At 40.8% G+C, this 57,671-nt stretch carries 39 protein-coding genes, 8 tRNA genes, 3 rRNA genes, 1 riboswitch and 1 other annotated feature (2 of these 52 running past the window's edge); of the genes, 11 read left to right on the top strand and 39 right to left on the bottom strand.

Annotated elements, in window-relative coordinates:
- Both H8Z77_RS10030 and H8Z77_RS10025 read right to left on the bottom strand, forming a co-directional pair.
- Positions 1-341, bottom strand: the start of a protein-coding gene (locus H8Z77_RS10030) for a glycyl radical protein (protein WP_186996914.1). 2,188 nt of this gene lie to the left of the window's left edge; only the first 341 of its 2,529 coding nucleotides appear in the window; its start codon is at positions 339-341; its stop codon lies beyond the left edge, outside the window.
- 659 nt (positions 342-1,000) lie between these two features.
- Positions 1,001-1,267 carry an acylphosphatase gene (locus H8Z77_RS10025; RefSeq protein ID WP_186996913.1) on the bottom strand — a complete coding sequence of 89 codons (267 nt, stop codon included), beginning with the start codon at positions 1,265-1,267 and terminating at the stop codon, positions 1,001-1,003.
- 94 nt (positions 1,268-1,361) lie between these two features.
- Between H8Z77_RS10025 and H8Z77_RS10020 the strand changes: the two genes are divergently transcribed.
- A complete protein-coding gene (locus H8Z77_RS10020) occupies positions 1,362-1,799 on the top strand; it encodes a MarR family transcriptional regulator (protein ID WP_186996912.1) in 438 nt (145 codons plus the stop codon).
- A gap of 58 nt (positions 1,800-1,857) precedes the next feature.
- Here the strand turns inward: H8Z77_RS10020 and H8Z77_RS10015 are convergent, their stop codons facing one another.
- Entirely contained in the window at positions 1,858-2,529 is a 672-nt protein-coding gene (locus H8Z77_RS10015) for a double zinc ribbon domain-containing protein (RefSeq protein ID WP_186996911.1), read from the bottom strand.
- 232 nt (positions 2,530-2,761) lie between these two features.
- On the opposite strand from H8Z77_RS10015, the gene H8Z77_RS10010 reads away from it, so the two are divergent.
- Positions 2,762-3,049: a putative quinol monooxygenase gene (locus tag H8Z77_RS10010; protein WP_186996910.1), complete on the top strand. Its 288-nt coding sequence runs from the start codon at positions 2,762-2,764 to the stop codon at positions 3,047-3,049.
- Between the two features lie 97 nt (positions 3,050-3,146).
- Here H8Z77_RS10010 and H8Z77_RS10005 read toward each other — a convergent pair whose 3' ends face one another.
- Together H8Z77_RS10005 and H8Z77_RS10000 are read right to left on the bottom strand one after the other, a co-directional pair.
- A complete protein-coding gene (locus tag H8Z77_RS10005) occupies positions 3,147-6,059 on the bottom strand; it encodes a nitrilase-related carbon-nitrogen hydrolase (RefSeq protein WP_186996909.1) in 2,913 nt (970 codons plus the stop codon).
- 300 nt (positions 6,060-6,359) lie between these two features.
- Positions 6,360-6,737: a hypothetical protein gene (locus H8Z77_RS10000; protein ID WP_186996908.1), complete on the bottom strand. Its 378-nt coding sequence runs from the start codon at positions 6,735-6,737 to the stop codon at positions 6,360-6,362.
- 130 nt (positions 6,738-6,867) lie between these two features.
- Here H8Z77_RS10000 and H8Z77_RS09995 point away from each other — a divergent pair, with 130 nt between their 5' ends.
- Positions 6,868-7,206, top strand: a complete 339-nt coding sequence (locus H8Z77_RS09995) for a helix-turn-helix domain-containing protein (RefSeq protein WP_186996907.1) — start codon at positions 6,868-6,870, stop codon at positions 7,204-7,206.
- Between the two features lie 38 nt (positions 7,207-7,244).
- Here H8Z77_RS09995 and H8Z77_RS09990 read toward each other — a convergent pair whose 3' ends face one another.
- From H8Z77_RS09990 to H8Z77_RS09970, 5 genes are all read right to left on the bottom strand, one after another.
- Positions 7,245-8,171 (bottom strand): magnesium transporter CorA family protein, encoded by a 927-nt coding sequence (locus tag H8Z77_RS09990; RefSeq protein ID WP_069986816.1) that lies wholly within the window; start codon positions 8,169-8,171, stop codon positions 7,245-7,247.
- A gap of 169 nt (positions 8,172-8,340) precedes the next feature.
- Positions 8,341-8,509, bottom strand: a riboswitch (M-box (ykoK) riboswitch).
- Between the two features lie 198 nt (positions 8,510-8,707).
- Positions 8,708-9,874, bottom strand: a complete 1,167-nt coding sequence (locus tag H8Z77_RS09985; protein WP_186996906.1) for a M24 family metallopeptidase — start codon at positions 9,872-9,874, stop codon at positions 8,708-8,710.
- A gap of 343 nt (positions 9,875-10,217) precedes the next feature.
- Positions 10,218-11,945: a DEAD/DEAH box helicase gene (locus H8Z77_RS09980; RefSeq protein WP_069986814.1), complete on the bottom strand. Its 1,728-nt coding sequence runs from the start codon at positions 11,943-11,945 to the stop codon at positions 10,218-10,220.
- Positions 11,946-12,173: 228 nt separating this feature from the next.
- The gene (locus H8Z77_RS09975; protein WP_186996905.1) at positions 12,174-13,163 is read right to left on the bottom strand and encodes a Gfo/Idh/MocA family protein; all 990 of its coding nucleotides are present in this window, start codon (positions 13,161-13,163) and stop codon (positions 12,174-12,176) included.
- 100 nt (positions 13,164-13,263) lie between these two features.
- Positions 13,264-13,440, bottom strand: a complete 177-nt coding sequence (locus H8Z77_RS09970; protein WP_186996904.1) for a hypothetical protein — start codon at positions 13,438-13,440, stop codon at positions 13,264-13,266.
- Between the two features lie 348 nt (positions 13,441-13,788).
- Here H8Z77_RS09970 and fba point away from each other — a divergent pair, with 348 nt between their 5' ends.
- Positions 13,789-14,652, top strand: a complete 864-nt coding sequence (gene fba, locus H8Z77_RS09965; RefSeq protein WP_069986811.1) for a class II fructose-1,6-bisphosphate aldolase — start codon at positions 13,789-13,791, stop codon at positions 14,650-14,652.
- A gap of 291 nt (positions 14,653-14,943) precedes the next feature.
- Positions 14,944-16,104 carry an MFS transporter gene (locus tag H8Z77_RS09960; protein ID WP_069986810.1) on the top strand — a complete coding sequence of 387 codons (1,161 nt, stop codon included), beginning with the start codon at positions 14,944-14,946 and terminating at the stop codon, positions 16,102-16,104.
- 779 nt (positions 16,105-16,883) lie between these two features.
- On the opposite strand, the gene H8Z77_RS09955 is transcribed toward H8Z77_RS09960, so the two are convergent.
- Complete coding sequence (locus H8Z77_RS09955; RefSeq protein WP_186996903.1) at positions 16,884-21,203, bottom strand: family 78 glycoside hydrolase catalytic domain; 4,320 nt, start codon at positions 21,201-21,203, stop codon at positions 16,884-16,886.
- Between the two features lie 209 nt (positions 21,204-21,412).
- On the opposite strand from H8Z77_RS09955, the gene H8Z77_RS09950 reads away from it, so the two are divergent.
- Complete coding sequence (locus H8Z77_RS09950) at positions 21,413-22,426, top strand: helix-turn-helix transcriptional regulator (protein WP_186996902.1); 1,014 nt, start codon at positions 21,413-21,415, stop codon at positions 22,424-22,426.
- A 100-nt stretch (positions 22,427-22,526) separates the two neighbouring features.
- Positions 22,527-22,774: a binding site (T-box leader), on the top strand.
- Positions 22,775-22,816: 42 nt separating this feature from the next.
- On the top strand, positions 22,817-24,190 hold the full coding sequence (locus H8Z77_RS09945) for a TrpB-like pyridoxal phosphate-dependent enzyme (RefSeq protein ID WP_069986807.1): 1,374 nt from the start codon (positions 22,817-22,819) through the stop codon (positions 24,188-24,190).
- Between the two features lie 258 nt (positions 24,191-24,448).
- Here the strand turns inward: H8Z77_RS09945 and H8Z77_RS09940 are convergent, their stop codons facing one another.
- Complete coding sequence (locus H8Z77_RS09940; RefSeq protein WP_186996901.1) at positions 24,449-25,438, bottom strand: AraC family transcriptional regulator; 990 nt, start codon at positions 25,436-25,438, stop codon at positions 24,449-24,451.
- A gap of 213 nt (positions 25,439-25,651) precedes the next feature.
- On the opposite strand from H8Z77_RS09940, the gene H8Z77_RS09935 reads away from it, so the two are divergent.
- Positions 25,652-29,518, top strand: coding sequence for a family 78 glycoside hydrolase catalytic domain (locus tag H8Z77_RS09935; protein WP_186996900.1), 3,867 nt, complete (start codon positions 25,652-25,654; stop codon positions 29,516-29,518).
- 78 nt (positions 29,519-29,596) lie between these two features.
- Here H8Z77_RS09935 and H8Z77_RS09930 read toward each other — a convergent pair whose 3' ends face one another.
- The 25 genes from H8Z77_RS09930 to H8Z77_RS09810 all read right to left on the bottom strand — a co-directional run bounded on the left by H8Z77_RS09930 (position 29,597) and on the right by H8Z77_RS09810 (position 52,219).
- Positions 29,597-30,250 (bottom strand): hypothetical protein, encoded by a 654-nt coding sequence (locus tag H8Z77_RS09930; protein ID WP_069986804.1) that lies wholly within the window; start codon positions 30,248-30,250, stop codon positions 29,597-29,599.
- 988 nt (positions 30,251-31,238) lie between these two features.
- Positions 31,239-31,314, bottom strand: a tRNA-Thr gene (locus H8Z77_RS09925).
- A 2-nt stretch (positions 31,315-31,316) separates the two neighbouring features.
- Positions 31,317-31,392, bottom strand: a tRNA-Trp gene (locus H8Z77_RS09920).
- A gap of 19 nt (positions 31,393-31,411) precedes the next feature.
- A tRNA-Ile gene (locus H8Z77_RS09915) sits at positions 31,412-31,488 on the bottom strand.
- 34 nt (positions 31,489-31,522) lie between these two features.
- A tRNA-Glu gene (locus H8Z77_RS09910) sits at positions 31,523-31,597 on the bottom strand.
- 4 nt (positions 31,598-31,601) lie between these two features.
- Positions 31,602-31,677, bottom strand: a tRNA-Lys gene (locus tag H8Z77_RS09905).
- Between the two features lie 68 nt (positions 31,678-31,745).
- Positions 31,746-31,862: ribosomal RNA gene (rrf, locus tag H8Z77_RS09900) — 5S ribosomal RNA — on the bottom strand.
- A 63-nt stretch (positions 31,863-31,925) separates the two neighbouring features.
- Positions 31,926-34,763 (bottom strand): 23S ribosomal RNA (locus tag H8Z77_RS09895).
- Positions 34,764-34,907: 144 nt separating this feature from the next.
- Positions 34,908-34,984, bottom strand: a tRNA-Ile gene (locus H8Z77_RS09890).
- A 51-nt stretch (positions 34,985-35,035) separates the two neighbouring features.
- Positions 35,036-35,111, bottom strand: a tRNA-Ala gene (locus tag H8Z77_RS09885).
- Between the two features lie 117 nt (positions 35,112-35,228).
- Positions 35,229-36,753: ribosomal RNA gene (locus tag H8Z77_RS09880) — 16S ribosomal RNA — on the bottom strand.
- Together the 16S, 23S and 5S rRNA genes with 7 tRNA genes alongside form the textbook arrangement of a ribosomal RNA operon.
- A gap of 529 nt (positions 36,754-37,282) precedes the next feature.
- Complete coding sequence (locus H8Z77_RS09875) at positions 37,283-37,492, bottom strand: rubrerythrin (protein WP_069987976.1); 210 nt, start codon at positions 37,490-37,492, stop codon at positions 37,283-37,285.
- 527 nt (positions 37,493-38,019) lie between these two features.
- On the bottom strand, positions 38,020-38,781 hold the full coding sequence (locus H8Z77_RS09870) for a class I SAM-dependent methyltransferase (RefSeq protein WP_186996899.1): 762 nt from the start codon (positions 38,779-38,781) through the stop codon (positions 38,020-38,022).
- 631 nt (positions 38,782-39,412) lie between these two features.
- Positions 39,413-39,489 (bottom strand) — tRNA-Arg (locus H8Z77_RS09865).
- Between the two features lie 229 nt (positions 39,490-39,718).
- Positions 39,719-43,063: a glycosyl hydrolase gene (locus tag H8Z77_RS09860; protein ID WP_186996898.1), complete on the bottom strand. Its 3,345-nt coding sequence runs from the start codon at positions 43,061-43,063 to the stop codon at positions 39,719-39,721.
- Positions 43,064-43,664: 601 nt separating this feature from the next.
- A complete protein-coding gene (gene acpP, locus H8Z77_RS09855) occupies positions 43,665-43,898 on the bottom strand; it encodes an acyl carrier protein (protein WP_069987969.1) in 234 nt (77 codons plus the stop codon).
- A gap of 140 nt (positions 43,899-44,038) precedes the next feature.
- Entirely contained in the window at positions 44,039-44,842 is an 804-nt protein-coding gene (locus tag H8Z77_RS09850) for an acetyl-CoA carboxylase carboxyltransferase subunit alpha (RefSeq protein WP_069987968.1), read from the bottom strand.
- Positions 44,839-45,705, bottom strand: coding sequence for an acetyl-CoA carboxylase, carboxyltransferase subunit beta (gene accD / locus H8Z77_RS09845; RefSeq protein ID WP_069987967.1), 867 nt, complete (start codon positions 45,703-45,705; stop codon positions 44,839-44,841). The genes H8Z77_RS09850 and accD overlap by 4 nt, the downstream gene beginning before the upstream one ends.
- Positions 45,706-45,844: 139 nt before the next feature.
- Positions 45,845-47,188, bottom strand: a complete 1,344-nt coding sequence (locus H8Z77_RS09840; protein ID WP_186996897.1) for an acetyl-CoA carboxylase biotin carboxylase subunit — start codon at positions 47,186-47,188, stop codon at positions 45,845-45,847.
- 105 nt (positions 47,189-47,293) lie between these two features.
- Entirely contained in the window at positions 47,294-47,728 is a 435-nt protein-coding gene (gene fabZ, locus H8Z77_RS09835) for a 3-hydroxyacyl-ACP dehydratase FabZ (protein WP_069987962.1), read from the bottom strand.
- Positions 47,729-47,738: 10 nt separating this feature from the next.
- The gene (accB, locus tag H8Z77_RS09830; protein WP_069987961.1) at positions 47,739-48,206 is read right to left on the bottom strand and encodes an acetyl-CoA carboxylase biotin carboxyl carrier protein; all 468 of its coding nucleotides are present in this window, start codon (positions 48,204-48,206) and stop codon (positions 47,739-47,741) included.
- Positions 48,207-48,220: 14 nt separating this feature from the next.
- Positions 48,221-49,459 (bottom strand): beta-ketoacyl-ACP synthase II, encoded by a 1,239-nt coding sequence (gene fabF / locus H8Z77_RS09825; protein ID WP_069987960.1) that lies wholly within the window; start codon positions 49,457-49,459, stop codon positions 48,221-48,223.
- Between the two features lie 26 nt (positions 49,460-49,485).
- On the bottom strand, positions 49,486-50,229 hold the full coding sequence (gene fabG / locus H8Z77_RS09820; RefSeq protein WP_186996896.1) for a 3-oxoacyl-[acyl-carrier-protein] reductase: 744 nt from the start codon (positions 50,227-50,229) through the stop codon (positions 49,486-49,488).
- Complete coding sequence (fabK, locus tag H8Z77_RS09815) at positions 50,222-51,187, bottom strand: enoyl-[acyl-carrier-protein] reductase FabK (protein WP_069987958.1); 966 nt, start codon at positions 51,185-51,187, stop codon at positions 50,222-50,224. Before fabK ends, fabG begins: the two co-directional genes overlap by 8 nt.
- Before the next feature lie 33 nt (positions 51,188-51,220).
- Positions 51,221-52,219 carry a 3-oxoacyl-ACP synthase III family protein gene (locus tag H8Z77_RS09810; RefSeq protein ID WP_069987956.1) on the bottom strand — a complete coding sequence of 333 codons (999 nt, stop codon included), beginning with the start codon at positions 52,217-52,219 and terminating at the stop codon, positions 51,221-51,223.
- Between the two features lie 318 nt (positions 52,220-52,537).
- On the opposite strand from H8Z77_RS09810, the gene fabD reads away from it, so the two are divergent.
- The 3 genes from fabD to H8Z77_RS09795 are packed head-to-tail and all read left to right on the top strand — an operon-like array spanning position 52,538 to position 54,837.
- Positions 52,538-53,461, top strand: coding sequence for an ACP S-malonyltransferase (gene fabD / locus H8Z77_RS09805; RefSeq protein ID WP_186996895.1), 924 nt, complete (start codon positions 52,538-52,540; stop codon positions 53,459-53,461).
- Between the two features lie 15 nt (positions 53,462-53,476).
- Positions 53,477-54,325 (top strand): shikimate dehydrogenase family protein, encoded by an 849-nt coding sequence (locus tag H8Z77_RS09800; protein WP_186996894.1) that lies wholly within the window; start codon positions 53,477-53,479, stop codon positions 54,323-54,325.
- An 8-nt stretch (positions 54,326-54,333) separates the two neighbouring features.
- Positions 54,334-54,837, top strand: a complete 504-nt coding sequence (locus H8Z77_RS09795) for a shikimate kinase (protein WP_076939120.1) — start codon at positions 54,334-54,336, stop codon at positions 54,835-54,837.
- Between the two features lie 600 nt (positions 54,838-55,437).
- Here the strand turns inward: H8Z77_RS09795 and pflA are convergent.
- Both pflA and pflB read right to left on the bottom strand, forming a co-directional pair.
- Positions 55,438-56,166 (bottom strand): pyruvate formate-lyase-activating protein, encoded by a 729-nt coding sequence (pflA, locus tag H8Z77_RS09790; protein ID WP_069987951.1) that lies wholly within the window; start codon positions 56,164-56,166, stop codon positions 55,438-55,440.
- 111 nt (positions 56,167-56,277) lie between these two features.
- On the bottom strand, positions 56,278-57,671 hold the 3' portion of the coding sequence (pflB, locus tag H8Z77_RS09785) for a formate C-acetyltransferase (protein WP_069987949.1). It continues 820 nt past the right edge of the window; the window shows 1,394 of its 2,214 coding nt (coding positions 821-2,214); its start codon lies off the right edge, out of view; it ends in the stop codon at positions 56,278-56,280.

Below are 57,671 nucleotides of genomic sequence, written 5' to 3'. Positions count from 1 at the left end.
GAAATATAAAATGGATCCGCTTCACGGGTTTCCATGGTATCGAATTCATCCGCTACCCACTGGAAAGAGAACTCCGGAAAAGCCTGGCTACTACGTGGTGCAACCGTATTGCTTCCAACAATCAGTTCATGATCACGGATCACAATTGGAATATGCTTTAAAATATGGGCGAACGCTTTTGCGCGGCGTGTAATAATTGGTAAGCCTTCTGTCTGTTGGTAAGACTCGGTGAGCAGCTCCGCACGGTCCGCTTCCATTTGAGGCATCTTAGCAAACAGATCCTCTTTTAATTTTCCAATTCTAGGGCTAACTGGAATGGAACGGGTGTAATATTCTTTCATTTGTCATTCTCCTTGTCGGTGACACGATTCTTTTAGAATGAACGCTGGATTAAACTTTTTACCAGCAAAAACAAATTGAGAAAATTTTCTTTTTTCTCTTACAAAAAATCAAACAACATCAATATGATAAAACGAAAATAATTCTTGGTTACAGCCCTTATACGCTTTTGGTTGCGCCTCCAAAAGCGCACGAACAAGCTGTTTTCTCCGCTATACAGCAGATTTTCACCAGATTATAACGATCTTTTGCGACACTGGAATTCCAGTGCGCTAAGAATATACTGATACAGTATTTATTATAACTTTTTTACACATAAAAGTCAATGAAAGATGATGTTTCTATTCCGGTATAATAAATAGATGGTACAATGATATTCAGCAAAAAACAGCGGATTGAAGTGACCGTGGTAAACTGTCCTCCCTTCATAAAACAGCAGAAAGAAATTTATTAAAAATAAAACAATATAGGATATTCTAAATCATGCTGCAACCATAAATATGTTCCATTAAATTTCCTATATGACAAAAATTTCTTCCTACAAAATGAGAAAGCATTCTTACTGTTGCCATCACGCCAAATTCATCTTAAATATTGCGTTGTAAAAGTCCAACTAAATTTGATCAAAACCTATAAACATAAGTTTTATAAGGAAGATTTATTATCGTATATGAAACCCACTCTCTGTTTGCGTGGGTATTTCATGAATTTCCATCTGCTCCACCACAATAAATTGGTTTCCTTGGCGGATTTCCTTTAATACAGCGTCTACATTGGATTCTTCCCCTTGCAGTTCACACAATACGCTTCCATCCCATTGATTTTGCACCCAGCCAGTACATTGATTCACTGCTGCTCTAGTATTGATGAACCATCTTAACCCAACTCCTTGAACCCAGCCTGTAAGGCGTATTTGATACCGTAACATTTTTTCACTCCTTTTTCTTGACAAGCCTGTAGATCCGCATTATAATGATTGCGACCGCAAACTACTAACTTTTTCATAGAAAGCGAGGTAACCCATGCGGGAACTCATTAAATGGCTCTCCATTGCCGACCGATTTACAAGGCTAAACTTAGACAAAAATCTAGCCAATTTAAACATTAATAACAGCCAGTATTTCTACATTCTTAAAATATGTGAAAACCCAGGGATTACCCAAGATAAACTACAATCTTTTATCCATGTTAATCCAAGCAATATTACCCGTGCCCTGAACCAACTAGAAAAAACCGGGTTTTTATTGCGTTTCCCAAACGAGCAAGACAAACGGACATTCCACTTGTTTCCTACAGAACAGGCAAAAAAGGCGTATTCAGCTATTCTAGAAGCAATCCAACAAAGCTGTGAATCCCTTACTTATGGGTTTACAGAACAGGAAAAACAGCAATTCTTATTTCTCTTAAAAAAGTCTGCATCTAATATTTTAGCTTTAGAAAACGCAAAACGATTTCCATAACACATAACATAAAACCGGTGTATTCCAATACACCGGTTTTTCTTACCATATTAATCTGTTAATCCCGTAGTGGAATACCTTTGGCATCCGCTGGAATGGACCCTGTCAGAATCATAATTCCTTCTACCAGACCCCAAATCCACATACCTAAAATCATTAATCCACCAATTGCTACACACATAAGGAACATACCTAATATGCTTACTACTAATTGGATTACCGCCTTCCCGATAAATCCTAGATAAAAATTGTGAACGCCAAATAGGCCCAGGAAAATCCCCAGCAAACCTGCTGTTAATTTGGATTTTGCTTGGCTTACACCACCATAGTTTCCACCTTGTTGGGCAGCTCCACAGTGGGTACAGATGGCAGCCATTGGATCAACCTGATTACCACAGTTGGCACAGAACTGGTTCCCTACCCCAACAGCTACACCACAGTTTACACAAACCGCTGCGCCAGGATTAAGTGGTCTACCACAGTTTTTACAATAAAGTGGACCTTGATAAGCCTGCTGTTGTGGCATTTGTTGGTTGTAAGTAACTTGCGCTGTATATGTACCATAGCCTGCGTTTGGGCTGTATTGTTGTTGTGGCATTTGAGCAGTATCCTGTGGTTGTACTTGTGGCTGATTTGTTGGGTCGTTGGATGCCGCAGCCATCGGGGCACCACATTGTGGACAGTATGCAACATCATTTTCAGTTACAAAATTACAATTAGGACAAATCATGATAAAACCTCCATTTGCTTTTTTCAAGCAAAATAATCTGATATTCTTATCATACAATATTTTTATGCAATAGTCCACAAGAAAATTTCATTATTTTCAAAATATTCTTATCTTATTGTTGAAAAGCGATGGTAGTTTATAAACTTTTTATAAGGAATAGTTGTATTTCTCATTGCGTTGACAGGTTTTTTATTTTGCAGTATGATTAAGAAAAAGGAAGGATGTGTAAGCCATGCTTTGTACTTATGCGAAATGTTTGGTAAAGCCACAAAATATACAGGCTTTCCTCACACTGGCAAATACCTTAGTTGACGCCAGCCGTCTGGAACCGGGCAATGTTTCCTACGAGCTGTGCCAAGCCCCAGAGCCGGATAACTGTTTTGCTTTTGTGGAAAAATGGAAGGACCAGCAGGCGGTTGCCCTGCATTTAAACAGTGAACATTTTAATGTGTTGATCCAGCGGATTTCACCATTGTTAGAAAGGGAAATGGAGATTACCACTATGGAAGTGATTCTGTAACCACTTTTCCCCCTTTGCAGTTGGAATAATGCCCATCCTATTTGAGATAGGATGGGCATTATTCTATGATATGGTCAAGATAAAGGAAAGATAATTGCTATTTTTTTCGTTTCCCTGCCAAAACAGCGGTTGCTACTGCCACTGCCAGTACCGCACCTACCGCAGCCACAGTGTTATCCCCTGTACGCGGAGTAGTGTATCCAGTTTGTGTAACTGCTTCGGAGGAAGATTCGGATAAATTCTGCCCTCCAGACTGTTCTTCGGTAGATCCATCGGTAGAAATTGTTGAGGTAGTGTCCTGACCGATTAAGACCAGGCTATCAAGAACGGTTTGGAGCGCTACTGCCTGTTGGTCTACAGCGGACTGGTCATCAATCGAAAGTGTAGTATCCTCTAAAACAGCTTTGGCCTCTGCTAGGCTGGCATTTAGCACTGCCACGCTTTCAGCTGTATACAGATTTGCGTCTATGCTATCCCCCTGCTGAACTAGGGATTCAAGAATGGATTTATCCGCTTTATACCGTAAATCCATAGTGGATTGAATCAAGGCGTCGTAAGCGGGTTCAACCGTATCCGCCATTGCATTTTCATCCGCAATAACATCTGCCGCGTTTTCCAATGCGGTTAAAAATGCCTGTTTTGCATCCCCATCCGCATAAAGATCTAAATCCAACCCGTTCGCATAGGTATAAAATGTTTTTAACAGCGTTTTATCCCCTTTTACAAATCCCAGTTTATGGATTTCTTCCAACAAAGTAACCCATGCTTGGTCAATTTCTTCCTGGCTTGCAAACTGGTCGGTCTGGACAGTTTTAGCGGCTTCCAGAGCCTGATGGAAGGACTGCTGCACCATTGGAATGACATCATCAAAAGAAGAAGATGTTTGTTGCGCTTCCGCATAAGTGATCACTTGATCTAGTACTGTTGTATTGGTGCTAAAAATCGACTGGTATCCAGGAATATTTTCTACTGCCAATTGGTCATACATTTTGGCGAACAACAATGGATTGAAGTTCGTAATTTGAAACCCACATCCACTAAGATCCATCTTGGCAATTTCAAGCCCCTCTGGGCTGGTGCCACGTTCATCAAACCCTTCGGATTCGGAACCAGTCCCGTTTAAATCGATAGCGGAACCTGTTTCCGGGTCAAATCCAGTGCGTCCATTTTCGTTATGGTATTTGGTAACAATCATACTGGTGCTTGCAAATTCCCCACCGGAATAGCTTCCGGTTTCTTCATTGTAGATGCCATCTGGACCTAACAGGTTACAAGTGATCGCCGCCATACCATCACGGTCGGTATAAGATCCAATCCTAGTTTCACGATACCATGGGTTTCCTGTAGTTGCGGTTGGATGGATTAACATTGTGCATCCCATAGCAGCATAATAGCGGCCTAATTCTGGGTAGAAATGTCCATCCCGGCAGATATCAACACCAATTTTACCCCATTGTGTATCCAACATATAAGGGGTATCCCCACAAACAGACCAATAAGACTCTACCCCTGCGCGATGCATTTTCTGATAGGAATCCACTGTGCCATCCGGTTTACAAATCGCAGCTGAGTTATAAACTTTTTCCACCATTTCACCTTTTAACGCTTCGTACATTGGGGTATCCATCTTTTGCGGCATACCAAAAACGATATACATATTATACTTTTTGGCATATTCCGCAATGATGTTGGTAGAAGGGCCCGGTATTGTTTCCGCCAGTGCGACCTGCATATATTGGTCGCCTTCAATGCCATCCGTTTCCGGATCTTCACAGCTATAGCCGGTAAGCACGGTTTCAGGGAATACGAGGATGTCAACATCATTTTGTGCCGCTTGTTCAATATAGCCGACCATCATCTGAATATTCGCATCCTTGTCCCCCCATGTTGCGGACACATTGGCCACAGCAGCTATAGGACCGTCAGTTACATCAGAAGAATACCGTAATGTCTCCCCGGAAGCCTGTTTGTCAGCAAGCTCTTTATACCATTTTGCATAATAATCGGGATGGAAATCCGAGCTGACTTTACAGGTAGAGCTTGGCATACCACTTAAATCAATCGCCTGGGAGTTGGAGAGCATCCCTTCGGTTGCAGTAATGATATCATCATCCCCAGTTGTCCCCGCATAATATACAGGTCCGCTAAACCGGCTTGCTAAAATAACACTGCCCCCTGGGAAATTGTACGTAGAAGACCCATCCTGTTTGATTGGACCATCCCCACCTACCAGGTTTGCGCTGGCAACCAGAATGCCTTCCCTAGATGTTATGCTTTCCAGGCGGTTTTTATAATACCATTCCCAGCCCTGGTCATCCCGAATATTATCACCATCTACATCGGTATAGGAACGGGAGGTAGCAGTCGGGTTTAACACAATACTACATCCTTGCGCAGCGTAATACCGTTCCAACTCCGGTGTAGCATAGGTATCATAGCAGATACTAATGCCTACTTTCCCCCACTGTGTGTTCACCATAACAGGAGTATCGCCCGGTGTACACCAGCTTCCTTCTACTGGGGTTATTTTCTGGTAGGCAGTTACTGTACCATCCGGAGAACAGGCAAACTCAGAGTTATAAGCGTGTTCCTTATCCCCCGATATTTGCTCAGATGTGCCGAAAAATACCCACATATCATATTGGTCTGCATAGGAGGCAATTTCCTGGGTAATCGGACTGGTTGTTGTTTCTGCCTCGTTTACTGCCATCTGATAAATTTCCGAATTTGGATCGCTAGAGGAAGCATAACCAGTCAAGCACATCTCAGGGAACAAAATCATTTGCACTCCTTGCTCGTCCGCCTGTTTCATATAAGAAAGTATGCTTTCCTTATTTGCCTCCTTGTCTCCCCACACAGGAGAAAAATTGACAACCGCCAGTTCCCCGGGCTGGATTGTTTTTGTGGCGCTTTGCCCGTTAGTAGCAGCTGTTGTAGTAACAAATGAGCTAACCGCAAGGGTTACAGCCACGGTGATTGCCAGAATACGAGAGCTTAATTTTGATTTCATAACTACACTCCTCTTTCATTTTTTAAACAAAACAAAAAAGGCAAAGACACCATCTGTAATGGCGCCTTTGCCTTTTCTCAATTGTTTCGTTGGCTTTATTATATACCCAGCATTTTTTTAAATCAACCCATCTAATTCAATTTCCTCAATTTAATTAAAATATATTATTAAAAAAGGATAATTTTTATAAAATATTTAACAAATAAAAACATCCTACTAAAAGTTGTATCAGATTTATAAAGGCTATTCCAAAAAAGCAAAACCAGAGCATAAACATGATTCATTTCCTTATAAAACAGATTAATTTGATTGTTGCATCCACGAATAATGGTTTTTACATATTATTGTAACTGCGCACCATAAAAAGCCCAATGTCAAAATCCAACGATCTACTAAATTAAACGGAAATACTATAAATAATGAAAAAATAATTACCCAGATCCAAACTATCATTCCAAGAATACACGCAACAGGAAAATACAAAAAAATATCATTCAACTGTTTTCCAAAGCACAAAAAACTCGCCATTCCATAACTAATTCCGAACAAAATAATAAATAGGATCATTTTTATCAGACCAGATTGGCTTTCCATTAGGGAAGTTGTTGCTATCAAAAAGCCAATAATGCTCAACAATACTCCAACCATTATTCGAGCAATTCCTTTTAGTACCTTCATTTTCCTCACCTTTTGTATCTGTCCAATATTATCACAATAATATCATATACTATAGTTTATATAATTTAAAATAATTATATCACGTTGATGAAAGAAAATCAATCTTTCATAATAAACTTTGGTGATATGTATGAATAATAATTATAGTATAGGAACACGCCTTCGTGAATTAAGGCGCTCCAAAGGACTTTCCCAAGAACAGTTGGCCTTGAGGGCTGATATTACAACTGCTTATTTGGGCCAAGTGGAACGAAATGAAAAAAACCCTACTGTTGTTATCATGGAGAAGTTATGCAATGCTTTAGAAATTTCTCTTTCCGATTTTTTTAGCAATCAGCCATTGAAACAAAACGAAACCGACGTTGTAACTGGACAAATTTTGTATGAACTAAAAAACACCACAGAATTGGAAAAAATTGAGATACTTCACATTATTCAACATGCGTTAAAATTAAAGAGTATAAAATAAAATCCTGATAGATTTTTCTTCTATCAGGATTTTATTTTCTATAACATATTTTTTTTATGCAGGATAACCGCCACAATAATGACAAGTAAAATAGAGATACAAATGGGGAACCAGAATACCGGCAGCGGAAGGAACGATACATTCATTCCATAAAAACTACTAACCAGTGTTGGTATCGCCATTAAAATGGTAATAGAAGTAAGTACCTTCATCACAATATTCAGGTTGTTGGAAATGATGGACGCATAGGCATCCATGGTTCCACCCATAATGTCCCGGTAGATGGTACACATTTCAATTGCCTGCTTTACTTCTAGCAATACATCTTCCAACAGATCTTTATCATCGTCATATAATTTCAACAAACGACCACGGAAAATCTTTTGGAGCGTCACCTCATTCGCCTTTAAAGAAGTGGAAAAATAAACTAAGCTCTTTTCAATGGTCATCATGCGGAACAATTCTTTATTCTTCATGGATTTATGCAATTGCTGCTCCGCGAAATCGGTAATTTTGTCAATCTGTTTTAGGTAAGCCAGATAAGTTTGAGAAATCCGGTAAAAAATTTGAAAAATTAATCGAGTCCGATACTGAGTATAGGTATTGCGAATTAATCCATTGGTAAAATCTCGAATAATAGGAGAATCCTTAATACAAACCGTAATCAAGGTTTTTCCTTTCATAATAATCGCCAAAGGCAAGGTGCAAAATTCAATATTTCCCTTTTCATCACTGGTTCTATCGGGAATGTCGATGATAATGGCGGTCTGGTCATCCTCTGTATCAATATGAGGGGTTTCTTCCTCGTCCAACGCAGAACTAAAAAAAGTAGGTTCTACCCCTAATTCTTTGATGATAAAGTTGCGTTCCTCTGTAGTAGGAGCAACCATATTAATCCAAGTATAGTCTTCTAGCTGGCTAATGGGAGTAATGTGGCCATCCAGTGTTTTATAGAATTCCATCATCGTAGAACTCCTCCTTTCTTATTTAGCCACATGGTTCACATATGGCTATTATCGTGTTTACAATTCGCTTTCGTCCGACATCGTCAGCCATATATGTACTCCTTTCTTTTATTTTACGCAAACTTATTTTTGGGCAATAAAAAAGCCGTTTTGCACACGACAAAACAGCTACACCCACTGTTCGCCGAGTTTTGGCTCTCCAGGGCATAGATAGAAAACACTATCAGCTGTGTTAGACAAAACCTTAACTCGGTAGTGCCAGCTGACCCGTTGGCGTCTCTCGACATTTCCGGGCAACAGCCATATCCATGGAGTAACCTCACCTAACGGTGTATAATTTTATTATAAAACGATACCTATATTATGTCAAGGAAAAGAATACTTGAAACGGAGGAAATTAACGCATAATACGTTTATCCTCTTTTATAAGCAATGTTTTTATGAAATTTTTCTATTATCCGATAGACAGCTAATAAAACTTTTCGTAACGTATTACGGTATATATTTAAAAAATATATACCGTAATACTGCAAAAGTTATTTTCTCACGATTCTTGGTGCATCTGTTAATCTTTCTGCTCCATTCTCCGTAATTAAATATCCATCTTCCATTCTCATACCATTAATTTCCGCTTCATATAATGGAATATCAACTGATATCACCATATATTTTTGAATAACTGTTTTACTGGATGGTCCTAGAATTGGAGCTTCAAATTCGATAACACCTACACTATGTAGGCCAGAATACATAAAATTCTTTTCATATCCTGCCTCTTTCATCACATAACGCCCCATTGCCTCTACTTCGCTGCCTATATTTCCAATCTTTAAATTCTCAGAACAAACTTGTTGCGCCTTTTCCATAGCTAATACAGCTTTCCATTCTTGTTCATTGGGAGTACCAAGAAATACCGGCCTACCACAAGCTCCATGATATCCTTCATATCTTGGTGCTAATGTAACTACTACTACATCATTTTTCTGGATTACTCTATCTGTTGTACGGGAAATAATATGGCGGGTGTTTGGTCCAGATGAAACCATAGTATCGATTCCAAACCCTTCCGCGCCATTTTTACGCATGATATATTCCGCTTCTGCTGCAACCTCACGTTCTGTAACTCCAGGCCTAATCGCATCAATTGCTGTTTTCATACCCAGGTTTACAATTTCGTAAGCTCTACGAATAACCGCAATTTCTGCTTGTGATTTAATACCACGTAATACATTGATCTGTTGGTCCACATCAACAAATTCAATTTCAGGGCAAGCTTTTACAATCGATTCATATAACTGGGCTCCCATGTATATCTTTCCTGCAATACCAATTTTTTTGACATCATATTGCACTCTATTCTTTAACATTTCTACAAACGGTTTAATTACAGAAAATGGATAATCCTCATCTTCTGCTGACATTTCTTGAAGGACGGTTACATCCTGAATGATTCCCACCTGTTGAGCGTATCCATCTGTTTCCGGTCCTGTTAAAACAATTGGATCCTTTCCTCGAACAAACATAAGAATTACTGGCTCAAAATGTGTTGGTAGGTTAGAATAATATCTTGCATAAGCATTTCCATAAGTAGCTCTATCATCGCTATAAGTCAAAACAACATCTAACTCATTTTCATTCATCATTTCTTGGACTTTTTGCCAACGGTCTTGATATTCTTCTTTTGGAATTTTTATTAAATTCATTGTAATTCCCCTTATTATTTTATTATACAGTTTAATATGGTAAATTTGGATAAAAACTAATATATTTACCTGAATAAATCATATATTACCATCAAGCCTATAAATTTGTCAATTAAATTCTAAAACAGGCAAATAATATTCATAATAAGCTATACTACTAGATTATATTAAAAGAGATATACAGTTTCTTTTTTCCAATAACGGCTAATATTCTGTTCTTTTTGTATAATATGAATCCTCATTACACGTTTCTTTGATCAACCTTATTGGAACTCACGTATGGCCAAAAGTTTACTAATAAGAAAAACCCTTTTGCTAATAATGAAGCAAAAGGGTTTTTCAATTAAAGATGTCGATTGTTTCGATTTTGGAAATTTCTCCGGTTCCGCTGGTTTGGTTTTACAGGATACAACGGTTTTTGGCGGTTATTCTTGGAATAGTTACCTTGTTTGGAAGACTCCTCTGTATATTTTTTAGCGGAAGTCATTCTACCACAAATCCGGCATTGCTGCATGGATTGGATCACCTGTTCTGAAATACTCTCTGGAATAGATACAATGGTTTGATAGTCTTGTACATCAATCTTTCCAATTTCACTCCCTGGAAAGCCGGTGTGTTCTGTCAATGCCCCTAGAATATGGTTGGCTGCTACATGATTAATCTTGCCTGCATTTAACACAATCTTGGTATATGGCTCTTTGGTAATCCTCACTTTTGGAGTACGGTTTATCTCTTTTATCTGGCTAGCTGGAACCAATTCTGTTTTGCCAAAATGTAGTTCCAGCGCAGCTGCTGCAAGCTGCATAGGGTCATATCCCTGGCGTACCAACTGCTCTACTGTGGAACGGCATGCTAAGTCAGGTTTATCCCCGTTTAAAACAGACAAAACTTCCTTGGTATACTTTTCTTCTGCCTGCTCCAATGTCCATCCACGGACAGGAAGTTTACACCGGTTTAGTTTCGATTTTGTCATACGGGCAATCTGGTATAAATCATCCACCTGGCTTTTGCCACAACAAAGAGTAACTGCAATCCCCTCTTTTCCAGCTCTGCCAGTACGGCCAATCCGATGGACATAGTATTCTGGATTTTGTGGGATATCATAGTTAAATACATAGTCCACATTATTTACATCAATTCCACGGGCTGCCACATCAGTTGCTACCAACAGGTTTAAGCGCCCTGTTTTAAAGCCATTCATAACACGGGTCCGCTGGGATTGGTCCATATCCCCATGTAATCCATCCACATAAAAACCTGCCATTGCCAAAGCATCTGCCAGCTGTTCCACCATTTTTTTAGTGTTACAGAAAATAATCGCCAAAGAAGGGTCATAAGTTTCCAGCAAAATCTCCAGTGCTTCCAATTTTTTGTCCTGTTGTACTTCATAATAACGTTGAGAAATGGCGTCTAGCGTTACTTTTTTGCTGTTGATCTGGATCATTTTAGGATTTTTTTGATATTGTTTGGTCAACGCCAAAATAGCTGGGGGCATAGTTGCGGAAAATAGCACTGTTTGGCGATTTTCTGGGGATTGTTTTAGAATAGTTTCGATGTCATCACGGAATCCCATGCTGAGCATCTCATCCGCTTCGTCCAAAACAACCATTTTTAACTGGTCCAGCCTCAAAGTGCGGCGGCGAAGATGGTCCATAATTCTGCCCGGTGTCCCCACTACAATCGAAGCACGTTTTAATTTTAAAATTTGGCGTTCCATTGAGGAACCGCCATATACTTCCGCAATTTTTACCCCTTCTTTATAACGGGCAACTTTTCGCAGTTCATCCGCAGCCTGCATTGCCAATTCCCGGGTAGGGCATACCACCAACACCTGTACTTTGCCCGCACGTTGAGAATCCAAATCTGTTTCAATCATTTCCACTGCTGGGATCCCAAACGCAACGGTTTTTCCCGTTCCAGTCTGGGAACGTCCAATTACATCTTTTCCCTGCAAAATAAGCGGAATCGTCTGCGCCTGAATATCCGTTGGCGTAGAAAACCCCATTGCGTAAGCAGCTCGTTCCAATGATGGCGAAAGGTTTAATTCTGAAAATGAGAGTTTTGGGTTCATTCTAGTCCTCTTTCTAATTCCAGTAATTGCTGGAACATAATTGTAATCGTCTTTATCAAAATATATCAAACACCCTATTTTAAATACAAAAGCTACGGCAAAAGTGCAAGAATGCTTTTGTCATGTTACGTGTTGTACATAGAAAAACAACGAGGAAGAGCCTTCCTCGTTGTCAGCAAATCATATAAATAAGTATAGCATATTTTGTGAAGATTGTCAAATAAGGATTTATTTTTCAAAAGTATATGCAAACCCCCATTGTTTACGGCAGGTATCCATAATTTCCATAACAGCCTGGGTATGTTCCAATGGAATCCAAGGGGATTCCTTTAATCCCGCCTGTAAGCATCGGGTTGCCTCCATGCCTTCATATTCGTAGCCGTTTTTCTCAAATGGATAGTGAACCTGTTGGATTATTTCATTGTTTAAATCCCGCAATTGGGCAGATTCCGCACATAAGAAGTTATGGTCAATGGTAATCTTCCCTTTTGTACCTACAATAACGGCAGGATTTTGCTGATGCACATTAAATCCACTGGAAATTGCCGCGTAGTTTCCGTTTTCATATTTTAAAATAATGGAATTATTAATATCCACACCAGTGTGGGCAAAGTCTGCTGCGGATAAAACCTCTGTTGGATGATGTCCCAATAAAGAGCAAGCGTATGTAATAGGGTATACTCCTAAATCAAGTAATGCACCTCCGCCAATTTCATAGTTATACAACCGGTGAGGTGGATTTGCTTTCCCCGGAGTAAAAAAGTCCGCTTTAAAGAAACGAACTTCCCCAATCCTTCCTTGGCTTACCCAATCCATAACAGTACGATAAACCGGAGTACATTTGGTCCACATGGCTTCCATCAAAAATAAATTGTGTTCCCTGGCATAGGTAATTTGTTCTTTGGTGTCCTTGGCATTCATGGAAAACGGCTTTTCGCATACCACGTTTTTTCCAGCCCGCAGCGCCAACATAGTATATTCATGGTGCCACCTACTTGGAACGCCTACATAAATGACATCTATATCTGGGTCGTTCACTAACTCCTCGTAACTTCCATATCGCCGCTCGATCTCAAAACGGTCCCCAAATTGCTCCGCTTTTTCCTGGGAACGGGAACCAATTGCTAAAATATTCGCATTGCTAACTGTTTGCAGCCCAGTGCAAAACCAGGAGGAAATCCTGCCTGCTGCTAAAATGCCCCAATTAATTTTTTTCATTATTGATCAACCACCTTTTTCTGTTGCTTATTTTTTGTTTTAACTTCAGTTCCATATACTCTTTTGCGCCATAATAAAGGAAAACCACCAAAACTTCATTTCACACATGAACGGAAAAGGCGAGTTTCCATAATGGTGGATAAAACTTTTTCCCACGCTTTACACAAACAAAGTAACCTCTGGTACAAAAACGGACATAGTAGATACCAGCATAAATGATAACAGCGATCCCCACAGATAATACCATCAATAAGATTACTCCCACCACAATATTCATTCTAGTTTTCCCTTGATTTCACTCGACTCCTTGTACAATTTTCACAATTTCCTACTGGCCTATTCCGATAGATAACATGCCATTTTTATGTATTCTGTTGCTACAAACCTCAACCATGTTAGAACTACTAGAATATTAATTTTATTATACTGGTAAAATTGGTATTTATCAACAAATATTTTGGAAAAATTTCTACAGCTCAAATTGTTAATAAATTAACAATTCTGCAAAATCCCCTTGATATTTCCATCCATAGAGCATATAATAAAATTATCAAGCAGGATAGGAAGGCACAAAAGCAATTCCTATTCAAATTATACGTCAAAATGACGAGTAGGAGGATTTTCTATGTTAGTATCCGCGAAAGAGATGCTGGAAAAAGCAAAAAAAGGCCATTATGCAGTTGGACAGTTTAATATCAACAATTTGGAATGGACACGTTCTATCCTGCAAACAGCAGAAGAGTTAAAATCACCTGTCATCTTAGGCGTTTCGGAAGGCGCTGGGAAATGGATGGTTGGTTACCATACCGTTGTAGGCATGGTAAACGGCATGTTAAAAGATATGAGCATCACCGTACCAGTTGCCCTTCACTTAGATCATGGTAGTTATGAAGGTGCCTTGGCTTGTATTGAGGCAGGTTTTTCATCTATTATGTTTGATGGTTCCCATTGTCCAATCGAAGAAAATATTGAAAAAACAAAAGAGCTAGTAAAACTCACAACAGAAAAAGGAATTTCCATCGAAGCTGAGGTTGGTTCTATTGGTGGGGAAGAAGACGGCGTTGTCGGCGCTGGCGAATGTGCTGACCCACAAGAATGTAAAATGATTGCGGACCTTGGAGTTACCATGCTAGCTGCTGGCATCGGCAACATTCACGGTAAATATCCCGCAAACTGGAAAGGTTTATCCTTTGAAACTTTAGACGCAATTCAAAAATTAACAGGAGATCTCCCTTTGGTATTACATGGTGGTACAGGGATTCCAGCCGATATGATTAAAAAAGCAATTGACCTGGGCGTTTCCAAAATCAATGTAAATACAGAATGTCAGCTTTCTTTTGCAGAAGCTACTAGAAAATACATTGAGGACGGGAAAGATTTACAAGGGAAAGGTTATGACCCAAGAAAACTGTTAAAACCAGGTGCAGAAGCCATCAAAGAAACTGTAAAAGAAAAAATGGAACTGTTTGGTTCGATTGGCAAGGCATAAAAAATAGAATTCTATATTATCTATATTAAGAGCAAAGCATAAAATGGCTTTGCTCTTTTTCCTGTGCACTTTTAGTATCTCTATTTTCAAAATATTCTGCTGGATCAAACGGCGCTACAAAAAACATATCGGAACATGAAATGGTGGAATCCAATCGAAGGTTATCAAAATAATGTTATGGTGTGTTTGTCCACTATTTTGGGAATGATAACGATATGGATTGGATAGATATTACTGAAACAATATCATTTTTTCAGATACATAGCTTACTATATTATCTAGGAGGTATTCATGAAACAAAAAACTTATTCAAAAGATATTATTTTAATATTGATAGCCAGCTTTTTCTATTTTTGTAGCCCCATGCTGATAACTCCCTTGATTACTGGTTTTTCGGGCAGTATTGGGGCTTCCGCTACCATGATGGGGATGATTGGCGGGTTCATGAATTTATGCTCCCTTGTTTGCCGCCCTTTTGTCGGGAATTTAGCGGACAAAATCAGCAAATATAAAGTTTCTTTTCTTGGCGCGGGATTGATGTGCCTTTCCTGTTTGGGATATATGGTTGCAACAAACCCAATGATTGTTTTTGTTGCCAGAATGATAAATGGCGTGGGGTTTGCCTGCTGCTCTGTTTGTATGGCTACCTGGATGTCCAACATGTTGCCCAACGAGAAAATTGGTTCCGGCATGGGGATTTATGGTATGATGAACGCCCTTGGCATGGCGGTTGCTCCTGCAATCGGTATTAGTATTTATCAAGTATTTGGTTATCGGCTCTCTTTTGGGATTGCTCTACTTACCTCTTTGATGACAATGATTATAATTCAATTTATTGGAAATAAAGGCGAGCCAGAACCCCAAACTCAAAAAGTAAAAACCAAATTGCAGATTGCGGAATGGAAAGCTGTCCCTGTTGCCATTATTATCATGCTGTTTTCCATTCCTTATTGTGCTACCCAATCCTTTCTTGTCAACTATGTACAAGCTCGAAACCTTTCTGTATCAGTAAGTCTGTTTTTTCCTCTTTACGCGGTTGTTCTATTGGTTCTTCGCCTTTGCCTGAAAAGCTTGTTTGACCGACTCCCTTTTCAATATTTTTTATTTGGCAGTTCTATCAGCGCTTTTGCTGGGATTTTGTGTTTGACGTTTCTGAAAAATAATATTATATTGTTTTTTGCTGCCTTATTTATGGCGGGTGGATATGGCATGATGTGCTCTATATGTCAATCCACCGCCATTTTATTGGCAGGGAAAGAAAAACGTGGGTTGGCAAACAGCACCTATTATATCGGGCTGGATTTAGGGATGGCTTTGGGCCCTGCGATTGGGGGATTTTTGTTTGGAAACTTAAATTTGTCCTTATTTTATCCCGCTTTATTGCTTACTGTTCCTTTGGCTATTATAGTATATTTCGTTGTAAAAATAAAAAATAGAGCCTCTTTTCAATAATAGACTTTTTATTTACAGAATACATTTTGTTTTTTACAATACCTTTTATACTCCCACATAATAATTATTGCTTTAAACGTAAGTTTGTCTTACACAGTCTCTAAAAGGGGATATTACCGGCTTAATCCCTATCAGGGGTAATGAATGATATTATCGCATCACACGCATTTTACCTGTAAACGGATCAAAAATGGTAATCTTTTCATTTACTATTTTTCGTACTGTCTTTCCTTTTTCAGCTTGCATAAAACTCGCTGTTACAATTGTTGCTATACTCTTTGTCTTTCCCCGGTAAAACCGGGGAATTTTTTACATCTAAAGGTACCATATTAAAAACAATAACCTTATAATCAACTACAGAATTAGCATTTGAAACAAATTGTATAAACCGGAGTATTGCCTTGATGCCATCATTCACTGCTAGATAAAATCATTCCATACTTCAATTAACCGCTTTTTTATCATAACGAAAGTCATGACCTCCGGCAAAGCCGGAGGCTTGATTAAGCCCTAGAAGGTCATTTTACTGGCGGGCATCTAACGATGCACTGAACATTCTTTCTCTTGCATCTACTGCTCCGCCACCCGTAAACGGGCACTTATGCTTCTTTCCGAGCTTGATGAACTTGCTAGATTGCTTGTTAGTAACTCGCTTCGCTCGATACTTGAAGCGAAAGCTTTTTTACGAGGCACCTCCACCGGTATAGCCGGTGGTTTCCCTAATCAATCAAAAAAGGAAGGTTCACTATGAACCTTCCTTTTTGGTTACAAGATATGAATTACTTTTTCCTGCTGGAGAGGAACAGTGCTGCACCTGCTACTGCTAATACTGCGATGCCTGCAATTGGGGCAATGTCCCCTGTTTTTGCTGCGTTCGCCTTTGTTGTTGTGCTTTCCTGTCCCGTTTGGGTAGCATTGTTGTTGGTAGTTGGTGTTTCAGTTTCTGTTCCTTCTACTGCTACTAAACTATCCATTGCAGCCTGCACAGATTGTACTGCTACGTCTACTTCTTCCTGAGTTGCGTTTTCATTTGCTAATACTGCATTCGCATCTTTTAATGCCGCTTCCAGTACTGCGTAGCTTTTTGCTGTGTATACATTCACATCTATCTGATTTGCTTTTGCTACTACTTCTTCCAGGATAGATTTATCTGCTTTGTATCTCAGGTTCAACATTGCGTTTAACAGCTTATCTGCTACTTCATTGATTTCCGCCTGCATTGCGTCTCCGTCTTTGTATACGCTCTGAGCTGCTTCCAATGCTGTGGTAAATTCCGCTTGACCTGCTTCTACATACTTACTCAGGTCGATTCCTTCTGCTGCTGCAATTAAGCTTGCTAATTCTGTTTTATCGCCTGCTACAAATCCCAACTTATGGATTTCATTTAGCAAGGTTTTCCATGCTGCATCCACTTCTTCCTGGGTTGCTGCATCATTTTCTGCTACTGCTTTCGCATTTGTCAACGCTTCATCAAAGGATTTTTGTACACTTTCAATAGCGTTATCATATTCACCGCTTGCTTTTGCTGCATCTGCGTATTCGATAACAGAATTTAAGATACCTTTATCTGCTGTTTCTGTTTCATCTGCTACATAGCCATCTGCAATGCTTGCTACCAATTTACCATCTTGCAGTGCAAAGTTGTAGCCACCTGCTTCCAAGTTGAATTTTGCTGTCATTTGGCCATTGTGTTCTTCCATACCTACATAAGTAATACCATCTATTGCTGTAAAGTCTGCTACTACTTCTTCACTTACTGGCAAGTATAGGGTCGCGGTTGTATTTGCAGGTACTACCGCTTCATAAGAGGTCAATTTACCTTGATTCGCTGTCCAATTGGAAACGATAGTTCCATAATCTGATTCATAGCTACCATTGGTATAGGTAAAGCTTCCACCTGGTGTTGGCTGTAATTCAAAGCTCTGGAATCCTGCGGTATCATCCCTTTGGATACCAACCTGGTAACCCATCATCCATGCGCCTACCGCGCCTAAGGAATAATGATTGAAAGAGTTCATTCCGTTATTTCCACCATAGCCATTTTCTACGGTGTAGGAGTTCCAACGTTCCCAAATAGAGGTTGCGCCCTGGGTTACTGGATACAGCCAGGATGCATATTCGGTTTGTTCCAACATTTTGTAAGCATCTTCAATGTTTCCACCTTCTGTCAAAGCTGGTAACAATGGGGCAGTCCCTACAAATCCTGTTGTAATCGTATAATTTTCTCTTGCGCATGCTTCTACCAAGTAATCTTCTGCGTATGGTTTGTTCGTTTCGTCAAATACATCATATGCCAATGGCAAAGAATAGGATGCCTGGGTATCCTGGACTTTTCCACTTGCAGTAGTTTTATGGGTTTCTGGGTCTACATAGGTGGCGTTCCATTCTGCTTTAATGCCTGCCGCGTAATCGCTATACAATTGGGCGTCTTCTGTTTCGCCAATTGCCGCTGCCATATCCGCCATTGCTTTTGTTACATAGTAGAAAGTTGCATTAGATAACATTGGGGTATCGGTAGAGGCAACGGACAGATGGTCTGCCAGGAAACCGGTGTTAGAAGTCAAATATTCCTTACCTGCTGCTTTTTTACTCATCATACCATCCATATGCAGCTTCATAGAATCGTAGTGCTCTGTGATGATGGAGGTATCTCCATACTGCAAATAGGTTTCATATGGTACAACAACACCTGCTGCCTGCCAGCAATATCCCAAATTCATGGCATTTCCTACAACAGCATTATAGCTAGGAGCGTATTTGTCGTAAGTACCATCTTGTTTGCCCTGAGCATCTCTCATCAGGGATAGAAAGTTACCATAGAAAGAGTTCATATCCGCCATATAGGTTGCGGTTCTGGAGAATACCTGAGCATCTCCGGACCATCCCAGCCTTTCGTCACGCTGTGGGCAGTCTGTTGCGATGGACAGATGGTTCCCATAAGTGGATCGCATGATATTTTCAAACAACTGGTTTACCAGTTCGTTGGAAGAATCAAAGTTACTTGTCTGTTCTGTAATAGAGCTTAATACAATCCCTTTAATGTTTTCTTCTGGAATTTGTTCGTCTACGCCGGAGATTTCAATATACCGATATCCATGGAATGTGAATTCTGGTACAAAAGTTTCTCCGCCTTCTGCACCTTTCATCGTATAGCGGTCTGTACTCAATGCGGTTCTATAGTTTTCAGTTAAGATTAAGCCCGCCAAATCGCCATAGTTATATTCGTTGTCTTCTGGCAGATCTGGATAAATACTTTCACCAAATCTCAGTGTGATTTCTTGTCCCGCTTCACCTTCTGGCAAGGTAATCTGTGGGACACCTACCATGTTAGTACCCATATCATAGATATATACGGTGTGGTTATCATCCCCACGGGTTTCTTTGCTGACAAAAGTTGCATCCAGGGTTTCTACCTGTTTTACCCCTTCGTCTGTTTTGGCTACGATTTTTGGCTCGTACCCGCTTACTTTAGAGTCCATTACGGTTGCCGCTCTCCATGCGGATGCGTCATAGTCCGAGGTATCCCAGCCTGCTACTGCTGCTTCCAGATTTGCGTCATAGGTTTCGCCATTAAAGTTTCCTGCGTATCTTACTGGTCCTTCCCCATAATACTGCCAGGTATCATCTGTTTTCACAATGGAGCTTGTCCCGTCCGTGTATTTGATTTCCATCATTGCTAGGAAGGACTGACGGTCACCATAGAAGTTATAGTCTGTTAAATTAAAGGATGCCTCGTCGCCATACCAGCCAGACGCCAATGTTGCGCCGATGGTGTTTTCCCCTTTCTGCAACAGCTTTGTTACATCATAGGATGTGTACTGAATTTGTTGGCGGTAATCAGAGTTACCAGGAGTAAAATATTCGTCTCCTACCCTCTGGCCGTTGATGCTCATTTCATAAATACCACGTGCAGTGGCGTACATAGTTGCACGCTCAATCTCTTTGTCCGCTGTAAAATCTTTTCTGAGCATTGGAATGGAACCATAGGATGGGTCCGCATAAGCAAGCATCCCTTTGTTCACCAAAATAGATCCATCTTCTTTTACGGTTACGCCTTTTATTCCTTCAAAGATATCATAGGTGGCGCCTGTATCTTTTCCAAACACTTCCGCCTGTGGTTCACGATAGTTTTTAATCGAGATATTAGAGAAATCAGTTGCTTTTTGATTATTTTCACTGGTGATAAAGCCAATGCTATTCAAACGTGGATATAACTCCGTACCACCTGGATTTAATGTTAATGCATCAGAAATTTTTTGACCATCAATGCTCATGCTTTCCATCTGGTTTCCGGAAATCACAATTTCATAATCATGGAAGCCATTTTTGTTTTTGTCATTGATGATTGTTTCTGGTACTTCGATTGTGGCGATTGGGGTTTCCACTGTATCTGTTGGACAATATCCTACACGGTACACTTCCACTGTTGCCGGCATTTGGCTAACATTCAGTTGGTATGCGATGTAGTTTTCCCCATGGATTAAATAGTTGTTGTAGATGGTTGCGCTAAACCTAGGATCATCCGCGCCAAATACAAATCCGGATTTTTCTCCGCCTTGTTTAATCCTCATGGTGTAGTTCATCCGGTATACTGGCATGGAAGCCGCATCCAAATACAGTTCATCCGCACCAATCCATTCAGCACCTTCCCATGTGCTTAAATCCTCGCTCATTAGCCCTGTAGTGAACTGTTCTGGTTCAGATACCACTGGGGTTCCATTTTTATCCCACACAGTTACCATCCATTCATATGCAGTTTTTGGCTGCAATGGAGTTGCTGTGTCCGGATATTCAACCCAAGTGGAATTGCTATCTTCTACTTTTCCGCTGTTCCAAACCTCTTCTCCTGTTTCTACATTGGTGACCCGGATTTGGTAAGCGGTTTGTTTTTGCCCGATTAGATTGGAATCCATTGCCCAACTAAACCTTGGGGTGGTATCATCCACTGTTGTTGCATCTTCCAGGGAATTGGTTTCCATAGAAGTAATCGTTGTACTGTATCCATTTGCTGCTGACGCAGGGATTACAGTAGCTGTCATACTTGCCAGCATAGCAACGGACAGCAATACAGACAATATTTTTGTTTTGAGATTTTTCATAGTTTCCTCCTCCTCAAAATTTTTGAAAATTCTCATGTAACTTACTGTATAACCCATTATAAAATGTTTTTGAAAAAATTCATGTAATTTGATGATTAATTTCAGGTATTCTGAAATCATTTGCAATTCATTTTCAGCAAATATCCTATACAATACATAAAAAATATGTTATAATTGCATATAATATTAAAAGTTAGGATGGCAGCAATATGGATAAATGGTTAGACCAAATAAAAGGGAGATGGCAGGGACGTACCAAGAATGGTGCTTCTTCTCAACCTTCAAAGCCGAATGACCTTGGAAAAAAACTGATGGATATCGTACGGGAAAAAGGGTATTATACGCTAAATATAGAAACATTTGGAGAAAATACAATAGTAGCCTTACCTCACCTTTATGACCCAGATTATAAGCAAAAACCCCTTTTTCATGTGCATAATTATTTTGAAATGGTGTATGTTTACCGTGGGAGTTGTGTACATGTCACCCACGATGAAACGATCCATCTCCACCAAGGGGATGTTTTACTGATGAACCCCCACATCCTACACTGGCTTTATCTCGAACATCCCACCGATATTGTGTTTAACATCTTGCTGTCCAAAGATTTCCTGGAACAGACGGTTTTTCCTTGGATGACAGACAACCGTTTAATGTTCAATTTCTTTTTGGATTACTTTTACCATTTAAACCAGGTGGAGGATTTTATTTTATTCCCCTATACTGAAAAATATCCGGTAGAGTCCCTTATTAAGCAATTAATTGAAGAATATGTAAATGATGATTTATGTTGTGATTCCGCTTTAAAAGGGATTTGCCTGCAACTGTTTGCCCATTTGGCACGGATATGCAACGATTACTATGTCGCCAATGATACTGATATGAAAAATCATCAGGTAGCCATCCGAATTATCCAGTATATCCAGACTCACTTGGATACCATATCATTAGAGTCTGTTGCAAAGGAATTTAATTATTCTACTTCCCATATATCTCGGCTGTTCCGAAAAAGCTTAGGAAAAAGCTATTCCGAAGTTGTTTATAATATTAAATTACAAACCGCAAAAAAATTGCTGGAAACAACGTCGCTTTCTATGGGGGATATTGCTGACAATATTGGCGTAAACGATACCAGCTACCTTCATCGGATTTTCAAGAAAAAATATGGGCTATCCCCTTCGGAATATCGAAAACAAATGCAAAAATCCATAGATGAAGGATAGCTATTTTGTACAAAATTTTCTTTTATAAATTATCAATAACTGCTTAATTATAAAAATTTGTATTGACAATGTTTTTGTTTAATAGTATAATCAAAAAAAAGGAAAACCAATGAACAAGAAGAGTAACCTAAAAGCAATATTCTCAGAGAGCTATGTGTTGCTGGAAGCATAGTAATATTATTTGGGTGAATGGGCTTGTGAGGGCAAACTGAAAGCAATGGTATTTGCAGATAGGGGCGACGGATTCCAACCGTTATTGTGGAGCATGTATGGTAGTACATGAAAAAGTGCGTTCATTATGAATGAATTTAGGTGGCACCGCAGGAGTTTTGATCTCTTGTCCTATGATTAGGGCAAGGGATTTTTTGTTTATAGAAAGGATGAGTTGTTATGAAAAAAATACCTTATAAGATTTATCTGGAAGAAAGCGAACTTCCAAAACAATGGTACAACGTACGTGCGGATATGAAAAACAAACCCGCTCCAATCTTAAACCCTCAAACATTAAAACCAATTACATTTGAAGAGTTGCGCCCTGTTTTTTGTGATGAACTGGTAAAACAGGAACTGGATGATACTACCCCTTATTTTGATATTCCCCAGGAAATTATTGACTTTTATAAAATGTACCGTCCATCCCCATTGGTGCGCGCTTACTGTTTGGAAAAAGCGTTGGACACCCCCGCTAAAATCTATTACAAATTTGAGGGGAACAACACTTCTGGCAGCCATAAATTAAATTCCGCCATTGCACAGGCATACTATGCAAAACAGCAAGGGTTAAAAGGGGTTACCACAGAAACCGGTGCGGGCCAATGGGGTACCGCCCTTTCCATGGCATGTGCTTATTTCGGGCTTGATTGCCAGGTGTACATGGTAAAATGCTCCTACGAGCAAAAACCCTTCCGTCGTGAAGTAATGCGTACTTATGGCGCCAGTGTCACCCCATCCCCTTCTGACACCACTGAAGTGGGAAGAAAAATTCTAAAAGAATTCCCGGGTACATCCGGAAGCTTGGGCTGCGCTATCTCTGAAGCGGTGGAAGCTGCTACTACACAGGAAGGTTACCGTTATGTATTGGGTTCGGTCCTCTCTCAGGTTCTACTACATCAGACTGTTATTGGTTTGGAGGCAAAAGCCGCTTTTGAAAAATACGATGAAAAACCGGATATTATCATTGGATGCGCTGGCGGTGGTTCCAACCTTGGCGGATTGATTTCACCATTTATGGGAGAAAAACTCAGAGGTGAAAAGGATTATCAATTTATCGCGGTAGAACCAGCCAGCTGTCCAAGCTTCACAAGAGGTAAATTCGCTTATGATTATTGTGATACCGGAATGGTTTGCCCGCTGGCAAAAATGTATACTCTGGGCAGCGGATTTATTCCATCCGCAAACCATGCTGGAGGTTTACGTTACCATGGTATGAGTTCCATCCTATCACAGCTCTATCATGACAACTTAATGGATGCGGTAGCGGTAGAACAGACTTCTGTATTTGAAGCAGCCGAAAAATTCGCACGGATTGAAGGGATTCTTCCTGCACCAGAAAGCAGCCATGCCATTAAGGTTGCCATAGACGAAGCAATAAAGTGCAAAGAAACTGGAGAAGAAAAGACAATCCTATTCGGTTTGACAGGCACAGGCTACTTTGATATGGTGGCTTACGAAAAATTCAATAATGGTGAAATGAGTGATTATGTTCCAACTGATGCGGATCTGGAAAAAGGATTTGCAGGGCTTCCAAAAGTAGATTTATCATAACATCAAAATAGTCAACTATGGATTGTATTCGGTACTGCCGTATTTTAATATTATCTTGAAAAATGATTGATTTTTTGAAACCAATCAATTCGTTTAGTAGTTAGTATATTATGTTGGACTTCTCCATGTTTTTATGGGGAAGTCCTTTTTATAATATTTAATCATATTGTGTTTATTGATAATATAATATTTTTTATCATAGAAGAGACAAAAAACATGCACCTTTATTTTTTGAAGGTGCATGTTTTAATATCGCCTTTATTTTGCTGCTGATAAATCTACATAGATTTGTTTTCGATATTCGGATGGAGACATATGAAACCTCGCTTTAAACACTTTATAAAAATAGTTGGCATCACTAAACCCAACCATTTGGGTTATCTCATTAATCGTTAAATTCTTATTTTCCAAATATTTTTTGGATTGGTTTAACCGCAAAAAATGGACAATGTCAGAAAAATTCTTACCGGTATAATTGGTAATAATCTTAGAAATATAGCTAGTAGAATACTGAAATTGTTCCGATAGTGATTTTAGTGAAACATTGGAGATATTTTGGTTAATATAAGCAATAATATCCACTACTAATTGGCTCTTTGGCGTATCATCTAAAATCTCTTGGTTTAATTTTCGGTAACTGCGGGAAAGCGTTGCAAATAACTGCACCAAAATAGCCTGCATCACGCTGGTACAGCAAATATCATGTGAAATATATTCCTTAATCAACATATCCACAATAAATTTTGTAGGATATTCGTCATCCTTCGGAAAATAGAGGTAGTTTGAAGTCATATTGATGTGATAGAGGTAGTTTACAAAAAAATTGGAAAACAACTTGTTATCCGCAATTAAAGACAACATAACATCCTCAAATACAGAAGGTTTGATGATAATATTGATAATGGTATTCTCATCACTTGGAGTAAACGGGGAATGTAACGCGTTAGGATTTAACAACATAAAATCCCCTTCTGATAATACCATTTCTTTTTCTGGAAGAATATTTAAACAGGAGCCTTTATAAACATAAAACAGCTCAAAAAAGTTATGGTTATGTAAATAAGGATCCCTTGTTTTTCCAAAATGGGGAAATAGAATAATGTTATCTGCCATTCCTTCAAAATGAAAATGCTCATAATAATCAATATATTGGGAAGCTTCCATTCCCTGTGTGGTATTTAAATCTCTTTTTAAACGGCATCCAGATGATTTAACTTTTTTTGCTAACTCTAATTTCAGATTAGACATTGGTTCTCTTCCCTCCTTTGTGTTTTATTATAACACAAACATTCAAAAAAATAATAGGTTTTTATGTAAAATTCAAATAAAAGCAGAATCCAGGAAAATTATCACAGTGGAAATATTTTCTCATCATGCTATAATTGGGATAAATCATAAATGTTTGGCCAATATTTGTGAATAAAGCAGTTTTAAACTGGAATTTAGGAAGGAGAAAATAATATGCGACATACTAAAATGTTAAAAATTTTCACCTCAGTGGTGGCTGCTGGTGTAGCAATCTCTGTGATGGTAGCTCCAATGTCATCCGCTGTTGACCAGATCATCAATGGTACAACGATTGTCAATGGAGTGGAAACAAAAATTTATGATTTGCAAACAAATTTCCAAGACAATCCAATCGGTATTGAGCAGGACAACATCCGTTTTAGTTGGAAAATGGATTCCAATTTAGTTGGGCAAGAACAGGTATCCTATCAGATCCAATTACATAAAGGCTCCGAAGATGGTGAGGTTGTTTGGGATAGTGGAGTTATAAACAGTTCCTTATCTTCTGCCATTCCATATGCAGGGGATCCGCTGGATTTGGAAACCAAATATTTTTGGACTGTAACTGTCATAGACAGCTTAGGTCAAGAAGAAACAGCTACAGCTCATTTCCAGACAGGTTGCGACTGGGGTGATACCCAATGGATTTATGCGGAAAACCAAAATCAACGTTCCCCATATTTCCGCACAGAACAAAAATTGGATTCCAGCAAAAAAGTATCGAATGCTAGTTTATACATTACCTCTTTAGGGGTATATGATGCTTATATCAATGGGCAACAGGTAATGATGCAGGATGCAGAGGGAAATCCAATTGATGATACTCTGGCTCCAGGTTGGACAGATTACAACTCCTATATTTACTATCAGGGATATGATGTTACTTCCTATGTACAAGATCAAGAAGATATTGCCTTGGGCGTACAGCTGGGACGTGGCTGGTTTGCTGGCGGTATCCAAAGCTGGTGTGAATTTGAAAAACAGATTGGCGATAAATTGTCATTCTTGGCAAAAATGATTATTACATATGAAGATGGAACCAAACAAATTATTGATTCCAACACACAAGATTGGAAATCCTTTGATAATGGCCCATTGATTGATAACGACTTCTTCAATGGCGTTGAATATGATGCTAGAAAAGAAGCTTCTGTGGAAGGCTGGAACACCGTTGGATTTGACGATTCTTCCTGGGATGGCGTTGCACAATTCACAGGCAAAGTTGGCCGTCTGGAAGCAAACAGCGGCGCAATTGCATATGTAGAAGACAACAAAATTCATCCAATCGCAAAAGACTCCTTTAAATATAGTGAAGTAATTGAATCCAAAGAAAATGGCGGTACATCTGAATATGCTACTGGAGAAGTAGTTCCAATTGCAGTAGATGTAAACCAGCCAATCGAAATTAAAAAGGGCGAAACTCTGATTTTGAATATTGGACAAAATATTGCCGGTTATAACACTATCACTGTTTCTGGTCCTGCTGGAACCCAGGTTGACGTACGTCAAGCTGAAATGTTAAACGATGGTAACTTAAACCCAACTGATAAACAAGGCGGAAGCTGCGGTCCAAAAGGCACTTTGTACTGGGCCGGTTTGACAGATGGCGGACAATTTAGGGAAACCTTAAACGATAAACCATTTGCCGACCGTTACTATCTGGATGGTGAAGGACAGGAAACCTTTACGCCAAATTTCACATGGCATGGTTACCAGTATGTTGAAATCACCGCAACAGAAGACATTACTCTATATGACTTGTATGCGGAAGATATTACCTCTGTAGGGGAAGAACGCGGATTTATCGAAACCTCCAATGCAGATGTGAACAAACTGTTTGAAAATACAAAATGGAGCCAAAAAGCAAACTACATTACATTGCCAACTGACTGCCCAAACCGTGCGGAACGCCTTGGCTGGACAGGTGACGCTCAAATTTTTGCGCCAGCTGCTTTGTATCACTATGATGTAACAGCTTTCCTCTCCATTTACAATGATATGATGGACGACTTTGCAAAACGCAGTGACAACGCTTATGGTACCTTTGTACCAACAACACCTGGCAAAGGCTTTTTCGGTGGTACAATTGAAACTGGATGGAGCGATGCAGGGATTATTATCCCATGGAATCTCTACCAGACTACTGGTGATACCAGCTACATTACCAAATATTATGACCAAATGGATGCTTATATGGATGCCTATTTTGCAAAAGGCTATAAATGTGCATTGGGTGACTGGGTAGGCTTCGAAAAGACGGATAACTCCTATATGAATGCAGTTTATAAAGTATACTGCTCTCAATTAATGAGCAAAATGGCTGCTGCGGTAGGCAACCAGGCAATGGTAGAAAAATATAATGGTTTGGAAGAACAAGCAAGAGAATATGCCAAAACATACTTGGATACTATTGGGACTCATACAGGCATGGATACACAAACTGGTATTATGTGGGCTTTAAGAGCAGGTATCTACAACAGTGAAGAACAAAAACAACAATTATACGATAGATTACAAGAAAATATCGCAAATGAAGACCAATCTTTCCGTCCAACTTCTTCTGAAAATACAATCTCTATTGGATTCCTTGGATTAAACGTAGTATTGTCCGCTATCACGGAAGTAGGCGGTGCGGAATCCGCTTATGACCTGTTATTACAAGACCAATATCCATCTTGGCTGAACCAGGTTAAATTAGGTTCCACCTCCATGTGGGAGCAATGGGATGGATATTCCGCTGAATACAGCTTTGGTTCTTCTGGAATGAACTCGTTCAACCACTATTCTTATGGTATTGTAAGTGAATGGCTGTACAAATACATGGCTGGTATCTCCGCAGATGAATCCAATCCTGGTTATAAATCAATTGTTTTACAACCAACAATGGATACTGGTACACAGTATAACAGCGAAGAACGTATCAATTATGTAAATGGTTCTTACGATTCTGCTTATGGAGAAATCGAATCCAACTGGACCTCTGACGAGGGCAATTTATCCACTTACGAAGCAGTTGTTCCGGCCAATACAACCGCAACCTTATATCTACCAGTATCCGAAGACGCTGTAGCAGAATTTGAAAATATTGACGGCGTTACTTACAAAGGTATGGAAGAACATAACGGTTTGATGACAGCAAGATTTGACCTGGAAGCTGGTGGATATAACTTCGCTATCACTGATGGTAAACTGACCGTATCTATGGCAGATGGTTATGTTGCTATGGCTGACAGAGGCATTATCAACAAAGTAATTGCATATGCGGAAAAAGAATTAGCTGACCCAGAATTCAACAATGTAATCCCATCCGTACAGGAATCCTTCAAAGCAGCATTGGAAAACGCCAAAGAAGTTGTCGCAAATGCAGCTTCTACCGAAGAAGACATTTACAGCGCATGGACTACATTGCTCAACGAAATCCATAAATTAGGTTTTGTAGCCGGAGATAAAGATAGTTTATTACTGGTGATTCAAGCAGCGGATGAAATCAACGCAGATTTGGACCGCTATGTAGAAGCTGGAAAAGCAGAATTCACCACAGCATTGGACGCAGCTAAAACGGTTTACAATAATGGCGATGCAATGCAGGCAGAAATTGATGAAGCGGAAAACAACTTGTTAAACGCAATGCTGAATCTGAGATTTAAAGCAGATAAATCAATCTTGGAAGATGTAGTGGCGGAAGCAATTGGAAAAGATGCAAATGCATACACAGCCGAAAGTTATGCGGTACTGACAGCTGCTGTAAATAACGCAAACGCAGTATTGGCAGACGAAAACGCAACCCAAGACGAAGTGGACACAGCAGTAGCAAACGTACAAACTGCAATGGATGGCTTAGTAGCAGTAGACGAAACAACTCCATCTACAGCACCAAACACCGATCCAGATCATCCAGTAGAACAAGGTACACAAACAGGCCAAGAATCTACAACCACAAAAGCAACAGCAGCAAAAACAGGGGACTTTGCTCCAATCGCAGGAATCGCAGTATTGGCAGCAGCAGGTGTCGCATTGGCAATCTCCCGTAAAAAGAAATAATCGTTTTTCCTTGTTTCACTTCTCTCTAAAAATAAAACAAAAAACTGAGGGTTTAGTTACCCTCAGTTTTTTTATTTCCTATTTATAGTCTGCTATTTCATCATACAATATGGAAGCCGTATATGGATATCTTACTGCCAACTGCAATATTTTTTCTCCATATGAAAGTGGTGCTTCTTCATCCACAAATAAGGAAAAAGAATAGTTTTTAAAGTAATGGAGCGGTGTATGATAAGGAAGAGATTGCTGTAATAAAATTTGTACCGCCAATCCATTTGCTTCTTCTAGTGTTAAAGATGAGTCAACTACCTTATTACAACTGGCTGAGATGATGTCAATTAAAGCAGCATGATCCGATTCTATTTCTAATAAGTTAATATAAAAAGAACGGGATATATGAGACCCCATAGCATAATTACACTGAAATATAACCGACACATGTTTCTCTTGATAATTATTTAGCATAAAATAAGCATCTTTATTCTCATCCTCATGAAAGATAGAATTCTTTTCATAAGTAAAATCAAACTTTTTTGGAATGATAGCATCGTTATCCATTGTATAGTGAAAATCTTGTTGTATCTTTTTATATGCTTTTGCAGTTTGCGGTACTTGATATTGGATCCATTCATTAAAGGAATTCCTATAACGGTAATCAACAATTATGTCACTTGTTATAATGATAATAGCGGATAGGAGTACACTAATAAAAACGGCAAACCTCTTTTCCATAGGCCTTCCACTCCTTTACCAGATTAAAAACAAATCATTGTTTTTAAAATCTCATATAAACATACATTCGAGCTGTGATATCAAAACCCACCATCCACTTATATCATTTTATTGGTTTATAGAAATTATCATTATCCAATATCTATACTGATTTTATCTTAAATCTGTAATCATTCTTATTTTTGCTTCTGTTGTTCTTTTAATTTATCACAATCAGTAAGTTTAATCTCAAATACCAATTTAGATACCTACGATATGATTTTAATAATGATGCCAAACAGTAAAATATAATTTTTTACACTATATTTATAAGTTATAGAGAAATAATCCATTTTCTATATACTATATTACCATATATTTTAAATTTTAAAAACGATTTTTAATAAAATATGTAACGAACCTATAGTTATTTTCTATGTAAATTATCATTTATCATAAATTCTAAGGAGCATTCCATAACTTTTTTCAAACCAAAATTAACAATTCTCTTTGTTATATGTGCACTATAAACTGCTATCCAATTGCTCTAAAAAGTGAGTTAGATATCTAGCCTTTCATCTTCAAAACGCTTTATGCTGTTCTACAGAAAACCCTATTACGACAACTTTTTCCACCTAAGTTTTATTCTATCAATAAACAATACAATCAAAACCATGAATTTATTAGTGGTTTCCTTAGATCCAAAAGGAGTCAGTACTTACCGACTCTTGGAAAAAATATTGAAGGACTACTATTGCATCGCTTGCCCCACTACTGATAAACCAGTCCGGATTTTCTTTCCCTACTCTTATGTAGCAAGAAAATCGTATAAAAAAATTCCTGAATTACTTTTGTGAAATCTTTCATTTCATTCTCAAACAAAATGTATTTTTCATCTGTTAGAATTTCTTATTTTTTTAAGAATTTTTTATTTATTCCTGATTCTGCCAGGGATTTTGTTAAACTTTTATAGGCAACAAAAAAAGCACGGGATAAATACCGTGCTTTTTGGAGCTGCTAACCAGATTCGAACTGGTGACCTCGTCCTTACCAAGGACGTGCTCTGCCTCCTGAGCCATAGCAGCATTGGCAGGGGTAAAAGGACTCGAACCTTTGGCACGCGGTTTTGGAGACCGCTGCTCTACCAACTGAGCTACACCCCTATAAAGTATAAAATTGAAATGGTGGGCCTTCGGGGACTCGAACCCGGGACCTACCGGTTATGAGCCGGTTGCTCTAACCAACTGAGCTAAAGGCCCACATATAAAATCCCAATTAAAAGAGAAACGGGTTTGGTGACCCGTACGAGAATCGAACTCGTGTTTCCGGCGTGAGAGGCCAGTGTCTTAACCGCTTGACCAACGGGCCATATTGGTGCGCCCTTAGGGACTCGAACCCTAGGCCCACTGATTAAGAGTCAGTTGCTCTACCAACTGAGCTAAGGGCGCATAAAAATGCAACCGCATATAATATGAAAACATGAGCGAGTATTCTCCTACTCGCTCTTGTTTTTAAGTGACGGCATTTTTCTATTTTCCCAGGCCGTCTCCAGCCAAGTATCTTCGACGTTGATGAGCTTAACTACTGTGTTCGGTATGGGAACAGGTGGATCCTCATCGCCATTAACACCGTCTATTTCTTTTGAAGGTTCAGTACCCTCAAAACTGAATAAGTATCACGACTTTAGAACATATCATTGGTCAAGCCCTCGACCGATTAGTACTCGCTAGCTTAACGCCTCACGACGCTTACACTTTGAGCCTATCAACCTCGTAGTCTACAAGGGGTCTTACCTGGTTAACCCAGTGGGATATCTTATCTTAAGGACGGCTTCACGCTTAGATGCCTTCAGCGTTTATCCGATCCGCACATAGCTGCCCTGCCGTGCCATTGGCATGACAACAGGTACACCAGAGGTGCGTCCATCCCGGTCCTCTCGTACTAGGGACAGCTCCTTTCAAATATCCTACGCCCACGACAGATAGGGACCGAACTGTCTCACGACGTTCTGAACCCAGCTCGCGTACCGCTTTAATTGGCGAACAGCCAAACCCTTGGGACCGAATCCAGCCCCAGGATGCGATGAGCCGACATCGAGGTGCCAAACCTCCCCGTCGATGTGGACTCTTGGGGGAGATCAGCCTGTTATCCCCAGGGTAGCTTTTATCCGTTGAGCGACGGCATTTCCACTCACATACCGCCGGATCACTAACTCCAACTTTCGTTACTGCTCGACTTGTCAGTCTCGCAGTTAGGCTCGCTTATGCGTTTACACTCTAATGCACGGTTTCCGTCCGTACTGAGCGAACCTTTGAGCGCCTCCGTTACCTTTTAGGAGGCGACCGCCCCAGTCAAACTGCCCACCTAACAATGTCCCCCGACCAGATTCATGGCCGCAGGTTAGAATTTCAGCACTCCAAGAGTGGTATCCCAACGATGGCTCCACAAAAGCTGACGCCTTTGCTTCCTAGCCTCCCACCTATCCTGTACATGAAATACCAAAATCCAATATTAGGCTACAGTAAAGCTCCATGGGGTCTTTCCGTCTAGTCGCGGGTAACCGGCATCTTCACCGGTACTACAATTTCGCCGGGTGGATTGTTGAGACAGTGCCCAGATCGTTACACCATTCGTGCGGGTCAGAACTTACCTGACAAGGAATTTCGCTACCTTAGGACCGTTATAGTTACGGCCGCCGTTCACTGGGGCTTCAATTCAGAGCTCTCACTCCTCCTCTTAACCTTCCAGCACTGGGCAGGTGTCAGCCCCTATACGTCATCTTTCGATTTAGCAGAGACCTGTGTTTTTGATAAACAGTCGCCCGGGCCTATTCTCTGCGGCTCTATTGCTAGAGCACCCCTTATCCCTAAGTTACGGGGTCAACTTGCCGAGTTCCTTAACAACCCTTCTCCCGTTGGCCTTAGAATCCTCTTCCTACCTACCTGTGTCGGTTTGCGGTACGGGCTCCGAAGATATCCACAAAGCTTTTCTCGCCTTCATCCAAGTGTACTTCCTTACTCTAATTTCAGTCCCTTACGACCGGGTCTACCAACGCCCGGCTTACACCCTTCTAAAGTGTCCCTTTGCTTAAATCTTTTGGAGGCTACGGAATATCAACCGTATGTGCATCGGCTACGCCTTTCGGCCTCACCTTAGCTCCCGGCTTACTAGGAGCGGACGAACCTTCCTCCTAAAACCTTAGGCTTTCGGCCATTATGATTCTCACATAATTCTCGCTACTCATTCCGGCATTCTCACTCGTATACAGTCCACCACCGCTTCCGCTATGACTTCTCTCCGTATACGACGCTCCCCTACCCCTGATACTTACGTATCAAGCCCAAGCTTCGGTGTACATTTTAGCCCCGTTAAATTTTCGGCGCAGGACCACTCGACCAGTGAGCTATTACGCACTCTTTAAATGTGTGGCTGCTTCTAAGCCAACATCCTGGTTGTTTTCGCAATCCTACATCCTTTTCCACTTAAATGTACTTTGGGACCTTAGCTGTGGGTCTGGGCTCTTTCCCTTTTGACTATGAGACTTATCTCACACAGTCTGACTGCTGTCCATGATTATCCGGCATTCAGAGTTTGATAAGTTTCGGTAGCCTCTCGGCCCCTAGACTATTCAGTGCTTTACCTCCGGTAATCTTTATGACAACGCTAGCCCTAAAGCTATTTCGGGGAGAACCAGCTATATCCAAGTTCGATTGGAATTTCTCCGCTATCCACATCTCATCCCCTACCATTTCAACGGGAGTGGGTTCGGTCCTCCATGACGTGTTACCGTCACTTCAACCTGGACATGGATAGGTCACCTGGTTTCGGGTCATACGCATGAAACTAAACGCCCCATTCAGACTCGCTCTCGCTTCGGCTCCGAACCTGAAGTTCTTAACCTTGCTACATACGTATACTCGCCGGACCATTCTACAATAGGTACGATATCACACTTTGACGTGCTCTATCTGCTTGTAAGCACAGAGTTTCAGGTTCTATTTCACTCCCCTCCCGGGGTTCTTTTCACCTTTCCTTCACAGTACTTTTCGCTATCGGTCATTAGGTAGTATTTAGGCTTAGAGGGTGGTCCCCCTATCTTCCCACGGGGTTTCACGTGTCCCGCGGTACTCTGGATACTGCTAGCTCTGATCTGTTTTCGGATACAAGACTTTCACTTCCTTTGGTGTGCCTTCCCATGCACTTCTCCTAACTCGTCAGATACACATTGCAGTCCGAACCCCAAAGATATTGCTACCTTTGGTTTGGCCTCTTTCCCGTTCGCTCGCCACTACTAGGAAAATCTCGGTTGATTTCTCTTCCTCGCCCTACTTAGATGTTTCAGTTCAGGCGGTTCCCCTCATATACCTATGGATTCAGTATATGATGACAGTGCATAACCACTGCCGGATTCCTCCATTCGGAATTCTACGGATCGATGTCTGCTTGCGACTCCCCGTAGCATATCGTTGCTTACCACGTCCTTCATCGGCTCCTAATGCCAAGGCATTCTCTCTGCGCTCTTTGTAGCTTGACCATTTGAATTATGTTCTCCAACTTTTTCAAATTGTAGTAGTATTTTTACCCTTTTTTTAAAAAAGATATTTGTCTTAACTACTTTTATCGCTTTACTTATTCAGTTTTCAAGGTACTTTCTTCTTTGTTACTTTTTCAAGTAACTTGGTGGGCTCAAGTGGACTCGAACCACCGACCTCACGCTTATCAGGCGTGCGCTCTAACCACCTGAGCTATGAGCCCATGTTAGATTCGGCTGTCGGTCTCTCTTTTCCCTGTTCAACCTTTCGGTTGTGGTGGAGATGAGGAGGATCGAACTCCTGACCCCCTGCGTGCAAGGCAGGTGCTCTCCCAGCTGAGCTACACCCCCATTTTCCAGGGTTTCTAGGTTGCCGCTTTTCCCATCAATTATTTTTCTGAAGACTCAGGGCCTTCAAAATTAAACAATATAGCTCCTAACATTCCCCATCCTGTCAGTTCTCCATAGAAAGGAGGTGATCCAGCCGCACCTTCCGATACGGCTACCTTGTTACGACTTCACCCTAATCATCAACCCCACCTTCGACAGCGCCCTCCTTGCGGTTAGGCTACTGGCTTCGGGTGTTGCCAACTCTCATGGTGTGACGGGCGGTGTGTACAAGGCCCGGGAACGTATTCACCGCGGCATGCTGATCCGCGATTACTAGCAATTCCGGCTTCATGCAGGCGGGTTGCAGCCTGCAATCCGAACTGAGACTATTTTTAGGGGTTTGCTCCTCCTCGCGGTATTGCTTCCCTCTGTTAATAGCCATTGTAGTACGTGTGTGGCCCAGGTCATAAGGGGCATGATGATTTGACGTCATCCCCACCTTCCTCCGTTTTGTCAACGGCAGTCCCATTAGAGTGCTCTTGCGTAGCAACTAATGGTAAGGGTTGCGCTCGTTGCGGGACTTAACCCAACATCTCACGACACGAGCTGACGACAACCATGCACCACCTGTCTCAACTTTCCCCGAAGGGCACCTAACATATCTCTATCTCGTTAGTTGGATGTCAAGACCTGGTAAGGTTCTTCGCGTTGCTTCGAATTAAACCACATACTCCACTGCTTGTGCGGGCCCCCGTCAATTCCTTTGAGTTTCAACCTTGCGGTCGTACTCCCCAGGTGGATTACTTATTGTGTTAACTCCGGCACGGAAGGTTGACCCCCCCACACCTAGTAATCATCGTTTACAGCGTGGACTACCAGGGTATCTAATCCTGTTTGCTACCCACGCTTTCGAGCCTCAGCGTCAGTTAAAGCCCAGTAGGCCGCCTTCGCCACTGGTGTTCCTCCTAATATCTACGCATTTCACCGCTACACTAGGAATTCCGCCTACCTCTACTTCACTCAAGAACAACAGTTTTGAACGCAGTTTATGGGTTGAGCCCATAGATTTCACATTCAACTTGCTGTCCCGCCTACGCTCCCTTTACACCCAGTAATTCCGGACAACGCTCGCTCCCTACGTATTACCGCGGCTGCTGGCACGTAGTTAGCCGGAGCTTCCTCCTCAGGTACCGTCACTATCGTCCCTGAAGACAGAGGTTTACAATCCGAAAACCTTCTTCCCTCACGCGGCGTCGCTGCATCAGGGTTTCCCCCATTGTGCAATATTCCCCACTGCTGCCTCCCGTAGGAGTCTGGGCCGTGTCTCAGTCCCAATGTGGCCGTTCAACCTCTCAGTCCGGCTACTGATCGTCGACTTGGTGAGCCGTTACCTCACCAACTATCTAATCAGACGCGAGCCCATCTTACAGCGAATTTCTTTGATTATCTTACCATGCGATAAGTTAATGTTATGCGGTATTAGCGTTCGTTTCCAAACGTTATCCCACTCTGTAAGGCAGGTTGCTCACGTGTTACTCACCCGTCCGCCACTAAGATAGTCCATCGTCACCCCGAAGGGATCTAACAGGTATCTCCGTTCGACTTGCATGTGTTAGGCGCGCCGCCAGCGTTCGTCCTGAGCCAGGATCAAACTCTTAATTTAATCATATCAAAACATCCTCTCGGATGATTTAATCTAGCTCGTATTACTCGAATACGCTAACGTCATTTTTTCTAAAATAACTAAAACTCTTGAATTAACAAGGATTGGTTCGTTTTCGTTACTTACTATATTGTTTAATTTTCAAGGTCCTGTTTTTGTCGTTTCTTGACCGCTGCCCTCAAGCAGCTTTACTATTTTATCACATCTCTGTGATTTTGTCAAGCTTTTTTGAAAGTTTTTTGTTTCTTTCGTTTCGCTTGCCTCAGAAGCGACTTATTTATTATATCATATCGCTTCCTCTTTGTCAAGATGTTTTTTCATCTTTTTTCGTTTCTTCCTTTTTGCTCAACGGCGCCTCTTGCCCTCCCGGCCGCTCTTCCGTTGCAGCTTTAATAATATATCACACCTTCTCCCTTTTGTCAACTACTTTTTCCTTTTTTCTTCGATTTATTTTATAAATTTCCATATTCACCTTAATATTGACCAAAAAAGAGCCTTTATTTACAAATAAAGGCTCTTAATAATCTATTTAGTGTTGATACTTATATAGTGTTTCACGGAATTTAGCAGCATGAACGCCTTCTTCTTCAGCATATTCGGCAAATAATCTAGCTACTTCCTTATCGTCTTTAATCTCCTGAGAATATTTTTCAAAATCTCTGACTAACTCCATTGAATTTTCCCAAGCCCTTAGCAACCTATCTTGTGTTGTGATTTTAATTTCATATTTATTTTCCATAGATAACATCTCCTTTTTTAGATTTATTATTACTGTAATATTAGTATAAAAACTTTTATGGCAAAATATACAGGGCATCTTCTATTTTCATTTTATATTTTACTGTTTCCGAATAAATAATTTTCTCATAGAAAAAACGATGTTATTAGAATATACAAGAAACAAAAATACATTTTTTATTGTATCTAGCAAAAATAGAATGAAATTTTCTCTTTTTTAAGTTGGCTATAACCGATATTTTATTACAGTGTTACAGCATCGGAAATCAGTATCAGTGTTGTGTGAAATAAATCTGGCTTTAAAATTTCTTATATTACGCACTGCATTTGGCATCGGCTTTTACTCTTCCCGCTCCAAATTCATATTTTTGGTATTTCATAGAGGTTATTTCCATTTTATTATTTTAGGTTGTTTTTATTATCTACAATATTATTTTCCCCATTCGATCTTTATAAATAAAAAATCCTACGGCTGCAAATTATCAACCGTAGGTATCAATTTATTCGATGATAAAAGTTATCTATTTTCTATATTTTTTTGCCAATATAAAAAACATATCCATAATACTGTTTATACTTTGTATATAGTTCCACTTCTCGTCTATCACCTTCGATATAAGCTTCAACCATTTGATTACCAGAGTACTTTTCCAAAAGTGATTTTTCCGCTGCTTCCCTTGGAGCGAAGTAATTTTGGATCCAACATTCTTCAGAAAGTGTAAATGAGGAAATAAAACGGTAACCAGTGTTTTGTAGGATAGATATATTGTTTTCTATACTATCCAAACCACTACCAGCATCCACCCAAAATTTTTCCACTTCAGAAGGACATTCATCAGTAAGCCAGGACGGACAAGTTACAGCTAGATAACCGCCCTTTTTCAGAAAACCATTCCAATAAGTTACGGCTTTTTCAAAACCAATCCCATCTATAACTCCTTCTGACCAAATTAGATCAAGCTCCTCTTTTTTAAAAGGAAGTTCTTCTACTGATCCAACAATACCAGTTACTCGGTTTTCAAGATGAAGCTGCTTTACGTTCTGATTAAAAATATCAATAAAATTAGGGATCATATCTACACCGATAATATGCCCAATCGTATTTTGTGCGATAACCATTGTTTGTCCACCAGTTCCACAACCTAAATCTGCAATGTAGGACTCCTCATTGAGATTGTCCACAAAGCTTAAAGCACGCATCGTCATTTCTGGACTTCCCGGTCCCTGTCTTTTTAATCCTATATGTGTTTCAATTAACAAATCAAACATTGTCATATTTTTATTTTCCATCCTATTACTCCTTCTTAATATCATCTTATTTAATAGCTACTGTATCAACTTTTGTTCCCTGCTATTATTTCATATTTCTTCTGTAAATAATCTTGTTTTTTCTAATAAGTTCTAAACTTTTATTTTGATCTATGGATTTTACTTTATCTGATATCTTGTATTCTCCCAAAAACGGATTTTTTATTATTTTTAGGTTTTTGTATATTCCATCTATTCGTCAGGTGCCTGCAAAAAAGAAAAGGAGCTGCACGCTTTTCAATGCTATAAGGGCCTTAAAAATTTGCTATCAAGACATGTGAGATTTCATGAGAAATTGAAACAGTTTCTTTATTTCGCATCAATCTTTTCCCAATTTATTGGCTTATAAGCTATTTTGTTTGTATGGCCTAATAAGAGTAAATCACAAGTAAAAGAAAAACCTTGAAAACATTTTTTGTTAAAATCTCAAAAAATTTCAACGAAATAGATACACAGCTTTTAATACGTGTACCTCATTTCGAACAAAAAAGGACTTAGAACGCAAATTGTATCCAAGACCAATCTGGGTTGGGATGACAAACTATAAGCGCGAGAACAAATCTAGAAACAAAGCAAAAACCTCGAACGCGACTTGCGCGTCGAGGTTCTCGACTGGTACGCCTGATGCGATTCGAACGCACGACCTTCAGAGTCGGAGTCTGACACTCTATCCAGCTGAGCTACAGGCGCATACAATGTTAATTTATTATATCATAAAATAACAAAAAAGAAAAGGGGGAAAAAAAGAAACCAAAAAAATTTTCATTTTTTTGCCCCTATCTAACATCAAATCCATCTGAACTAAAGCAAAATAATATCTGTGGCTATTAAATATTTTTCATTGGAAACAATCCAAATGAATGATAAAACACAAAAACTGCTCCAATCTGTATTGATTGGAGCAGTAATTCTATTTACTTTATTTTTTCCGTTTAAAATAAATAGCAGTAGCGCCAGAAGCCACTAGAGTAGCAACAATTGCGATTGGTAAGAAATCGCCTGTTTGTGGCTGCCCTGCCTGCTCCGAACTGGAGCTGGAAGAATATGTGGACTCATTGTCCGAGCTTGTTTCAGAAGAATGATCTGAAGAAGCCTCTGAGCTGGATGGATCAGTAATATCCTCTTTGATTGTAGTAATTTCTTCATAAGCATATGGTTTTAGCGTAACGCCGCCAATCATTCCATAATCCTCTGGAACTGCCTGTGCGGCCCATGTATCAGTAATAGAACCATAAGCAATTAGTTGGTTGCCTAAACAACTTGCCAGTTCTACCTGAATTGTATTTTCCCCTGGCTGCAATAAATCTCCTAAATCTACCGAGTAGGTTACCTGGTCTAAACACAATACAGTTCCATTTACAATCACCTGTGCCAAACGGCAAGCTAACTGATCAAACTGCAGTTCAGCTCCATCTATATTACTCCATTCCTCCGGTAGTTCAAATGTAATAGAATAATGTCCTATACCAGAAACATCGTTGCCTAGCATCTCTATATCGCTCCAGGAAACCAGTTGATCCAGTTTTCCTACTTCAATATCAGTCTTCTTGGTATCATTTTTGGTTTCAGTTGTCGTATCATCTTCCCAACGTTCTACCGTTAGATTCCAGCCAGAACTTAAATCATATGTATCTGGCAAGCTATTTACAGTTACTGTACGGGAGCTACCATCCTCCATCGACAACTGATAATCCCCGTTTGTAGAAGCTTTTAAATCCACAGTATTGCCATTTACCTGCGCTATCCCCTGAGATGGAATAACAGTGTTTTCGCTGGTCAAATCAGTGGCTGTCCCTGTTACGCTTGGCAGTCCAGAATCTGTAACAGCAACCATAATTGCTTCATTATCCTGCAAGCTAAATTCTCTGGTAATCGAACCATTTCCAACCATATAATCTGCCAGTTGAGTCACGTCACCAGACCAAAGGTCGATGAGGTAAACGTTCCCCTCGCCCTGCAATGTAATTTGTTGTGTAGTATCCTCTACTCCATCATTGTAGATATAATAGAAATCTCCACCATCAATTTCCCGGTGCGCTGTTATGAGTTCACAATCTTCCCCATAAGCCGCGCCTGGATGAACCCCTTGTTCTTGCATTGCGGCAACCAGTTCCTGTTGGGAGGCAACCGTTACTAAATGTTCGTGGTTTACAATTTCAGCTACGATTTTATCTAGTTTTGCCTGTTCCTGTTCCCAATGATAGAAGCTGGTGACTTGGGAAGGAAATTCCCCTATAACGAATACTGGCAGTCCTTGGTTCAAGTAATCCAGCACTTTTTCAGCAGTATCTACATTCATGTAAGTCTGGTTGCAGAACACCAACGCTTTATATCCCACACCTTCTGGGTCAATAATGCCGTTTTCACAGGTAGCAGAATCCAACTGCAATAGGTTTTCACTGACAAATTCATAGGAATACCCTGCGTTTGACATGGCCTGGTCTTCCCAGATAGGAGCATAGGTTCCATAATTATCGTTATATACGGCGACATCCACCTTTGCCGTACCAGACTGTAGAATATCCTGTGTCCTAGCAAGATAATCCGCGATTTCATCTTCAAATTCCCAACCAGGGTTCCTGCTGCCCCAGTTGTCCCCCAAACCATTGGTTCCAAATGTGGCATTTCCAGGCCAATATTTGGCTTCTCCACTGGTATGGGAATATCCGTGGAAAATCATCCGGTTTGCGCCCAGCGCATACTGTAACTGGGTATATTCCAGCATTTCAGGCCAAGTAAGACGGTAGGATCTAGCGTTGACCGCACCACATTCTGAAGAAATAATATTGTTATCCCCCAAATGGGCACCTGCGCTTACTATGCGGGATTTATCATATCCATGGATATATTGGCGTTTATCCATATCAAAGAAACCAACCGTTTCCACATCTGGATAATCCACCACAGAGGATAGGTATGCAGTGTCAAAGTTAAAGCTATATGCCTGCATTCGATAGGTCATCCCATTTTCGTGCGCCCAATCCTGAATCACAGAAATATGGTTTTCATCAAACAATTCGGTTATTACCTGGGCGTAATCTTTACGGATCCTCTCCGCAGTATCATCGTATTCATAATCCCCTGTCTGTTCATTGTAGGTTCCAAACTCATAATCATAGTATTCCACATTGGTAGAGCCACCCATGCTTTGCCCGTTGAGCATGGGTAGATATGGTGTCAAGTCATATCCAGCACGATTTTCAAACTCCTCTAAAAACGTGGTGCTCCATTCCAGGTTATCCGCGCCAAAATAGCTACCAAATTCCAATGAGTCCTCAAAAATACTCATGCCTACTTCCTGGATCAGATTTTTTAATTTTTCATTGGAAAGCAGTTCTTTTTCCCAAAAAGCAATATAGGACTCCGCACCTTCCTTGGTCATATAGTCCGCATAATATGCCGTTTCGGACATTCCGGTATTGCTGGTTGCACCGCTGAACCCCATCCAGTAAGAAAATACAGTGTATTCCCCTTCGTCTTCTGGTCTCCAATTGATGGTAACAGAACCAGTATCCTGATTATAGGTATAATCTACCCCTTCCTGCAATGCCTGCAGACTGTCAGGGTCTACCAGCGCGTTTTCAGAACCATTGGTCCTGCCTGGGATATTCGCGGAACCCCATACATAATATTGGTCCTCCCCTTTTTCAACTGGAGCGCTCTCCCGTACTACTTTTGCCACTGTAACTCCTTGCAGACTACGGTTCTGCAGAGGGTCTTCATCATTGTAATCTGTTTTTTGATCAGAATACAACACAGGGTTTTCTGCGGTATCTTTGGTCAATACAGCAGTATCCCCATTATAAAGGTTCTTTTCACTTGCGTCGTAATTGGTAAACGCATACTCTTTTGGTAAAGAAATCGGCCAGCTACAGGTTGCTGTTACATCAATGGTCAGATTGTGTTCTTTGGCAATCTCACAAAGCATGGTCAACATATCCACCCATGCTTCGCTTCCCCAACCGTAATCCTTTAAATCTTCCTGGTTATAAACATATTCCCCCATCAGGACGCTGACTTCAATCCCCTTAAATCCTTTAGCGGCAATATCTTCTACTTCCGCTTTTACAACATCACGGTCAGCCTTCATCGGTAAAGCCGCAGGTACCCACCAACGGAACATCGCTCCTGTAGACTGGTTCACTTCCATATGAAGTGGTTCTGTAGGATTAGCTGCCGAAACTAGCTGCGATCCGGCTACTGTAGCGGCTACACATACCCCTAACAGAGCGGCCAGGCATCGTTTTATTGCCTTTTTCTTCATTAAAAATTTCCTCCTATTAAAATAAACTTCTCCTTGGGTAAAATAATACCCTAGAATTATTTTTATTTTAAAATGGAAACTAATTCAAAACAATGTTGTTCTATGACCTTTTTCCGTTAAAATTTTACCTAAACTTCAAAAAACAGCCACATTTTATGGTATCTTGCTAAACCACTCTAATTGCCTTTTGAAAATTATTCCAGTTTTTCTCTTCTATTGAAATAACGCTTGCTTATGAATTAATAGTAGTATTCTTATTTTTCATTTCGTTATCTCTTCATCCATTTTTAAAAAGATTTATCGTTGTTCGTTTTTTCGTTTGAAAATACTTAAATTGAGACGTACACAATCCCGAAAAGAAGCATTACTGAATAAAGCCAAAAATATTGTTTACATTGCTTGTATTTTCAATGATAAACAAAAAAGCAATATATTTTGTCTGTGTAAAAATTTTTAGTCCGTTTCATCCTTTTTTACTTATATAAAACGTCCCCCCTCTTGTTGCTATTACGCTCGTATTTCTTCTTAGATAAAAATAAAAGGAAGATAACAGCATATAAAAAAAGCCTCTGGCAAGACCAGAGGCTTTTTTGATGAGGAATTATTCCTCAGTTTTTTCTTCAATAAATTTAACGATATCCCCAACTGTTTTGATGTTTTCAACTTCTTCATCTGGGATTTCAATATTGAATTCTTCTTCTAAAGACATTACCAGGTCTACAACGTCCAAAGAGTCTGCACCCAGATCGTCAGCGATAGCTGCCTCCATGGTTACTTTTTCTTCTTCAACGTCCAGCTGGTCAGCAATAATGCTAACAACTTTTTCAAATACCATTCGTCTCGCCTCCCTATGTGTTTTTTATAATAGTTGATACTCTTTGTCTAAAAAGAGATACTGCCCTGTTGGAACAGAGAACAGTAACATATTATAAAACGAAAGTAGCTTTCGTTTATAATTAATTTTATAAAAGACGCTTATTCAGAATAAACACCAATTTTTCTGAACTTATTATAACGGCTTTCCATCAAATTTGCAAGGTCTTTTTGCGAAATTCTTTGCAATGCCTCAAAAATATAGGTAGCAATATTTTGGGACATCAAAGAAAGGCTGTTGTGGGCTCCGCCAGCAGGTTCTGGAATCTCATAATCCGCAATCTCTAATTGGATCAAATCCTCTGCTGTGATACGCAAAAGATTCGCCGCTTCTTTTTCCCTGGAACCATCTTTCCAAAGAATGTTTGCGCACCCACGTGGGGACACTACAGAGTACACGGCATTTTCCAGCATCGCCAACTCATCGCATACCCCTAACGCCAGCGCACCGCCACTGCCACCTTCTCCGGTTACAATCGAGATAATTGGTGTTTTCAGGCTCATAAATTCCATCATATTGCGTGCAATTGCTTCCCCTTGGCCACGTTCTTCCGCGCCAATTCCACAATAAGCTCCTGGGGTATCAATAAAACAGATGACAGGACGATGGAACTTCTCCGCCTGCTTCGCTAAACGCAACGCCTTGCGGTAGCCTTCTGGATGGGCCATAGCGAAATTATGCTCTTTGTTGGTTTCTAAATCTTTTCCTTTTACCTGGGCAATAATCGTTACTGGTATACTGTGGAATCTAGCTATACCACCAATAATCGCCCGGTCATCGCTGTATAAACGGTCGCCACGGCATTCATAAAAATCATCAAAAATCAATGGAATATAGTCCAATACAGTTGGCCGCTCTTTATTGCGCACAATTTGGAGATGTTCCCATGCAGTTAATTCACTCATTGTAACCCCTCCATTGTATGCAGTTTTAATAAAGTAGAAAGTGTTTTACGCATTTTTGTACGCTCTACAATCATATCTACAAATCCATGTTCCATTAAAAATTCTGCGGACTGGAACTCATCCGGTAACCGCTGCTTAATGGTATCCTCTATCACGCGTCTTCCAGCAAACCCCACCAGGACTTTAGGTTCTGCAATAATAATATCACCAAGAGAGGCAAAAGACGCTGTTACACCTCCAGTAGTAGGGTCAGTTAATACGGTAATATACAACAACCCTGCCTCGCTGTGTTTTCCAACAGCAGCAGAAGTTTTTGCCATTTGGATTAAGGAGATCATCCCTTCCTGCATCCTTGCGCCGCCACTTGCAGTAAATAGAATAACAGGCAATTGTTTTTCTATCGCGCGCTCAAACGCTCTGGTAATCTTTTCCCCTACTACAGAGCCCATGGATGCCATCATAAAATGGGAGTCCATAATACCAATCACGCATTTACGTCCCCGAATGGTACATTCCCCAGTAATAACAGCCTCTTTTAATCCAGTTTTTACCTGTAAACCTTTTACTTTTGCATCATAACCTGGAAAATCAATTGGGTTTTCACTGGTCATATCCGCATCATACTCTACAAAACTGCCTTTATCCGCTGTTATCTCCAGGCGTTCCCTTGCTGTCAGCCGTGCATGGTAACCGCATTTTGTACAGACACTGTTGTTATTTTTAAATTCGTCCATAAAAGTAACCTGTTGGCACCTTGGACATTTAAACAGTAAATCAGAAGGAATATTTACATGGTTCTTCTTGCCCTGCTTAGTATCCTCACTTACACGGGATTTTACTACTTTAAATAAATCCTCCAGCAAAAGTATCCACCGCCCTTTCTCATAATATTTTAAACTATTTTACAATTTTTCCATTTCATTAAAACATATCCATTTATACCATCGAAAAATGAACGGCACAATAACCTGTTATGAAATAAGCTATAATTGATTAAATATTTTACTTATATCCTTTGCGACCTAAATAGCCAATATCTACGTTTCCTGTTTCAAAATCTTGGTCCCGCAATATATTCAACTGGAAATCAATATTGGTATCAATACCCTCTACAATAAATTCAGCCAGCGCCCATTTCATTTTCTGGATTGCCTCATACCTGGTTGGAGCATATGCCATTACCTTCGCAATCATGCTATCGTAATAAGGGGAAATTTCATATCCGCTGTAAACAGCGCTGTCAATCCGGATTCCGTTTCCCCCCGGCATATGTAGGGATTCAATTTTTCCTGGAGAAGGACGAAAATTCGCCTCTGGAGTTTCCGCATTGATGCGGCACTCAATGGCGTGCCCGGAAAGATGGACATCTTCCTGGGTAAAGCCAAGCCTTTCACCAGCTGCGATTAAAATTTGATTTTTCACCAAATCAATCCCCGTAACCAGTTCTGTAATACCATGCTCTACCTGAATCCTGGTATTCATCTCCATAAAATAAAAGTTTTTATCCGCATCTACTAAAAACTCAACAGTACCTGCATTATAATAACCGCAAGCCAATGCAGCTGATTTTGCTGCTTCCCCCATTTTCTCACGCAATTCTGGAGTCATAATCGGGCTTGGGGATTCCTCAATCATTTTCTGGTTCCGACGCTGTACAGAACAGTCACGTTCCCCCAAGTGGACAACATTACCATACTGGTCCGCTAACACCTGAATTTCCACATGGCGAGGATCTACGATAAATTTTTCCAAATAAACCCCATCATCTCCAAAGAAACTCAATGCTTCTGTTTTTGCCGCCGTGATTGCGGCCTCCAGCTCATCCGGGGTATCTACTTTGCGGATTCCCCTGCCGCCGCCACCAGCAGAAGCTTTTACCATGACTGGATAACCAATCCGTTCCGCAATCTCTTTGGCTTCTTCTACACTGTTCACTACACCGTCTGAACCTGGCACAACAGGCACGTTTGCATTTTTCATGGTCTGTTTTGCGTTTGCTTTATCCCCCATCATATCCATAGAAGTATAACTTGGACCAATAAATGTCACACCACACAATTCACAGGTTTTTGCAAAAGAACTGTTTTCGGATAAAAATCCAAATCCTGGATGGATTGCGTCTGCACCGGTTACTTCACATGCCGCCAAAATAGCTTGTATATTCAAATAGCTGTCTTTTGTGGCAGCAGGGCCAATACAAATTGCCTCATCCGCAATCTGTGCATGCAAAGCGCCTCTGTCCGCTTCCGAAAACACCGCCACTGTGCCAATCCCCAGTTCACGGCAAGCGTGGATGATACGCACCGCAATCTCCCCACGGTTGGCAATCAAAACTTTGTTAAACAAAACAACTTCCCTCCGTCCGCATTTTCTTATTGCGTCCTTATTGTCAGTATAAAAACAATAGTGAGAAAAACCGGCTAGCCTGTTACAGCCTCCGGTCTTTCAGGCTTATTTCTCTGAAATCGCAAACATAATTTCAGCGGTTACCGCTTTTTTGCCATCTACCGTTGCCACTGCTTTTCCAATCCCCAACGGACCACGAATTTTGATAATTTCCACTTCCAGTTTCAAAGTATCCCCTGGCATTACTGGCTGTTTAAAGCGCGCCTTGTCAATCCCCGCAAATACCGCAATTTTGCCTTTGTTTTCCGGCAGGGAAAGAACGGATACCGCCCCAGTCTGTGCCAGCATTTCAATCATCAATACGCCTGGTTGAATTGGATGGCCTGGAAAATGGCCACGGAACCAATCCTCATCTTCTTTAATATGTTTTAACGCTACCGCTCGAACCCCTGGTTCCAATTCCAGCACTTCATCAATCAACAAAAACGGATCTCTATGTGGAATAATCTCTTTAATTTGTTCTTGGTTTAATAATGCCATACCAATCTCCTTATTCAATCACCATAATCGGTTGGTTATAATCAACGCTATCCCCGTTTTGCACCAAAATCTGAGCTACTTTTCCGCTGTACTCACTTTTGATTTCATTCATCAGCTTCATGGATTCTACGATGAACAGCACATCCCCTTTTTGGACAGTCTGCCCAACAGAGACATAAGGAGCCTTATCTGGGGATGGACTTGCGTAGAAGGTGCCAATAATCGGTGATTTTACTACATTACCAGATAATTCTGGTGCTGCTTCTGTTGGTACAGCAGTGTTCGCAGCTGTAACTGGTGCTATTGGTGCCGCAGCAGATGGGGCAGCTACTGTCGTAACAACAGTTTCTTTTTCTTTCTGTGCTTCAATCTCAATTTCAAAATCATCGCTTTTCAATTTTAATTTTGTAATACCGGATTTCGCAACTTTATCAATTAAGTAATCAATTGTTTCGGTTTCAAATGTAAAGTTTGCCATGCAGGACACCCTCCTTAATCTTCATATTTTTTAAAACAGATGGTTGCATTGTGTCCGCCAAATCCCAAAGAGTTGGACAGCGCATAATGGATATCTGCTTTGCGAGCCTGATTTGGAACACAATCCAGGTCACAATCCTCATCTGGAACCTGATACCCAACAGTTGGAGGGACAATCCCATCCCGCAATGCCAATGCAGTTACAATCCCTTCTACAGCACCAGCAGCACCCAGCATATGGCCTGTCATAGATTTAGTAGAACTTACCATCAACTTACTTGCATGATCTCCAAATGCCTGTTTAATTGCAGAGGTCTCCACTCTTTCATTCAATGGTGTGGAGGTACCATGAGCGTTAATATAATCAATATCTGTCATCTGTAGTCCAGCGTCCTGTACCGCGAATTCCAAACATTTTGCGGCCGCCCCTGCTCCTGGATCTGGGCTAGTAATGTGATAAGCATCCCCAGTTGCGCCATAACCTACAATTTCAGCGTAGATTTTTGCGCCTCTAGCTTTTGCGTGTTCCAGTTCTTCCAGGATTAAAATACCAGCGCCTTCTCCCATGACAAACCCACTGCGTTCTTTGTCAAATGGGATAGATGCACGGTCAGGATCATCGCTTTTGGTCAATGCGGTCATATTGTTAAATCCGGCTGCGGAAAACTTTGTAATACAAGCTTCCGCACCACCAGCAACACAAGCGTCCAATAATCCATATCGGATTTTATGGAATGCTTCTCCCAATGCATGGTTGGAGGATGCACATGCGGTCACAGGACAGAAGTTCGCCCCTTTTAAGCCGGTACGGATCGAAATCATACCGGAAGCCATATTCGCAATCATGGAAGGGATAAAGAATACGGATACCCGTTTTGGCCCCTTTTCCAGGTATTTGTTGTGTTCTGCCTCCCAGGTATGTAACCCACCGATACCACTGCCTACAATTACACCAACGCGGTATGGGTCATATGCCTCTTTTAATTCGCAACCACAATCCTTCATCGCGTCCAGTGCGGCAGCTACTGCCAGCTGGCAATAACGGTCGGTACGGCGCGCTTCTTTTTTATCCATATATTCTTCGCTGTTAAAATCATTATCCAAAGCAGCTACTTTAATGTCAAAATCAGATGTATCAAATGTGTCAATCAAACGGATTCCATGTTTGCCAGCACAAATATTTTCCCAAAAAACTTCCTTCGTGTTCCCAATGGCGCTTTTTACACCAATCCCAGTGATCACAACTCGTTTCATTGGTATCCTCCTCTATTTTCTATTCATTACATGCTCAAACAACCATCAATTAAGATGACCTGTCCACTTACATAACTAGCGTCTGGACCAGCTAAGAAAGAAACAACGCTTGCCACTTCTTCTGGTTCCCCATAACGGCGCAAAGAAATCTGCTTTTTAATCGCATCTTTAATATCGTCACCCAATACTGCTGTCATCTGAGTATTAATAAAGCCTGGCGCAATTGCGTTTACATTGATATTGCGGGCGCCTAATTCTTTTGCGGCGGTTTTTGTCATGCCAATAATCCCAGCTTTGGAAGCGGAATAGTTAAACTGCCCCGCATTGCCGTTTACCCCAGCAACAGAAGAAACATTAATGATGCGGCCGCCTTTTTGTTTCATCATAATACCGCTCACATGGCGGATCATGTTAAATACACTTTTGTAGTTAACGTTGGTAACAGCGTCAAACTGCGCTTCGCTCATACGTGCTACCAAACCGTCTTTGGTAATCCCTGCGTTGTTCACCAATACATCGATAGTGCCAAAACGTTCTTTTACCGCTTTTACCATTCCGGCGCAAGCGTCAAATTGGGAAACATCGCAGATAAAGCATTCTGCTTCCACTCCAAATTCACGGCAAGCCTCTGCTGTCTGCACACCACCGTTTTGCACTTCATTTTCACTATAACAATTAATCGCAATGTTAAAACCGTCCTTTGCTAGGCGTTTCGCCATCGCCGCACCCAGTCCCTGGGATGCTCCTGTAATCAATGCTGTTTTAGCCAATAAAATCCCCTCCGTTTTCTGAAATTATTTTGCCAGTTGCAGAGATCCAAAGTTCCGCTTGGGAAAACATTTCCAAGATAATCTCCGCCGCCGGTTGAATTCTATCTATCATTCCCGCAATCTGTCCTGCCATAAAGCTTCCATGTTCGGTGTCCCCGTACATCACTGCTTTTTTTAGAGAACCTACGGTAAATTCTTCAAATTCTTTTGGGTCGGCATTTGCCTTTTCCAAAGCCAGTACATTTTTGGTGAATTTATTTCGGATTTGACGGACTGGATGACCAGTTTTCCGCCCGGTAACCGCTGTATCAGTGTCTTTCGCACGTAACACCATAGCCTTGTAATTGGGGTGAATATGGCATTCCTTCGCCACTAGAAAACGAGTTCCAACTTGAACTCCTTCTGCTCCTAACATCAGCGCGGCAGCAATTCCACGTCCATCCGCAATTCCTCCAGCCGCAATGACTGGAATAGATACCGCATCCACCACCTGTGGAACCAAAGTCATGGTAGTTAATTCTCCAATATGGCCTCCTGCTTCGCATCCTTCCGCGATCAGGGCATCCGCCCCTGCCCGCTCCAGGCGTTTTGCCAACGCAACTGTGGGCACCACAGGAATTACTTTAATTCCTGCTTCCTTCCACATAGGGATAAGTTTTCCCGGATTTCCCGCGCCTGTTGTCACAACGGGAACCCTCTCTTCCACCATGAGTTCTGCCAGTTCTTCGGCATATTCACTCATCATCATGATGTTTACCCCAAACGGCCGGCGAGTAAGCTGCCTTACCTTGCGGATTTCATCCCGAATAATCTCCGGCGGCGCATTGCCCCCGGCAATAATCCCGACGCCTCCGCCATTGGAAACTGCCGCCGCTAAACGTGCGTCAGCAACCCAAGCCATACCACCCTGCAAAATAGGGAATCGAATCCCCAATAACTCCGTTATTCTTGTTCTCATCCAACAATCCTCCGTCTTTCGGTGTAACGGAAATTATATTGTAAATACAGTTGCACCGTAAACCAGACCAGCTCCAAAGCCTACCAGGGCGATTTTATCCCCCTCTTTTAGACGGCCTGCACGTTTTAACTCATTTAAACAAACAGGGATGCATGCGCTAGAAATATTACCATATCGATCAATATTCAAATAAAAATGGTCCATACTCAACCCCAAGTTTTTCGCCGCTGTTTCGATGATGCGGTAATTTGCCTGATGGGGTATAATCAATGCCAAGTCCTCTACTTTTATACCGGCTTTTTCGCATGCCTTGTGTAACCCTTCTGGCATAGCACGGGTGGCAAATTTATAAACATCCCGTCCATCCATGTGCATATAATGTTCCCTTCCCTGTGGGAATAAATCCAGATATTTTTCCCTGCCTTCCTGGGTGGTAAATGCATTGCCTGGACGGGCATTCTGGGCATAAATCTTGTTTGCGTCCTGGGCTTCACATTCCAAATAAGTGTAGCAGCGGTTTGGTCCTGCTGTTACTACTGCCGCGCCAGCACCATCCCCAAATAGTACACAGGTGGAACGATCTTCATAATCCACTAATTTGGTAATATTCTCAGAACTGATAATCAATACAGTTTTTACATCGTCATCCATGGCAATATATCGCTGTGCCATGTCAAAGCCATAAACAAACCCTGCACACGCACAGTTAATATCAATGCTAAACGCCTTGTGAATTCCCAGTTTTCCCTGCATGATATTCGCAGTAGAAGGCGTATAGTAATCCCCTGTTACACTAGTGGAAATTACCATATCAATCTCATCCGGTGTAACGCCAGCGTCCTCCATTGCCTGTTTCGCTGCCTGTACACCCATATACCAGGTTGGTTCCCCATTGGATGGATGGCGCTCTTTAATTCCTGTTCGTTTTGTGATCCATTCGTCTGATGTGTCTACAATTTTGGTAAAATCTTCATTGGTGGCCACTGTTTCTGGAATATACATACCAGTACCAATTAGCTTAATTCCTGTCAAAATTTTATCCTCCAATTCTAACAATCAAAATATTATCTATTATATAATCAATTTATATGAAAATCCACTTGCAATTTTTGCCCTATGTATGTTAAAATTTTATTCAACTGGATTACTTATAATAAATCTCAATTATAATCATATTAGCAACTTGCTGCTTTGTCAATAAAATTAGGGTACTTTTGGTAAAACGTGTTCTATCTTTAACACTGCGTTCACATCATAGCGGTGATTAGTTCATTGTTTTTTCATATTTTCGCTATATTGTCTATCTTATAACAGGATGATTGTAAAGCAGCTATAAGGGAGGAAACGCTTATGAAAAAAACTGTTTACCTGTTTTCCGGCCAAGGTTCCCAATACTCTGGCATGGGAAAAGAAATCTGTGAAATGAATCCCGCCAGCTTGCAGATTTATGAATGTGCAAGCGATATTTTAGGGTTTGATTTAGCAAAAATCTGCTTTGACGGGGAAGAAGCTGAGCTGGCAAAAACCGGCGTGGCGCAGCCAGCTATCATGGCAACATCCCTTGCAGTATTGGAATTAATGGAAAATGAAGGCATCCCATTTGAAGCAGTCGCCGGACACTCTTTAGGGGAATACGCCGCTATGGTAGCAAGTGGTATGCTATCCCTGGAAGATGGCTTCCGTGTCATCAAAGAACGTGCTGCCGCCATGCAAGAATGTGCGGAACATCAGGATGGCAGCATGTATGCAATCTTAGGATTGGACAGCGATACCATTGCGGAGATCTGTGCATCCATTGATGGCTACGTGGTACCAGTTAATTATAACAGCCCTGCTCAAACGGTCATTGCTGGAGAAACCCCAGCAGTAGAAGCTGCTGTAACTGCTTTTGAGGGCAAAGCTCGCCGTGCCGCAAAACTAAATGTTAATGCAGCGTTCCATTCCAAACTCATGCAACCAGCTGCAGATCGTTTTAAACAGGCAATCTCCGGTATTTCTTTCCATACTCCCGCAATTGATTTTTACGCAAACCTAACAGGTGCTAAATTGGAAGACTTTTCTGATATGCCAAGCTATCTGGCTTCCCATCTGGTTTCCCCAGTACAGTTTGTGAAAGAATTAAACGCTCTCCAACAAGCTGGCTTTGAAAACTATGTAGAATTAGGTCCAAACAAAGTCCTGACAGGGCTTGTGAAAAAGACTTTAAAAGATGTCACTGCTGTGAATGTGGAAAACAAAAAAACGGTGGAAGCAGCTTTGGCAAAACTTCAATAAGGCGGCGATCAGTTTATGTCAACACAACATTACGCTTTAATAGGGCACCCTTTGGGACATACCATGTCCCCACCGATCCATAAGCGTTTATTTGAATTATCTGGTAACCTGGATGCGGATTATATTGCTCAGGATATCCCTTTGGAAAAATTTGACGATGTAGCGGACCAACTCTTCCAGCTCAATGGATTTAATATTACAATCCCATATAAAATTAAAATGTTACGCCATTTGGATCAGCTAGACCTTTCTGCCAAACGGTATGGGGCGGTTAATGTTGTAAAATGTGGTGAAAAAAATATTGGCTATAATACCGATGTAACCGGTTTTCTCCGTTCCATCGAAATGTTGGGCACTGATTTAACTGGAAAAGTCCTACTATTAGGTTGCGGTGGTGCTGGTAGGATGATGGCAATCGAAACCGCTTTGGCTGGGGGCGATTTGACGATTGCTGTCAGGGAATCTTCCTATGAAAAAGCAGAAAATACTTATAATAATATCAAATTACTTTCTCCAGAATCCTCTGTACACATCACTTCTTTGCAGGCGGTTACTGGAAAATACGACTTGATTTTGAATGCGACCCCCAGTGGTATGTATCCCCATAACGACGAATGTCCCGTTTCTCCAGAAGTTGCAGGAAATACAGCATTCCTATTTGATGCGATTTACAACCCACGGGAAACTCAATTGATGAAACTGGCAAAAGCCAATGGAGCAAAAGTCATGGGTGGCATGAACATGTTGGTGTGGCAGGCGGCTGTTTCCCACGAAATTTGGGAGGACGCCAGCTATTCCAAACAGGATATTCAGGCATTGGTTGCAGAAATGGAGGAAATGGTCACAGCCCAGTTTGGTGACTAAATGATATTATGGCAAAAACAATTTACTTATGTGGATTTATGGGATGCGGAAAAACTACTATTGGCGTGAAACTCTCCAAGATGATGGGGCGAAGCTTTGTGGATATGGATGATTATATCGAAAAAAAGCATCACCTCACTATACCACAGATTTTTGCCCAATTTGGGGAACAGACTTTCCGCCAATACGAAACAGAAGCTATTCGGGAGCTATCTCATCAAGGAAACTTAGTCGTTGCTACAGGTGGCGGCGCTATGACAATAGAACAGAATGGTACGCTGGCAAAACAAAATGGAATTGTCTTGTTTCTAGATGCGCCTTTTGAGGATTGTTATCATAGGATTGCAGGAGATTCCAATCGTCCTAACGCCCATTCCCGCACCAAGGAAGAACTATTGGAACTATACCAAACACGTTATCCACTCTATCAAAAAAATTCCAGTTATACGATTGATGCCTCTGATTCCCCTCTGATGATCGCCAACCGGATTCTCCAGTTATATAACCGGTAATACTGGTTTTCTTCCTATTATCAGGTATCCCTTATCTGATAATAGGTTTTTTGTTATTTTGGTGGGATCATGCTATATAGAAAGGATTCAATACTCCAAAGATATCCTATGGGTAATCCCCCCTCAACATATTACTTACCTCGCTTGTCGCGCAATCAATATAGAAATTTCCGTTTCTATAAAATTGTTCTATTTCCAGACGATTCCTATTAGCTCCTACTTTACTCCACGTTTAAAGTGAAAGATTTTATTCTCATCGACAGATAAAATTTTTTTGATAAGACCGTAACAATAAAAAAACGGATTCCAACTGCTTTCCTCGAAAGGAAATATTTCGGAACTATTTAGGGTTTTGGTAAGTGCTGAATGACATCATTTTTAAAATCATTTATCGCATGGGAGAGATTTATTTTTCCATTATTTTATTATTGGATTAACACGAATCATACTTGTAACAAAATGCCCATAAAACCCCAGCGCCATATCTATTCGTTTTTATAAAAAAGTTTTTATCGCTTTCTCTACTTTAAATTTTCTTTCATAAAAAAACCAACAAACCCCCTTCCACAGATAATCTTGTGTGAAAGGGGTTTTGTTGATTTAGTTTAGTTGCAATCCACGGGAGGTAAAAATCTCTTTTACCCACGTCATTTCTTCTTTGGTTGGTTCCTGTGTATCTCCCAAGGAATAAGGCTCCCTCAATTCTTTCCATTTATATTCCCCCATCTTGTGAAATGGCAGCAGCTCCACTTTTTCGATGCAGGAATAAGCTTTCGCAAAATCAGCCAATCGTTCCAGTTTATCACGATCCAATGTGTAACCTGGGACAACCACATGGCGCAGCCATACCTGTTTGCCATGCTCCTGGCAGTATTCCAAAATAGCTTTAGCGTTTTCATTTCCCATACCAGTCAGCTCTTTTGCGCCGTCGGTATCAATATCCTTCATATCCAACAGCAGCATATCTGTCTGTTCCAATGCTGGCAGTGCTTTCTCCAGAGGGATTCCTCCAGAAGTATCAATGGCAGTGTGGAATCCTTTCTCTTTACATCGCTTTAATAGGTCAGCAACAAATTCAGTCTGCAATAAGGGTTCCCCACCGGATACCGTAACCCCACCTTTTTTAATAAAATTGCGGTAGGATTCTATTTGGTTTGCCAAGGTTTCTGTATCAATTTCCGTTCCGTCCTTTGGGTTCCAGGTATCCGGATTGTGGCAGAATTTACATCGCAATGGGCATCCCTGCATAAATACAATAAAACGGATGCCGGGACCATCTACTGCGCCAAAACTTTCTACCGAATGGATTCTTCCAATTTTACCAGCCATGTTTACCTCCCGATCATACTACACCAAATTGGTTGACTTTCCCTTACAAACGAATGATCCCACGCATCTTGCGCAGGATCATCACTACAATATCATCTTATTCTAAGCAGATTAGAAACGGTCATGGAATGTTCTGTTGATAACATCCAATTGCTGTTCCCTGGTCAGTTTAATAAAGTTTACTGCGTAGCCGGATACACGGATGGTCAGCTGAGGATATTTTTCTGGGTGATCCATAGCGTCCAACAGAACCTCACGGTTCATTACATTGACATTAATATGGTGCCCTTCATCCGCAAAATATCCATCCAACAGGGTTACTAGATTATTTTCCTGCTGATCTAATTCCTTACCCAAAGCACCTGGTACAATTGAGAAGGTATAAGAAATTCCATCTTCTGAATAGTCATATGGAAGTTTCGCAACGGATTTCATCGAAGCAACACAGCCGTTGGTGTCTCTGCCATGCATTGGATTTGCACCAGGTGCAAATGGTTCCCCTGCGATACGTCCATCTGGTGTGGAACCAGTTTTCTTACCATATACCACGTTGGAAGTAATGGTGAGGATGGACATGGTTGGAACAGATTCACGGTAGGTGCTGTGTTTTCTCAGTTTTGTCATGAAGCTTTTTACCACTTGAACCGCAATTTCATCTACACGTTCATCGTTATTTCCGAATTTCGGATAATCGCCTTCAATTTTAAATTCGGTGATTAAACCGTCTTCATTGCGAACTGGGGTAACCTTTGCGTATTTAATAGCGGACAAGCTATCTGCTACTACGGATAAACCTGCGATACCGCCTGCCATTGTCCTCAGAATAGTTTCATCGTGCAATGCCATCTGCGCTTTTTCATAGCAATATTTATCATGCATGTAATGGATAACATTCAGGGTATTGATATACAATTTTGCCAGCCAGCTGGTGATAAAGTCAAATTTACGGATTACTTCATCGTAATTCAGTGGGCCGTCCCCAACTGGAGCGATTTCTGGAGCAACCTGCATGTTATAACGTTCATCTTTACCGCCGTTTAACGCGTACAGCAATGCTTTTGCCAGGTTACAACGCGCGCCGAAGAACTGCATCTGTTTTCCGATTCTCATAGCGGATACACAACACGCAATACCATAATCATCGCCGTATTTATCTCGCATGATGTCATCGTTTTCATATTGGATCGCGGAAGTTTCAATGGAAATTTTAGCCGCGTATTTTTTGAAGTTTTCTGGTAAACGTTCGGACCACAGGACAGTCAGGTTTGGTTCTGGAGCTGGGCCCAGGTTGATCAGGGTGTGTAAGAAACGGAAGGACATTTTTGTTACCATGTGGCGTCCATCATTGCACATACCGCCAATGGATTCTGTTACCCAGGTTGGATCACCGCTGAACAGTTCATCGTATTCAGGGGTTCTCAGGAAGCGGACCATTCTCAGCTTCATAATAAAGTGGTCAACAAATTCCTGGATTTGTGCTTCGGTAAAGGTACCGTTTTTCAAAT

The sequence above is a fragment of the Clostridium facile genome (assembly GCF_014297275.1).
Lineage (GTDB): Bacteria > Bacillota > Clostridia > Oscillospirales > Ruminococcaceae > Massilioclostridium > Massilioclostridium facile.
The sequence above is the reverse complement of the archived record's forward strand: the minus strand, read 5'-3'. Positions and strand labels throughout refer to the sequence as shown.

Coding starts and splice junctions, on each gene's coding strand:
- H8Z77_RS10025 (WP_186996913.1), bottom strand. CDS start 1,267: ATGTTACGGTATCAAATACGCCTTACAGGCTGGGTTCAAGGAGTTGGG.
- H8Z77_RS10020 (WP_186996912.1), top strand. CDS start 1,362: ATGCGGGAACTCATTAAATGGCTCTCCATTGCCGACCGATTTACAAGG.
- H8Z77_RS10015 (WP_186996911.1), bottom strand. CDS start 2,529: ATGATTTGTCCTAATTGTAATTTTGTAACTGAAAATGATGTTGCATAC.
- H8Z77_RS10010 (WP_186996910.1), top strand. CDS start 2,762: ATGCTTTGTACTTATGCGAAATGTTTGGTAAAGCCACAAAATATACAG.
- H8Z77_RS10005 (WP_186996909.1), bottom strand. CDS start 6,059: ATGAAATCAAAATTAAGCTCTCGTATTCTGGCAATCACCGTGGCTGTA.
- H8Z77_RS10000 (WP_186996908.1), bottom strand. CDS start 6,737: ATGAAGGTACTAAAAGGAATTGCTCGAATAATGGTTGGAGTATTGTTG.
- H8Z77_RS09995 (WP_186996907.1), top strand. CDS start 6,868: ATGAATAATAATTATAGTATAGGAACACGCCTTCGTGAATTAAGGCGC.
- H8Z77_RS09990 (WP_069986816.1), bottom strand. CDS start 8,171: ATGATGGAATTCTATAAAACACTGGATGGCCACATTACTCCCATTAGC.
- H8Z77_RS09985 (WP_186996906.1), bottom strand. CDS start 9,874: ATGAATTTAATAAAAATTCCAAAAGAAGAATATCAAGACCGTTGGCAA.
- H8Z77_RS09980 (WP_069986814.1), bottom strand. CDS start 11,945: ATGAACCCAAAACTCTCATTTTCAGAATTAAACCTTTCGCCATCATTG.
- H8Z77_RS09975 (WP_186996905.1), bottom strand. CDS start 13,163: ATGAAAAAAATTAATTGGGGCATTTTAGCAGCAGGCAGGATTTCCTCC.
- H8Z77_RS09970 (WP_186996904.1), bottom strand. CDS start 13,440: ATGAATATTGTGGTGGGAGTAATCTTATTGATGGTATTATCTGTGGGG.
- fba (WP_069986811.1), top strand. CDS start 13,789: ATGTTAGTATCCGCGAAAGAGATGCTGGAAAAAGCAAAAAAAGGCCAT.
- H8Z77_RS09960 (WP_069986810.1), top strand. CDS start 14,944: ATGAAACAAAAAACTTATTCAAAAGATATTATTTTAATATTGATAGCC.
- H8Z77_RS09955 (WP_186996903.1), bottom strand. CDS start 21,203: ATGAAAAATCTCAAAACAAAAATATTGTCTGTATTGCTGTCCGTTGCT.
- H8Z77_RS09950 (WP_186996902.1), top strand. CDS start 21,413: ATGGATAAATGGTTAGACCAAATAAAAGGGAGATGGCAGGGACGTACC.
- H8Z77_RS09945 (WP_069986807.1), top strand. CDS start 22,817: ATGAAAAAAATACCTTATAAGATTTATCTGGAAGAAAGCGAACTTCCA.
- H8Z77_RS09940 (WP_186996901.1), bottom strand. CDS start 25,438: ATGTCTAATCTGAAATTAGAGTTAGCAAAAAAAGTTAAATCATCTGGA.
- H8Z77_RS09935 (WP_186996900.1), top strand. CDS start 25,652: ATGCGACATACTAAAATGTTAAAAATTTTCACCTCAGTGGTGGCTGCT.
- H8Z77_RS09930 (WP_069986804.1), bottom strand. CDS start 30,250: ATGGAAAAGAGGTTTGCCGTTTTTATTAGTGTACTCCTATCCGCTATT.
- H8Z77_RS09875 (WP_069987976.1), bottom strand. CDS start 37,492: ATGGAAAATAAATATGAAATTAAAATCACAACACAAGATAGGTTGCTA.
- H8Z77_RS09870 (WP_186996899.1), bottom strand. CDS start 38,781: ATGGAAAATAAAAATATGACAATGTTTGATTTGTTAATTGAAACACAT.
- H8Z77_RS09860 (WP_186996898.1), bottom strand. CDS start 43,063: ATGAAGAAAAAGGCAATAAAACGATGCCTGGCCGCTCTGTTAGGGGTA.
- acpP (WP_069987969.1), bottom strand. CDS start 43,898: ATGGTATTTGAAAAAGTTGTTAGCATTATTGCTGACCAGCTGGACGTT.
- H8Z77_RS09850 (WP_069987968.1), bottom strand. CDS start 44,842: ATGAGTGAATTAACTGCATGGGAACATCTCCAAATTGTGCGCAATAAA.
- fabZ (WP_069987962.1), bottom strand. CDS start 47,728: ATGGCATTATTAAACCAAGAACAAATTAAAGAGATTATTCCACATAGA.
- accB (WP_069987961.1), bottom strand. CDS start 48,206: ATGGCAAACTTTACATTTGAAACCGAAACAATTGATTACTTAATTGAT.
- fabF (WP_069987960.1), bottom strand. CDS start 49,459: ATGAAACGAGTTGTGATCACTGGGATTGGTGTAAAAAGCGCCATTGGG.
- fabK (WP_069987958.1), bottom strand. CDS start 51,187: ATGAGAACAAGAATAACGGAGTTATTGGGGATTCGATTCCCTATTTTG.
- fabD (WP_186996895.1), top strand. CDS start 52,538: ATGAAAAAAACTGTTTACCTGTTTTCCGGCCAAGGTTCCCAATACTCT.
- H8Z77_RS09800 (WP_186996894.1), top strand. CDS start 53,477: ATGTCAACACAACATTACGCTTTAATAGGGCACCCTTTGGGACATACC.
- H8Z77_RS09795 (WP_076939120.1), top strand. CDS start 54,334: ATGGCAAAAACAATTTACTTATGTGGATTTATGGGATGCGGAAAAACT.
- pflA (WP_069987951.1), bottom strand. CDS start 56,166: ATGGCTGGTAAAATTGGAAGAATCCATTCGGTAGAAAGTTTTGGCGCA.